The organism is Halobacillus trueperi, from assembly GCF_003386945.1.
Lineage (GTDB): Bacteria > Bacillota > Bacilli > Bacillales > Halobacillaceae > Halobacillus > Halobacillus aidingensis.
Window position 1 is genome coordinate 286,497 of record NZ_QUAE01000003.1, and the last position, 57,671, is coordinate 344,167.

General features: G+C 44.1%; 52 protein-coding genes and 1 riboswitch (2 of these 53 cut by a window edge). Of the genes, 6 read left to right on the forward strand and 46 right to left on the reverse strand.

The window, feature by feature from the left end; genetic code table 11:
* The 10 genes from DYE48_RS06235 to DYE48_RS06280 form a co-directional block, all read right to left on the reverse strand.
* Positions 1 to 727, reverse strand: the 5' portion of a protein-coding gene (locus DYE48_RS06235; RefSeq protein WP_115822877.1) for a M20 family metallopeptidase. Its footprint begins 491 nt before the window's first position; the window shows 727 of its 1,218 coding nt (coding positions 1–727); its start codon is at positions 725 to 727; its stop codon lies off the left edge, out of view.
* Between the two features lie 3 nt (positions 728 to 730).
* A complete protein-coding gene (gene panF / locus DYE48_RS06240; protein WP_115822878.1) occupies positions 731 to 2,203 on the reverse strand; it encodes a sodium/pantothenate symporter in 1,473 nt (490 codons plus the stop codon).
* Positions 2,200 to 2,487 carry a YhdT family protein gene (locus DYE48_RS06245; protein WP_244199380.1) on the reverse strand — a complete coding sequence of 96 codons (288 nt, stop codon included), beginning with the start codon at positions 2,485 to 2,487 and terminating at the stop codon, positions 2,200 to 2,202. The genes panF and DYE48_RS06245 overlap by 4 nt, the downstream gene beginning before the upstream one ends.
* Positions 2,488 to 2,572: 85 nt before the next feature.
* Positions 2,573 to 4,009 (reverse strand): aldehyde dehydrogenase family protein, encoded by a 1,437-nt coding sequence (locus DYE48_RS06250; protein ID WP_115822947.1) that lies wholly within the window; start codon positions 4,007 to 4,009, stop codon positions 2,573 to 2,575.
* 19 nt (positions 4,010 to 4,028) lie between these two features.
* Entirely contained in the window at positions 4,029 to 4,784 is a 756-nt protein-coding gene (locus DYE48_RS06255; protein ID WP_115822880.1) for an SDR family NAD(P)-dependent oxidoreductase, read from the reverse strand.
* Between the two features lie 11 nt (positions 4,785 to 4,795).
* Positions 4,796 to 5,863: a tartrate dehydrogenase gene (locus tag DYE48_RS06260; RefSeq protein WP_115822881.1), complete on the reverse strand. Its 1,068-nt coding sequence runs from the start codon at positions 5,861 to 5,863 to the stop codon at positions 4,796 to 4,798.
* 19 nt (positions 5,864 to 5,882) lie between these two features.
* Positions 5,883 to 7,148 carry a TRAP transporter large permease gene (locus DYE48_RS06265; RefSeq protein ID WP_115822882.1) on the reverse strand — a complete coding sequence of 422 codons (1,266 nt, stop codon included), beginning with the start codon at positions 7,146 to 7,148 and terminating at the stop codon, positions 5,883 to 5,885.
* The gene (locus tag DYE48_RS06270) at positions 7,129 to 7,683 is read right to left on the reverse strand and encodes a TRAP transporter small permease (RefSeq protein WP_425269291.1); all 555 of its coding nucleotides are present in this window, start codon (positions 7,681 to 7,683) and stop codon (positions 7,129 to 7,131) included. The genes DYE48_RS06265 and DYE48_RS06270 overlap by 20 nt, the downstream gene beginning before the upstream one ends.
* A complete protein-coding gene (locus DYE48_RS06275) occupies positions 7,683 to 8,681 on the reverse strand; it encodes a TRAP transporter substrate-binding protein (protein ID WP_115822883.1) in 999 nt (332 codons plus the stop codon). The genes DYE48_RS06270 and DYE48_RS06275 overlap by 1 nt, the downstream gene beginning before the upstream one ends.
* A 13-nt stretch (positions 8,682 to 8,694) precedes the next feature.
* Positions 8,695 to 10,062, reverse strand: coding sequence for an FAD-binding oxidoreductase (locus DYE48_RS06280; protein ID WP_115822884.1), 1,368 nt, complete (start codon positions 10,060 to 10,062; stop codon positions 8,695 to 8,697).
* Between the two features lie 186 nt (positions 10,063 to 10,248).
* Between DYE48_RS06280 and DYE48_RS06285 the strand changes: the two genes are divergently transcribed.
* On the forward strand, positions 10,249 to 10,956 hold the full coding sequence (locus tag DYE48_RS06285; RefSeq protein WP_115822885.1) for a FadR/GntR family transcriptional regulator: 708 nt from the start codon (positions 10,249 to 10,251) through the stop codon (positions 10,954 to 10,956).
* A gap of 122 nt (positions 10,957 to 11,078) precedes the next feature.
* Here the strand turns inward: DYE48_RS06285 and DYE48_RS06290 are convergent, their stop codons facing one another.
* The 10 genes from DYE48_RS06290 to DYE48_RS06335 form a co-directional block, all read right to left on the reverse strand.
* Positions 11,079 to 12,005, reverse strand: a complete 927-nt coding sequence (locus DYE48_RS06290; protein ID WP_115822949.1) for an aldo/keto reductase — start codon at positions 12,003 to 12,005, stop codon at positions 11,079 to 11,081.
* 94 nt (positions 12,006 to 12,099) lie between these two features.
* Positions 12,100 to 13,212, reverse strand: a complete 1,113-nt coding sequence (locus tag DYE48_RS06295) for a M20 peptidase aminoacylase family protein (protein ID WP_115822886.1) — start codon at positions 13,210 to 13,212, stop codon at positions 12,100 to 12,102.
* A gap of 367 nt (positions 13,213 to 13,579) precedes the next feature.
* The gene (locus tag DYE48_RS06300) at positions 13,580 to 14,533 is read right to left on the reverse strand and encodes a glycoside hydrolase family protein (RefSeq protein WP_115822887.1); all 954 of its coding nucleotides are present in this window, start codon (positions 14,531 to 14,533) and stop codon (positions 13,580 to 13,582) included.
* Between the two features lie 83 nt (positions 14,534 to 14,616).
* Entirely contained in the window at positions 14,617 to 16,494 is a 1,878-nt protein-coding gene (locus DYE48_RS06305; RefSeq protein ID WP_115822888.1) for a beta-N-acetylhexosaminidase, read from the reverse strand.
* Positions 16,491 to 17,492: a Gfo/Idh/MocA family protein gene (locus DYE48_RS06310; protein ID WP_115822889.1), complete on the reverse strand. Its 1,002-nt coding sequence runs from the start codon at positions 17,490 to 17,492 to the stop codon at positions 16,491 to 16,493. The genes DYE48_RS06305 and DYE48_RS06310 overlap by 4 nt, the downstream gene beginning before the upstream one ends.
* Positions 17,489 to 18,271, reverse strand: coding sequence for a sugar phosphate isomerase/epimerase family protein (locus DYE48_RS06315; protein WP_167449452.1), 783 nt, complete (start codon positions 18,269 to 18,271; stop codon positions 17,489 to 17,491). The genes DYE48_RS06310 and DYE48_RS06315 overlap by 4 nt, the downstream gene beginning before the upstream one ends.
* 26 nt (positions 18,272 to 18,297) lie before the next feature.
* Positions 18,298 to 19,212, reverse strand: a complete 915-nt coding sequence (locus DYE48_RS06320; RefSeq protein ID WP_115822891.1) for a helix-turn-helix domain-containing protein — start codon at positions 19,210 to 19,212, stop codon at positions 18,298 to 18,300.
* 37 nt (positions 19,213 to 19,249) lie between these two features.
* Complete coding sequence (locus DYE48_RS06325; RefSeq protein ID WP_115822892.1) at positions 19,250 to 20,077, reverse strand: carbohydrate ABC transporter permease; 828 nt, start codon at positions 20,075 to 20,077, stop codon at positions 19,250 to 19,252.
* 20 nt (positions 20,078 to 20,097) lie between these two features.
* Positions 20,098 to 21,111 carry a carbohydrate ABC transporter permease gene (locus DYE48_RS06330; RefSeq protein ID WP_208639635.1) on the reverse strand — a complete coding sequence of 338 codons (1,014 nt, stop codon included), beginning with the start codon at positions 21,109 to 21,111 and terminating at the stop codon, positions 20,098 to 20,100.
* Between the two features lie 21 nt (positions 21,112 to 21,132).
* Entirely contained in the window at positions 21,133 to 22,467 is a 1,335-nt protein-coding gene (locus DYE48_RS06335; protein ID WP_115822893.1) for an ABC transporter substrate-binding protein, read from the reverse strand.
* A gap of 145 nt (positions 22,468 to 22,612) precedes the next feature.
* Between DYE48_RS06335 and DYE48_RS06340 the strand changes: the two genes are divergently transcribed.
* The gene (locus DYE48_RS06340) at positions 22,613 to 24,442 is read left to right on the forward strand and encodes a cache domain-containing sensor histidine kinase (protein WP_115822894.1); all 1,830 of its coding nucleotides are present in this window, start codon (positions 22,613 to 22,615) and stop codon (positions 24,440 to 24,442) included.
* Positions 24,443 to 24,444: 2 nt separating this feature from the next.
* Positions 24,445 to 25,500 carry a response regulator transcription factor gene (locus DYE48_RS06345; protein ID WP_167449453.1) on the forward strand — a complete coding sequence of 352 codons (1,056 nt, stop codon included), beginning with the start codon at positions 24,445 to 24,447 and terminating at the stop codon, positions 25,498 to 25,500.
* A gap of 175 nt (positions 25,501 to 25,675) precedes the next feature.
* On the opposite strand, the gene DYE48_RS06350 is transcribed toward DYE48_RS06345, so the two are convergent.
* The 6 genes from DYE48_RS06350 to DYE48_RS06370 form a co-directional block, all read right to left on the reverse strand.
* A complete protein-coding gene (locus DYE48_RS06350; protein WP_115822896.1) occupies positions 25,676 to 27,739 on the reverse strand; it encodes an alginate lyase family protein in 2,064 nt (687 codons plus the stop codon).
* Positions 27,739 to 28,800 (reverse strand): dihydrodipicolinate synthase family protein, encoded by a 1,062-nt coding sequence (locus DYE48_RS06355; RefSeq protein ID WP_115822897.1) that lies wholly within the window; start codon positions 28,798 to 28,800, stop codon positions 27,739 to 27,741. The genes DYE48_RS06350 and DYE48_RS06355 overlap by 1 nt, the downstream gene beginning before the upstream one ends.
* On the reverse strand, positions 28,800 to 29,816 hold the full coding sequence (locus tag DYE48_RS06360; RefSeq protein WP_115822898.1) for an NAD-dependent epimerase/dehydratase family protein: 1,017 nt from the start codon (positions 29,814 to 29,816) through the stop codon (positions 28,800 to 28,802). Before DYE48_RS06360 ends, DYE48_RS06355 begins: the two co-directional genes overlap by 1 nt.
* 302 nt (positions 29,817 to 30,118) lie before the next feature.
* A complete protein-coding gene (locus tag DYE48_RS21115) occupies positions 30,119 to 30,283 on the reverse strand; it encodes a hypothetical protein (RefSeq protein ID WP_167449454.1) in 165 nt (54 codons plus the stop codon).
* Positions 30,284 to 30,463: 180 nt separating this feature from the next.
* A complete protein-coding gene (locus DYE48_RS06365; protein ID WP_244199382.1) occupies positions 30,464 to 31,072 on the reverse strand; it encodes a hypothetical protein in 609 nt (202 codons plus the stop codon).
* 300 nt (positions 31,073 to 31,372) lie between these two features.
* A complete protein-coding gene (locus DYE48_RS06370) occupies positions 31,373 to 32,425 on the reverse strand; it encodes a lactonase family protein (protein ID WP_115822899.1) in 1,053 nt (350 codons plus the stop codon).
* A gap of 222 nt (positions 32,426 to 32,647) precedes the next feature.
* On the opposite strand from DYE48_RS06370, the gene DYE48_RS06375 reads away from it, so the two are divergent.
* Positions 32,648 to 33,025 (forward strand): PilZ domain-containing protein, encoded by a 378-nt coding sequence (locus DYE48_RS06375; protein WP_167449455.1) that lies wholly within the window; start codon positions 32,648 to 32,650, stop codon positions 33,023 to 33,025.
* Between the two features lie 215 nt (positions 33,026 to 33,240).
* Here the strand turns inward: DYE48_RS06375 and glpK are convergent, their stop codons facing one another.
* Both glpK and DYE48_RS06385 read right to left on the reverse strand, forming a co-directional pair.
* The gene (gene glpK / locus DYE48_RS06380) at positions 33,241 to 34,734 is read right to left on the reverse strand and encodes a glycerol kinase GlpK (RefSeq protein ID WP_115822901.1); all 1,494 of its coding nucleotides are present in this window, start codon (positions 34,732 to 34,734) and stop codon (positions 33,241 to 33,243) included.
* A gap of 22 nt (positions 34,735 to 34,756) precedes the next feature.
* The gene (locus DYE48_RS06385) at positions 34,757 to 35,587 is read right to left on the reverse strand and encodes an MIP/aquaporin family protein (protein WP_115822902.1); all 831 of its coding nucleotides are present in this window, start codon (positions 35,585 to 35,587) and stop codon (positions 34,757 to 34,759) included.
* 423 nt (positions 35,588 to 36,010) lie between these two features.
* Positions 36,011 to 36,114, forward strand: a riboswitch (purine riboswitch).
* A 154-nt stretch (positions 36,115 to 36,268) separates the two neighbouring features.
* Here DYE48_RS06385 and DYE48_RS06390 point away from each other — a divergent pair.
* Complete coding sequence (locus tag DYE48_RS06390) at positions 36,269 to 37,144, forward strand: 5'-methylthioadenosine/S-adenosylhomocysteine nucleosidase (RefSeq protein ID WP_115822952.1); 876 nt, start codon at positions 36,269 to 36,271, stop codon at positions 37,142 to 37,144.
* Between the two features lie 93 nt (positions 37,145 to 37,237).
* Here the strand turns inward: DYE48_RS06390 and DYE48_RS06395 are convergent, their stop codons facing one another.
* The 8 genes from DYE48_RS06395 to DYE48_RS06430 form a co-directional block, all read right to left on the reverse strand.
* Entirely contained in the window at positions 37,238 to 38,287 is a 1,050-nt protein-coding gene (locus tag DYE48_RS06395; RefSeq protein ID WP_115822903.1) for a Gfo/Idh/MocA family protein, read from the reverse strand.
* Between the two features lie 6 nt (positions 38,288 to 38,293).
* A complete protein-coding gene (locus DYE48_RS06400) occupies positions 38,294 to 39,373 on the reverse strand; it encodes a Gfo/Idh/MocA family protein (RefSeq protein ID WP_115822904.1) in 1,080 nt (359 codons plus the stop codon).
* A gap of 179 nt (positions 39,374 to 39,552) precedes the next feature.
* The gene (locus DYE48_RS06405; protein ID WP_244199383.1) at positions 39,553 to 40,107 is read right to left on the reverse strand and encodes a carbohydrate ABC transporter permease; all 555 of its coding nucleotides are present in this window, start codon (positions 40,105 to 40,107) and stop codon (positions 39,553 to 39,555) included.
* On the reverse strand, positions 40,104 to 41,051 hold the full coding sequence (locus tag DYE48_RS06410) for a carbohydrate ABC transporter permease (RefSeq protein ID WP_115822905.1): 948 nt from the start codon (positions 41,049 to 41,051) through the stop codon (positions 40,104 to 40,106). Before DYE48_RS06410 ends, DYE48_RS06405 begins: the two co-directional genes overlap by 4 nt.
* Positions 41,052 to 41,096: 45 nt before the next feature.
* Entirely contained in the window at positions 41,097 to 42,365 is a 1,269-nt protein-coding gene (locus tag DYE48_RS06415) for an ABC transporter substrate-binding protein (protein ID WP_115822906.1), read from the reverse strand.
* 25 nt (positions 42,366 to 42,390) lie between these two features.
* Positions 42,391 to 43,155 carry a sugar phosphate isomerase/epimerase family protein gene (locus tag DYE48_RS06420; protein ID WP_115822907.1) on the reverse strand — a complete coding sequence of 255 codons (765 nt, stop codon included), beginning with the start codon at positions 43,153 to 43,155 and terminating at the stop codon, positions 42,391 to 42,393.
* 57 nt (positions 43,156 to 43,212) lie between these two features.
* Positions 43,213 to 44,232, reverse strand: a complete 1,020-nt coding sequence (locus tag DYE48_RS06425) for a LacI family DNA-binding transcriptional regulator (RefSeq protein ID WP_115822908.1) — start codon at positions 44,230 to 44,232, stop codon at positions 43,213 to 43,215.
* 247 nt (positions 44,233 to 44,479) lie between these two features.
* Complete coding sequence (locus DYE48_RS06430; protein ID WP_115822909.1) at positions 44,480 to 44,773, reverse strand: YrhK family protein; 294 nt, start codon at positions 44,771 to 44,773, stop codon at positions 44,480 to 44,482.
* A gap of 248 nt (positions 44,774 to 45,021) precedes the next feature.
* Here DYE48_RS06430 and DYE48_RS06435 point away from each other — a divergent pair, with 248 nt between their 5' ends.
* The gene (locus DYE48_RS06435) at positions 45,022 to 46,437 is read left to right on the forward strand and encodes an alanine/glycine:cation symporter family protein (protein ID WP_115822910.1); all 1,416 of its coding nucleotides are present in this window, start codon (positions 45,022 to 45,024) and stop codon (positions 46,435 to 46,437) included.
* Positions 46,438 to 46,506: 69 nt separating this feature from the next.
* Here DYE48_RS06435 and DYE48_RS06440 read toward each other — a convergent pair whose 3' ends face one another.
* The 10 genes from DYE48_RS06440 to DYE48_RS06485 form a co-directional block, all read right to left on the reverse strand.
* Entirely contained in the window at positions 46,507 to 46,959 is a 453-nt protein-coding gene (locus DYE48_RS06440) for a serine integrase family protein (RefSeq protein WP_115822911.1), read from the reverse strand.
* 190 nt (positions 46,960 to 47,149) lie between these two features.
* On the reverse strand, positions 47,150 to 47,755 hold the full coding sequence (locus DYE48_RS06445; RefSeq protein WP_115822912.1) for a pyroglutamyl-peptidase I: 606 nt from the start codon (positions 47,753 to 47,755) through the stop codon (positions 47,150 to 47,152).
* A complete protein-coding gene (locus DYE48_RS06450) occupies positions 47,727 to 50,702 on the reverse strand; it encodes a M14 family metallopeptidase (protein ID WP_115822913.1) in 2,976 nt (991 codons plus the stop codon). The genes DYE48_RS06445 and DYE48_RS06450 overlap by 29 nt, the downstream gene beginning before the upstream one ends.
* A 9-nt stretch (positions 50,703 to 50,711) precedes the next feature.
* A complete protein-coding gene (locus DYE48_RS06455; RefSeq protein WP_089651150.1) occupies positions 50,712 to 51,614 on the reverse strand; it encodes an ABC transporter permease in 903 nt (300 codons plus the stop codon).
* Positions 51,614 to 52,546 carry a nickel ABC transporter permease gene (gene nikB / locus DYE48_RS06460; RefSeq protein WP_115822914.1) on the reverse strand — a complete coding sequence of 311 codons (933 nt, stop codon included), beginning with the start codon at positions 52,544 to 52,546 and terminating at the stop codon, positions 51,614 to 51,616. The genes DYE48_RS06455 and nikB overlap by 1 nt, the downstream gene beginning before the upstream one ends.
* 68 nt (positions 52,547 to 52,614) lie before the next feature.
* A complete protein-coding gene (locus tag DYE48_RS06465) occupies positions 52,615 to 54,177 on the reverse strand; it encodes an ABC transporter substrate-binding protein (protein ID WP_115822915.1) in 1,563 nt (520 codons plus the stop codon).
* 3 nt (positions 54,178 to 54,180) lie between these two features.
* Positions 54,181 to 54,999, reverse strand: a complete 819-nt coding sequence (locus DYE48_RS06470) for an IclR family transcriptional regulator (protein WP_167449456.1) — start codon at positions 54,997 to 54,999, stop codon at positions 54,181 to 54,183.
* A 1-nt stretch (position 55,000) separates the two neighbouring features.
* Complete coding sequence (locus DYE48_RS06475) at positions 55,001 to 56,026, reverse strand: ABC transporter ATP-binding protein (protein ID WP_115822917.1); 1,026 nt, start codon at positions 56,024 to 56,026, stop codon at positions 55,001 to 55,003.
* The gene (locus DYE48_RS06480) at positions 55,980 to 56,996 is read right to left on the reverse strand and encodes an ABC transporter ATP-binding protein (RefSeq protein WP_115822918.1); all 1,017 of its coding nucleotides are present in this window, start codon (positions 56,994 to 56,996) and stop codon (positions 55,980 to 55,982) included. Before DYE48_RS06480 ends, DYE48_RS06475 begins: the two co-directional genes overlap by 47 nt.
* Positions 56,997 to 57,300: 304 nt before the next feature.
* Positions 57,301 to 57,671: the end of a YfcC family protein gene (locus DYE48_RS06485; protein ID WP_115822919.1), read on the reverse strand. 1,048 nt of this gene lie beyond the right edge of the window; the window shows 371 of its 1,419 coding nt (coding positions 1,049–1,419); its start codon lies beyond the right edge, outside the window; the stop codon is at positions 57,301 to 57,303.

Below are 57,671 nucleotides of genomic sequence, written 5' to 3' on the forward strand. Positions count from 1 at the left end.
GGTGCTTACCAAGCCGCTCCTGCTCCCGTTTTTCCAGTTTCTCTAATTCAACGATGATCTTCGCCATCCGCCAGTTCGGGTTGATGCCACTCCAAGAGATCGCTCCGTGAGCCATTTTTCCATAAGCATTCAAAACCACTCTCATAGCTCCGCGCTGGGCGATGCACACTTGGTTTTCCTCAGGTTCGCATATAATAGCTCCATCTACAGCATCCGCCCAGCCTTGCTTGATAAAGTGTTTAATCCCGATCATCATTCCCTCTTCATCACAGGGAATACATAATAGGATTTTCCCGGACCAACCCTCTTGATCTTCTAAAAGAGATTGGACAGCGGTAATCATACAGGAGAGGTTCCCTTTCGTATCATTTGTTCCTCTCCCATACATCCGGTCACCGACAATCTCTGCGCCAAAAGGATCGTATGTCCATGATCCATGATCTCCTTCCGTCACGACATCCGTATGTCCTTCAAACAAAAGCGTTGGTCCTGGCTTCCCGGAGTCGATCACACCGATGACATTCGGGCGTCCTGGCTCCACTTCCTCGACATGAACTTCGATGCCAAGCTTTTTCAGGTATTCGGCAACATAAAGAGCCGCTTTTTCCTCATTACCACCCTCCACTCCAGGCCTGTACACACTCGGGATACGAACAAGCTCTTGAGTCAAAGAAATAACCCGCTTCCGATCACGAATTCTTCTCGTTTCGATTTGTGTATGGGACATAAATTACATGCTCCTCTCTAATTGGTCATGAGAAATGGACTGATTTTGAATGAGCGATTTGGTCAATAAACTAATGGTAACAAAGGCGATAAAGGAAAGGAGAATCGGGACGACGACGTTATGCATACCGAATAAGCTCGGGAAAAATTGATCAACGATAATGTACGATACGATACCGACGACCATCGACGCAAGAGCCCCGTATTTGTTTCCACCATCCCAATAAAGACCAAGAACCACCGGCCAAATAAAGGTCGCTTCAAGTCCCCCGAAGGCAAATAGATTCAGCCAAATGAGTAAATCCGGCGGGCTTAAGGCCATTAGAAAAACTAAAATCCCAAGGATGGCTGTAACACCGAAACTCATCCGCTTCACTCGCGTATGTGAAGCATCCGGCTTAATGTAATTTAAATACACATCTTTCACAACCGCAGAGCTGACAAGGAGCAGCAAGGAATCTACTGTGGACATGATGGCTGCCATCGGAGCAGCTAAAACAATACCAGCAAGCCATGGCGGCAGCACTTCTTGGGCAATCAAAGGCATCACTTTGTCTCCTACTTCAATACCAGGAAGAATCGGACGTGCGAATACACCGATTAAGTGCATGTTCAACATGATGAAACCTACGACAATCGTCCCGATAATGAGCGCACGGTGCATAGAACGAGAGTTTTTATAAGCCATAGCACGAACGGTAACTTGTGGCAAACCGACGACAGCGACACCAACGAGAATCCAGAAGGAGGAAACATAAGTCGGGCTTAACCCACCATCGGCACCGTACGGAGTGACGAGGTTCGGGTTCTCTGCCGTAAGGTCTGCCATGATGTTGTCGATTCCGCCTCCTGCCATGATGGTCGCAACCAGCAAGATAAGCGTACCACCGAACATGACGACACCCTGGAGCGTATCGGTAAGAGCGACCGCTTTGAAGCCACCGATGATGACATAGACGAGAACCGAGACCGCGAAGATGAACAAAGCCGTCGTATAATTCAATCCAGTCAAAGATTCAATCAGACGCGCTCCCCCAACCCACTGGGCGGCCATTGCAGAAAAAAGGAAGACAATGATACTAAAAGCAGCTGTCAATACGACCCATTTACTTTGATAGCGGCCTTTTAAATAGTCGATGAGCGTGACCGCCTTATATCGACGTGCCATGATGGCGAACTTTTTACCGAGAATCATCAGTACAAAGTAACCGGTAGCTACCTGGGACATGGAAAGGAGCACCCAGCCGAAGCCTTGAGTATAGGCTACACCCGGACCGCCGATAAAACTGCTCGCACTTCCATATGTAGCGATCATTGTCATAGCGAGGATAAATCCGCCGAGTTGCCTGCCCCCGAGAAAGTACTCCTGAAGGAAAGAATCTCCCGTTGCACTCTTAAGAGAACGACTCGACCAAAAGCCAATGGCAAAAATCAAAACAAGAAAGACAGCGAGTGAAATGACGACTGGTGTGTTCATGTTCGTTCACCTTCCTCTTCATCGAAAGGAACTTCCACAAACCAGACCTTTACAACAAAAATGACAAGTAAAGCCATGATGATGAATCCTAACACACAACTGTAAAAGAACCAGGAAGGTAACCCGAAGACGTATGAATAGTCTTCAGGTGTTCGATCTCCGAGACCGTAAGCGAAAGCAAACCACCAGATGAAGTTGAAGACCGCAAGAGCAACTCCAATCAGGGCTTCCCTGTTGGCAATTCTGAACCGGACATCCTGTTTTTTCTTCCTTTCTTTTTCCAAGACCCCATCTCCTTTTTTTATAGAGTTGAAAACTTCCAAGATAAAAGTTTTCATTGATTCATAGGGTGATCAAAGAAAATTACGATTACATCTTGACCGCGACATTTTTCAAAATCGTATAGTTTTTCAGCGCTTCAAGCCCCTTCTCTCTGCCAAAGCCACTTTTTTTGTATCCACCAAAAGGCATCTGGATGCCACCGCCAGCACCATAGTTATTGATGAATACCTGTCCGGCTCTTATTTTCCTGGCTAAACGGTGCGCTCGTCCGATGTTTTCGGTCCACACACCTGTCACCAATCCATAAGGGGTATCATTGGCAAGTTGTATGGCTTCTTGTTCTTCTTTAAAAGTGAACACGCTGAGCACCGGTCCGAAAATTTCTTCCTGCGCCACTTCACTGTGGGGATCAAGTCCATCAATAATTGTCGGAGCAAGAAAATAACCATTTCTACATCCATCAACATGGACACGCTCGCCCCCTGTTAAGAATGATGCGTTTTCCTTCTTCGCAATGTCCAAAAACATCTCAATCCGCTCGTATTGCTTCTGTGACAATACCGGCCCCAGGTCTGGATCGTCCAAACCTCTCCCAAGGCTTAATCTCTCCATTTGTTTCTGGATACGTTGCAGGAATTCTTCCTTTACCCCTTCTTCAATGAGAAGCCGCGAACCCGCCGAACAGGTCTGACCGGCATTCTGGACAATCGATTTGACGACCCACTTCGCAGATTCGTCCAACTTGGCATCAGCAAAAACAATATTCGGGGATTTGCCGCCAAGTTCCAACGTGACGGGGACGATATTCTTTGAACCTGCCTCCATGACGGTTCTCCCCGTCTGGACAGAGCCGGTAAAGGTGATATGGTTGACCTCGGGATGATGAATCAACGCATCCCCAGCTTCTTTTCCATAGCCCGTAACGACATTGAACACCCCTTTAGGTAAAGAGGTTTCATCAAAAAGTTCTGCGAGTTTAAGGGCTGTAAGAGGCGTATCCTCCGCCGGCTTAACGACAACGGTGTTCCCTGTGGCAATGGCAGCGGCCGTACTTCGTGAAGTAATCTGGATCGGATAGTTCCACGGGATGATATGGGCCGTCACTCCGACCGGCTCCCTTACCGTGTAATCCAATACATCCGCTTGGACAGGAATGGTTTCACCAAAAATTTTGTCTGCCATGCCTGCGTAATATTCAAAATAACGGGCGGCCGCTTCTACATCCCCTCGAGCTTGAGAAATCGGCTTTCCTGTATCCTTCGTTTCCAGTTGAGCGAACTCTTCAGCCGCTGCTCTGATTCTCCCTGCCATGTCAAAAAGAATTCTTCCGCGCTCTTCAGCGGCAAAATCCTGCCATTCGTCAGATTCAAAGGTTTTCCGTGCGGTCAGCACAGCTCGATCAACATCCTCCTTGCCAGCTCTTGGTACTTCTGCAATGACTTCTTGTGTCGCTGGATCATTCGTGGCTACCGTTCTTTTATCCTCACTCTCTACCCATTCACCACCAACATACATGTGCTTCATACCTTCACCCTCCCTCTTTTTAAAGGCCTCTTCCTCCGTCAACGTTCAAGACACTTCCTGTCACCATCCGTGCACCGTCAGAGCTTAAGTACATCGCGGCTTCTGCGATATCTTCAGGTGTCACCAACTCACCTAAAGGTACGCTTTTCTTAAAGGTATCTTCTTTCACCTGATCGACGTCTCCACCTTCTGGACTGAACTTCCCTAGCATACTTGTATCTGATGGACCCGGATTGATGGCATTCACACGGATTTTGTATTCGGCCAGTTCAATGGCGAGCGCTTTTGTAAAAGCTAACGCGCCTCCCTTTGATGTGACATAAGCATTCAAACCCGGCCGAGGACGCTCAGCAGCAATGGAAGCGACATTGGTGATCACACCAGCACGCTGCTCTTTCATTCCTTTTACCACTTCTTTGTTTATAAGGAATAAAGAAGTCGTATTCACAGCCAAAAGACGGTCCCAGTCGGCGACTTCCACTTCATCAATCGGTGTCGCAGGCTGAGCGATTCCTAAAGTATTCACTAAAATGGAGATAGATTCCAGGAATTCCGTCGCTTTTCCGATGGCTTCCCTCACTTCTATTTCCTCTGTAAGGTTAGCTGAAATGACCTCAAATTGATCGCCGTATTCGTTTTTCCACTTCTTTACCTCATCGACATGCAGATCGAGAGCCGCTACTTTCGCTCCTTCTTCTAAAAACCGCTTCGTAATGACTTGCCCCATTCCACCATTGGCCCCTGTCACGACAACATTTTTATTTTGAAAATTCATCGATTCTCCTCCTACATCTGATGGTAGATTTGTTTGACGATGGCATCTCCGGTTTCAAACGTCTTCGCATTCCCTCCCATGTCAGGAGTCAAAGCTGTCCTCATTTCTATGACTTGTTCAATGGCATTCATCACAACCGATGCTAAGTCGTCCCTTCCTAAATGCTCCAACATTAAAGCCGCCGACCATATTTGCGCAATCGGATTTGCGATTTGTTTTCCAGTGATATCAGGAGCAGAACCATGGATCGGTTCAAACATGGATGGAAAATCGCCTTCTGGATTCAAGTTCGCGGACGGTGATACCCCTAATCCACCGACAAGCGCCGCTCCGAGATCTGTTAAAATATCACCGAATAAATTGGAAGCGACGATGACGTCAAAGGATTCCGGACGCTGGACTAGATGGGCAACCAAGGCGTCAATGTAGACATCTTCTACTGCTATACCTTCGTAATTCATGGCCATCTCTTTGACCGATTCATCCCACAGTCTCATCGAATGGACAATGGCATTGGACTTCGTTGCGTTTACGACCTTTTTCACATCGTTTTTCTGAGCGTAATCGAACGCATAACGCGCCAGACGCTGAACCCCTTTTTTCGTTATCACCGTATTTTGAATGGCCAGTTCATCCGAAGTTTCCTGGTACAACCGGCCACCGATGTTGGAATACTCGCCTTCCGCATTCTCTCTGAAAACATAGAAGTCTATAGGTCCATCCGCTTGAATGGGACTCTGAACTCCAGGCAATTGTTTAATCGGGCGGAGGTTCACATATTGATGAAAGTTTTTACGGATCGGCATGATCAGGTCCCAGATCGGGATGTGTTCAGGAACACGACGGTCACCAATGGCTCCAAAGAAGATGGCATCATACTCTTTTAAAGTCAACAGACCGTCTTCCGGCATCATGCGGTTATGCTTCAAATAATATTCCGAATTCCAATCAAAGGATGCGGTCTCTAACTGGAAGGACGAATCTGCTTTGGTTAAAGCGTCCAAGACTTTCATTCCTTCCTCCACGACTTCAGGACCAATGCCGTCTCCTGGCAGTACAGCTAATCGATAAGTTTTCACATAATCCCTCCTCGTCTTTTTATTGAATGAACCATAGGCTTAAGAATGGTAAAAAGGAAACAATCAGAACATCGATAATCATAATGATGATGAACGGGATAATGGCTCGAACTAACTTTTCAAATTTTGTCCCAGCAATATTCGCAGCAACAAATAAGTTGACGCCCACAGGAGGCGTAATAAAACCAATTGCTAAATTGACAATCATAATGATGCCGAAATGCGTAAGGTCAATGCCCATCGCGTTGGCAATCGGAACGAGAATCGGTGTCAGGATAATGATCGCTGCTGAAGTCTCCAAAAAGATTCCGACAAATATGAGCAAAAGATTGATGATTAAGAGAGCAATGATCCAATTATCGGTCACTCCGAGCATCGCTTCCGTCAATTGAGCGGGGATGCGTTCACGCGTTAAGTAATAGCCAAAAGCAGAAGCTCCCGCGATGATAAACATGATGACAGCTGATATGACAACAGAAGAAGAGAAAATCTCCGTCAAGTCCGGAAGTTTAATTTCCCTATAAATGAATACGCCGACAATCAACCCGTAAACGACCGCCACAACCGCAGCTTCTGTCGCTGTGAAAATCCCACCATAGATGCCACCAAGGATGATGACAGGCATCAACAGAGCTAAGATCGCATCCGCAAATGCTCTCAAAAATTCTTTGAAGGAGTGGGATTCTCCGCCTCCATATCCCTCTTTTACAGAAATGAAAAAAACAAGAACCATTAAGGAACCGACGACCAACACTCCTGGGATAATGCCAGCAAGGAACAAGTCACTGATTGAAACACCAGCGGTCACCCCGTAAAGAACGAGGGGCACACTTGGTGGAATCATAATTCCTACCGTTCCTCCAGCTGCCTGTAAGGCAGTCGAAAAGCTTTTGTCATAACCTTTTTTCACCATGGCAGGGATCAGTATGGAACCAACAGCTGCAGTGGTAGCCGCGGCTGATCCTGAAATCGCTGCGAAAAATGCACAAGCCACAATCGAAACGATGGCCAATCCACCTTTGACTCGCCCAACAATGACATTGGCAAAATGAATCAACCTTCGTGAGATGCCGCCGTTTTCCATCAGCTTTCCAGCTAGAATGAAAAAGGGAACCGCTAATAATGGAAAAGAGTCAACCGAATTGAACATACGCTGAACAATGACGATGATCGATAAGTTTCCTTCTATAAGGAAGACGATAGTCGCCGCCATCCCGAGCGTGACAGCGATTGGGACATTGATTAAAAAAAGGAGGATCAGGATACTAAAGAGCAGGATCGTCATGCGATTCGCCCTCCTTTTTCAACACATCTGCAATCGTATTGGCAAGTAAATTAATGATAAGAAAAATACCGCTGATCGGAATGACAAGATAGACAAATCCCATCGGTAAATCTAGAACAGGTGAAGTTTGGCTCGTCGATTTGTTAACAAGCTGAAATCCATAGATGACAAGAATAGAAAAGAACGAAAGACTGACGACAGATGCAATGACGGCCATAATTTTTCTCCCTAGTAATGGAAAAGAATTAACGAAAAACTCGACCCCTAGATGTGCCCGTAATGACATGGCATAAGCCGCCCCCAGGAAGGTAATCCAAATCAGGCAGTAACGGGCCAGTTCTTCGGTCCATGCGAGCGGCTGTTCAATAAGAAAACGGAAGACCACTTGCATAAACACGGACACGGTCAACACAGCAAGCAAAAGATTCAGGAAATGTTTCATCCCCAGGTTTATGTACTTTAAGAACGATTGGATGATGACTCCTCCTCTCTGGATGAAGAGGTAGGGGAAGGGATCTCTTCCCCAGTTCCCCATCACTCTTGTGCATCAAGAATCTGGTTCAATAAGTCCTGGTATTCGATTTGATCATAAACAGGCTTTACTGCATCTTGGAATGGTTGGGTATCGACTTCTTCAATAATTTGCATGCCTTCATCTTTTAATGTTTGAAGAGACTCTTTTTCCATTTCTACGATCATGTCTCGTTCCATCGCCCCGGCCTTCTGACCTTCCTCCATAACAATGTCGCGGAGGTCTTCCGGAAGTTCATCGTATGTTTGCTGACTCATCATATAAATGGCAACAGAATACACGTGGCCAGTTAATGTCATGTATTCCTGGTTGGCTTCATAAAGTTTGAACTGGTCGGCGACAATGGCCGGGTTTTCCTGGGCATCTACAACTCCTTGCTGCAAGGCCGTCAATGCCTCTGTCCAAGCCATTGGTGTTGGCTGCGCTCCTAATTCTTCAAAAGCTGCCAAGTGAATGTCGTTTTCCTGAGTACGGATTTTCAGCCCTTCAAGATCGGCAGGTTTTTCAACCGGACGCACACTGTTCGTAACATGCCTGTAGCCATTTTCACCCCAGGAAAGTCCGATGATTCCTTCCCCTTCCATTTTGGAAAAGAGCGTATCTCCCACTTCCCCTTCTAAGACGCTGACCGCCTCTTCACGATTTTTAAAGATAAAAGGAGCATCAAGAACTCCGAGTTCTGGAACAAAGTTCGTGACAGGAGCGGTTGAGGAAACCACAAGGTCTACCGTTCCCAGCGTCATCCCTTCTGTCAGTTCACGCTCTGCCCCGATTTCACTGTTCGGAAACACTTCGATTTTCACTCGTCCGTCTGTTCGTTCTTCAACGTTTTCTGCCATTTCAAGGAATCCTAAATGATAAGGGTGATCCTCTGGTAAAGAATGACCAGCCTGAAGCGTGTACGTTTCTTCGCCACCATCAGAAGAAGCATCATCACTTCCACAGGCAGCCAAAACCATCAAGAACAAAAGAGAAACCAACCAAAACGATCCTTTTTTCATTATTTTCATCCCCCTATACCCTGTCGAAAATCTTACCCGGGTTCATGATTTGATTCGGATCAAGCGCCATTTTAATTTGCTGCATCACTTCTAATGCGTCTCCATGTTCCAACTGCTGGTATTTTATTTTTCCGACTCCAACACCATGTTCTCCCGTACATGTCCCTCCTCTTTGAAGGGCATGATGGACGATCGCTTCATTGAATAGATCCGCTTTACGCTTCTCTTCCACATTGTCGGGATCAATCATGAGTAACGCATGATAATTCCCATCCCCGACATGACCAAGTAAAGCACCATCCAGTGAAAGCGCATCCATTTGTTCGCGCGCATGTTGGATACCAAGCGCTAACTGTGAGATTGGCAGACAAACATCTGTGACCATCATTTTCTTTCCCGGGTGTCCATGGACAAAAGAATAAGCGAGGTTATGACGCGCTTCCCACAGCTCATTTCTGTCTTTCACATCTTTTTCGAACTCGATATCCATTCCTTCTGCATCAGCTAATAACTCTTCAGCAAAAGAAATGTCATGCTGGACACTCGCTTCATTACCATGAAATTCGATGAATAAGGTCGGTGCTTCTTTGAAATTTTTATCATTCGACTCGTTCACTTGTTTGATCGATGCCTTGTCAACGAGCTCCACCCTTGCAAGTTCAATACCTGCAGATAACAATTGAATGACCGCTTCCACTGCTTCGTCCAGGTCTTTAAAAGATACACGGGCCGCAACGATGGTTTCAGGAATTCCGTACACCTGAAGTGTGAGTTTTGTGATGCATCCGAGAGTTCCTTCTGAACCTACAAAGAGGCTGCTCAAATGATATCCAGAAGAAGACTTCGCTGCATGTGTCCCTGTTTGAATGATCTTCCCATTCGGAAGCACCACCTCCAAGCTTCTCACCTGGTCTTTCATTACTCCATATTTCACAGCCGTCGTTCCACTTGCATTCGTAGCAGCCATTCCACCAAGGGTGGCATCCGCTCCTGGATCGACAGAAAAGAAAAGACCATAAGGCTTTAACTTCTTATTCAACTGCGAACGTGTCACACCAGGATCGACGGTAACAAGAAAATCATCCGGTCGAACTTCAATATGCTGGTTCATAGATGAAAAATCAAGACTGATTCCACCATGGTAAGGAATCACATGTCCTTCCAGGCTTGTCCCCAAACCAAATGGAACGACAGGAAACTGAAAGTCATTGGCTATTTTAATGATGGCTGAAACTTCCTCACTCGTTTCTGGAAAGACGACCACATCAGGGTTCCTCGGCTCCGAGTATGCTTCATCCTTTCCATGCTGGGCCAATATCGTCTCATTCGTAGTCACCCGGTCCTCTGCCGTGGCTTGGATCAATGCTTCTATCACTTCCATCATGCTCCTCCTTTCCAAAATTAGTGCTAAACATCAACAAGGGTCCTTTTACAATCAAAAAATAAAAGCTATTGACGTGTACATCATATGTATGATGTATTATATATAGTATATTATCTGAATATTCGAACGATGTAAATGGCTTCTATAGAAAATTCTGAAATATTAAAATACTTTTATGTGAGGATGTTTTTATTGAATCTTACATTCAACAGAATTCACCCGAATCAAACTAAGACGATGGGGATTGTTTCCTTGATCAAGGACTATTTAATTGAAGGGAAGCTGAAACCTGGAGATAAATTGCCGACCGAAATGGAACTGATTGAACAATTAGGGGTGAGCCGTACACCTGTCCGCGAAGCAATAAAAATCCTGGAGTCGATTGGAGTCATTCAAATCAAGCGAGGAGAGGGTATGTTCATTACGGATAACTCTTCTAAGCTGACCATGAATCCGCTCGTATTCAGCTTGATCATGCACAGTCACAACCTCGAACAGCTCATCGAATTTCGCCAGCATTTTGAAATGCTGTTGATGAACATGGTCATTACGAAGGAAAAGAAAGATTTGGACAAGATCGAAGCCGTATATCATTCCCAAGTGGCACGGATGACGCCTGACTTGACTCCCCAGGAGCTAGTCGATATTGATTTAGAATTCCACTATGCCATCTTAGAAGAAACAGAAAACCCGTTTACAATGGAAATTGGACGTACCATCTATGAATTGATCCGTCCGAAAATGGTGCATTTCAAGGATCCAGATGGGATCGAAAGAACCTTGGCTACCCATAAAGAACACTTGGAATTCTTGAAAGGCGAGAAACTCTTCGATCCGAAAGAAGCGGTCACTCAAATGATTAAAAATAATGAGGATATGATTAAAGATTAAAAAAGAAACAGCGCATGCTGATGCGGTTACGTCCCACAGCAAATGCCATAAAAAAACGTTCACCTCTTAGCAACCAGAGGTGAACGTTTTTCATCTTCATATCAATCTTTGAACAAAACTACTTACGAAAAAATCTCACTAATTTTTGATACTTCATGATCGGTCAATTGCACATCCAACGTCTTCAAGTTATCGACCACCTGTTCCGTACGCTTCGCTCCTGGAATGACAGCATCAATAGATGGCTGATTCAAGTACCAGGCCAAAACAATATGAGGAACCTCTACTCTTTTCTCTTCAGCTATAGGACGTAACTGATCGACTTTAGTTAAATTCTGTTTAAAGTTATCACCTTGGAAAAGAGGATTCTTCGCACGGAAATCGTCAAATGTCGTATTCTCATCATATTTTCCAGCCAGAAGGCCGGAGGCAAATGGGAAGTAAGGGACGAACGAGATTTGATTGTCAGCCGTATAAGGCAGCATTTCCTTTTCCGCTTCGCGCTTGAACAGGTTGTACTCCCCTTGAATGACATCGACATATCCATCTTTGTTCGCTTCTCTCAGTTGCTCAACCGAGAAGTTCGAAACCCCAATGGACCGTATTTTCCCTTCATCTTTCAACTCTTTCAATGCACCCACCGCTTCGTCCTTCGGTGTCTCATCGTCAGGAAAATGGATATAGAAGAGGTCGATATAATCCGTACTCAATCGCTGGAGGCTGTCTTCCACCGATTTTTTCAAGAAGGAAGGTTCATTGTTGAACACCACATCCTCTCCCTTGAATTGGTGTGCTCCCTTTGTAGCGAGAACAATTTCATCCCTTTTATACTCTTTCATGACCTCTCCGATCAGTTCTTCGGAACGTTCTGGTCCATAAATGAATGCAGTATCCAAGAAATTCATTCCGTGATTCAATGCTGCGCGCACCACGTCTTTTCCGGCTTCTTCATCTAAATTGGGATAAATGTTATGGCCTCCGACGGCGTTTGTCCCAAATCCGATCGGGTTTACATGTAAATCTGACTTTCCTAACTGTGTCTTTTTCATCGCTTTTACATCTCCCTTGGAAAAGTTCATCTTCTTACATTGTTTACCACATGCTTTTCCAAGAGAAACAAAAGAGTGCACAATGACTTCTTAGTCAGTTTCCCAAAACACCAATTACCGTCTCTACTAACACACGAGAAGCATCAGGCATAACGCTTTGATCAAATGTCATATGCGGATGATGCAGCCCTGGCTTCAAATCACAACCCACAGCAAGCATCGAAGCCTTCAACTCCGGCTTTCGAATCGTGTAAAAGTGAAAATCGTCCCCACCGGTCGTTTGAATAGCTGGTTTTAAAGCACTTTCTCCCATGACCTTAAGAATAGCCCGCTCCAAATATCCAGCTGCTTCCTCACTAATCACCGCCGCCGGAACTTGTGACTTCTCGTCTATATCAATATTCATCTCATGCAAGTTTGATAGTGCCTGACTTGCCGATTTTATTTTAACTATCAAATCATTCATGACTTCATTCGTCTGGGCCCTTACGTCAATGGAAAACGTTGCTCGACCTGGAATGATGTTCGTACTTTTTCCTCCACTGTGGAAGGATGTCAATTTTGCCGAATGCGGCACGCTTGGATCCATGTGGATATTATTGAGCAGTTGCACCATTTCCGCCCCTAACTCAATCGCATTTTTATTTAGATGTGGTCTTGCTCCATGAGCATCTTCCCCTTCCATTCGTCCTTCAAGAAACTGTACAGCCCCGTGCTGAATGGCTGGGGCAAACTCTCCTGAACGCAATTCTTGGATTGGTCTCAAATGGAGACCGAAAAAGTAATCAACATCATCCACGATTCCCTTTTCTACCATAGCAAGAGCGCCTTCAATCGTTTCCTCTGCTGGTTGAAAAATGACGCGCAACGTCCCTTTCCATTCCGCTTGTTTCTCTTCTAATGCAAAGAGAGCATGAAGTACGATCGACATGTGGGCATCATGGCCACATGAATGATTCGCTCTGAATTCTCCGTCCACTTCCTGCCAAAGAGCGTCCATATCTGCACGGAGGGCCACACATGGCTTTCCTTGACCGAGTTCTGCGACCAACCCAGGACAATCAACAAAACGTTGAAGTCTGAAGCTTGTTTTTTCTAAAAGTCTTTCTATGTAGTCGGTCGTGTTATTTTCTTGCCAGCTGATTTCTGGATGCTGATGTAAATGTTTGTAGATGCTTTTAATCGATGGGTAACCTAGGTTTTCCATACGTCCACTCCTTCTATTATGATTTCCCTTCTTTCCTTCTACCTTACAAATACGTTTTATAACATAAAAACTCCTCCCTACTATTCACTAAGTAAGGAGGAGGAGGAGGAGAAAGATGAATATGAGGTTAACTTCACGCTAAAGGAGTAGCAGTATAGAGGATATTAGGATTTCACTTTGTATCATTATTAAGCCTATAATACATTAGTGACCTGAGTATCATACATACAGAAATGTACCATCATTGAAAGTTCAATGATGGTACATTTCCCCTTTCTCACTTTAAACGAAGGAGCATATTCTGACCTTCAAAACTTCTCGGCTACTCACCACAAAGTGAATAACTAACAAGAGTGGATTCTACTGGTTACGGCTTCATCGTCTGGTAGCTTTGATATTTATGAATCGCCTGACCGGCATAGGACGGTTCATTCTCATAAAGTTTATCTAATATATGCAGCTGTTCATCCATATAAGCTTCCCCTTCTTCAAAAAAAGACACCTTTTCATAAGGCTCCAGATATTGAGTTTCTACTCCAAGAATGACTTCACTTCCAATCTGATTGGCATAATTAATTTCGTGCTCGGTGTGATACGAAATGGAATCTTTTCCTTCCGCAAAATCACGGTAAGCCATGATTGCTACACCGTCATCCACAGTATCCATAACATGATCGGAAAGCGGCTTGGTTACGCCTTTATAAGTGGTTTCATACTTATCCCCATCGAACCAGAACGGCATAGCCACCATGAACTCAAAATCACTCTTCATTCTAGGAGATTGCACGATAGAATCTATCACATGCAAACCTTTCAAATATTGGTCGATGACTTCCGTTCGTTCATCTGTATCCCACTCATCAAGCAAATATGGTTCAATATCAAACTGGATGCCGTCAAACTTCTCGTCTTCTCCGACTGTCCGGTTGTAATCTAGTACATCGAACAAACGCGATAAGGCGACATGTCTATTTTCAGCTAATGCCCATTCCGCCGCTCCATCTAACGCGTGGACTTCAATTCCGTTGGCATGGGCAAGCTGGATAAACGCTTTGTATTGTTCAGGATGCTTTTGGATATAGGGCAGATCCTCTCTTGCACCAATATTCAAGTAAATCACGTTCACACCTTTTTCTTCTGCAAAGGAAACCATCTCTTCTCTTGATTCCTCCGTGTTAATATCCTCATTCGGGAACCACGCCCACATGGCTTTGTCTTTGCCGGATGCCGTTTCTGCAGAGGTATTTCCGGGGAGAAACACGAAAACAAAAGCCATCACACATAAACCTGTCAGCCAACCTATTTTCTTAGATAATTTCATCAAACCCCTCCTGTTTTTTTGATACACCTGCGTCTTAAATCAACTTACATGCCCTTGGATATCACTCCCCTACCTATGATCTATTAAAGCGGATTTGCCGATGCGATGCTTTGGTAATCATTGCACCTGACATACCCGTTTTCTCGCGATGAAAAAGGAAGCCTTTCTTCTTCAAGTTCAGGAAGGTCTAAAATGTGACCTTCCAGATAGTCTGAGAGTCTTCGTTCAGCTGTCTTGAGTCTCGCCATTAACCCTCCATATCGAATGTCCAGAACTTCCCACCCAAATGGCTTGTTCACTTTCATCCACTGTTCGTAATGCATGTCTCTTAACCGCTCTACCTCCTGCAAAAGGTTTGGAAGGAGTTTTTCCTTCATCTGATGCAGGGTTGTAAGATCGTTTTTCTCATAAGCTGTCTTCAATTGATGATTGAATTCGCTTTTTAGACTTAAGACAGCGCAGATTTGACTGGGCACCTCCAAGATCCAACTCCAGGACCCAACGCTCTTCTTTGACTTCTCCAATTGACGATGGAGGTCTTCATAATAATCGTTCAGTGGCAATCCTTCCCCTTGTTTATCAAACAAACCGACGAACGGGTCCTGCCACAACAAATATTTGGATGGGTTATCAGGCTCTAGTTGTCCCTCCTCTGCTCCCGGAGGTTGATCCAGATCTCCGACTTTTTGAAAAGCTTCCATATCTGCTCCTGTGCAGAAGGCAAATCTTTCCCTGACCTTTTCCATATCTGGCTCTTTGGCATAGCCATGTTCAGCAATAAGCTGCAGTCCTAAAAGACTTTGAAAGGGGTTGGTTTCCGCCCCGTTATCCCCCCAAAGGGTGGAGAAGACTTCTTCGATGCCCTCTTTTTTACAAGCTCCGTAAGAAGACTCGATCACACGGAAGGTTTTTGGATAATGGATCGAAACGCCATTCCAAGTCCAGATCCCTCCAGCAAACAAAGGTTTTGTACCGAACGATTGGTGCTTTTGCAGGAACATCCGGTAAAATTCCTCATCCTCATGGTAGTAATCCCAATAGACATACTTGACATCTTTCGGCATCTCCTGGATGACGTCTTCCGGAATATGTGCATCCAAGTCATAATAATGCCCTTGATCAGAACCCATCCGGAAGTACATGTCACTCCATATCATTGGATTGAGACCTTTCTTTCGAGTAATCTGCAAGACTTCCTTCAAATGATCGTTCATGATTTCAAAACTTGGACGGTACCCATGCTTCTTCAAATATTGACCTCGGCCTAACAAATGCGCCTCATCCATACCGATATGGATTCGTTTCGTCCGGAATAGCTGCATCACGGAGGAGATCATCTGCTCAATCAGTTCGTAGGTTTCTTCTGCGCCTGCGAGCAGAATATCAGAAGTATCCTTCAAAGCCTCATTCCCATCCCACCGCAAAAAGGTCGACAAATGAGCAAGCGTCTGAATGCTTGGAATCAGTTCGATCCCAAAAACAGCTGCATAATCGTCCAATTCTTTCAATTCATCTTGACTGTAGCGGCCGCGCCTGTAGCCAAAGTAGGACTGCTCTTCGATTTCGTATGTATCTTCCATATAAAGCATCAGCATATTCAATCCCATGACGGCCATCATCCGGATCATCGTTTTGATTTGTTCCGGCTTCATGACGCCATTTCTGGAGCAGTCGAGCATGATTCCGTTCATGGTGAACTGTGGGGTTTCCTCAATGGTGAAAGTAGAGGTATGAGCTGCTTTTTCTAATAGTAACCCCAACGCCCTGAAAAGATGAATGGGCTGATTGAATAAGATAGATCCTTCTCCTTCATTCAAGATGACCTTCAGGTTCTTATGCTCCCACCGTTTCACTTGGATGCGCAAACCACCCTCTTTGTTCAGTGAGCATCCATAGATTTCTGCAAGCTCATCCAGGGCTGCTTGAAATTCTTCTATATCGCCTTCCATCCTTAAGTTCAAACGAGACCCTCCTTCCCTTGTAACGAATGAGATAATCGTAGAGTCTTCACTTCCTGATCCGATTGGTAGATGGATTCAATGACTTGAATGATGGACTTGCCGTACACCCCTGTATTTTCAATAGGAGATTTCCCCGTAATTCCATTCATCAACTCAATCAATTGATCTTGAAAAGGATGGTCCTGGTTGGAAGAATAAACTTGTTCATACCTTCCATGTTTACTGACCCACACACCTTTTCCTATCTCCACTTTCATCATCCCTTTTGTGAAAACAAATTCTGTTACATGCTTGGGTACCGGGTTATACCCCGATATCGAAATGCTGACGGGAATCCCTGATTCTGTCTCCAAGTGAAGCAATCCGGCCCCCTCAATCCCTGGTGATGAATACGATAAGTTGGACGTGACCTTCGTAAACGGCTCACCAACAACCCATTGAATTTTATCAACACAATGAGCCCCGATGTTCATGATGATGCCACCCCCGGAGCATGCCGGATTCAGAAACCATTCTGGTCGGTCATCCGTAAAGTAGTTGAGATGACGCGTTTCATTGATGAACACCAAATCGCCCAGCTCAAGCTCCTGAATCACCCGCTTCGCCATCCTGTTCTCTTGGAAATAGTGCTGAATATGTCCGACCAGCAACTGTACGTTGTGCTCCGCTGCAGCTTTTATAATTTCCTCACACTCCTCGGCGTTTAAGGCCATCGGTTTTTCAAGAAGAAGGTGACAACCTTGACGGGCAGAGAATAGTGCCGCCTCCTTATGTAAGTGATGGGGCAAAGTGATGATGACAATGTCCGGAGTGGTTTCTTGGATCATTTGCTTGTAATCGGAATACCCGTTCAGCCCGAACTCTCCAGATAAAGCATCTCTTTTAGAAGAGTCAATTTCCGCTAAGGCCACCGCATGAAGGTCGTTTAAGGATTGGATGGCTTCCAGGTGTTCTCTGGCAATCACTCCACCACCAATCACTCCTACGGTTAACATCATCTTTGCCCCCCCTTTTTTTGCAGATGTTTCTTTAAATAAGAGAAGTCTTTTACCGCATGCGCATAAATTTCTTGTGGTGTCTCGTCCGCTTCAGCTACTCCTTTTGTGAATTCCATAGAGAAGCTTCCTTGGTAATGGCGCTCTTTTAGAATTTGAAGACGTTCATGGACGAAATCCGATTCTTCTTCCAAAGCGTGAAAAGCATGGTTTTTAAAGAGACTCACATGAGCATGAACGATTTTTTCACCTAAGTGATCAAACCATCCATTCAGATTCAGCTGCTCATGGAATGGATGGATAATCGCTTTGACATCCGCCGTTCCGAGTTGTTCAATAACCTCCCGCGCCGTGTTGGGATCTTCCATGACCGTCCCAGGATGACACTCACATAACAGATCGCAATTTTCAGGAAGCTGTTCCTTCCAATCTTTAAGATTACGAATATACACATCCAACGAGGCTTCCGAATCTCCGAAGTTGAACTTCACTTGCTTCGGGTGTAACCGGCGAATCATTGCTGCCGCTTCCGCTCTTTCTTTTTCCTGATCGTCATCAAAACCGACATAAGAATTATAGATTTCAACCGGCAATGAGTGATCTTTGAGAGCTTCTACTTCTTCGTCCGAGTTTTTCAATGCATGGTTCTCCCATAATTCAATGCCATCGAAACCATCGGACTGCATCCTTCCCATCCACTCACTGACACGAAGGGATGGGTTGCGACCTGGCTCCCAGCGATTTCTTTCGAACATGACTGTATTCATTAAAAATCGACTCATCGTACACTTCCTTTCATAAAATCCATTCATCCGAGAGCAGGCAGGGATGTCATTCCTTCTTCAAACGAGGATAGGTCTACTTGATAAACATATCTCGGGCGCCCCCTTCCCACGACCTGCTCTTCCCCGATGACTTTGGCGAGACTGTGGTTTTCCAGTGTCGTAAGAATCCGGCGTGCACTTCTCAAGGTGATGGAGAACCCCTTCGCTAATTCCGCAGCCGTCATTTTGTCTCTGCCTAATGCCCGGCATAACCCAATCAAGCGATAGATGGTCGCTCCACTGATGCCAATATTCTTCATATGTTTTAGTGACTTCTGACCTTCCAGCCGGTAAGGGAACGAGGGTTCTAGAGAACTCCATTGGTCGACAAGTTTTTGTATTTCTTTCCTGATGCAGGAGTGGGTTGGAGTGATCAAATGGATTTCCTTCCTCAACGCCTTGAAAGCTTGGAAGACACGAGGATGGGTGGTGATGATGTTTGTCACGTGTTGATTCTCCAAACCACGCTTATGGTGAGCAATGATGTCATTCACATTCATCTCTTTCGTATGTTCGAAGATTTCAAGGTGATCAAGAGGAAGGTTTTCTTCCATGACCTGCATGCGGATTTCCTCTTTGCTTCTATAATCAACGCTCACCTTACCTTCTGAATTCAGACTTTGGCTGAAAAGGCACTTGGTCAAGGCTGCATTTAAAGCCATTGGAGAGCAAGTCAATTCACAAACCTTTTTTTCGGGAAACTTTCTTTTCACCTTCCCACTTTCAAACATAGGAGTAAGAACTACATCAAAAGTAGATAAAGAGAGTTGTTCCAAGCCTTGATCTATTCCCCGCTCCTCCAAAAGGGGCGTAACCGAAAGAAGAGGGAATTCTCCAGCTACTCGTTCTACTTTATTCCAAATTTCTCTTTGTCCAACAAACAACAACCTTTTTTTCATATGGAGTCACATCCTATGAACGGGAATCGCCAAGCTTTTATTTCAAACCTGATGAACTGGCTCCGCGGACGAAGAACTTTTCCGTGAAGAGGAACACGATCAAGATAGGGACTAATGTCATCAATGCCGCGGCCACCAAGTACTGCTCCTTACCGAACCAGGCGCCAGACATCGACAATACCCCGATGGGCAGTGTGAACTTCTCCTCAGAAGATAGGTAAATCACAGGGGCCATGATTTCGTTCCATTTGGTCATGAATGTAAAAATCGTCAGTGTTGCTAACTGCGGCTTACACATCGGCAGGAAGATTCTCCAATAGGTTTGAAACGGAGAACATCCATCTAATTTTGCGGCCTCCTCATAACTCTTAGGGATGGATAGGAACGCCTGCCTCATCAGGAAAACACCGAACGGTTGGGCCAGCCATTCCAAAATCCACAAGGGAACGAGCGTATCTAAAAACCCCATATTCTTAAAGATGATAAATTGCGGGATGATCATAACGACTGGTGGGATCATCAAGGTACCAAGGACCATGACGAACAAAGAATTTTTAAAAGGAAATTCTAGACGGGCAAACGCATACGCGACCATGGAGCAGGAGAAAAGTGCTCCAAGGACGGACAGAACCGTCACTACCAAACTGTTCCACCCGTATTGAGCGAAGTCCGTCATCCGCCACACTTCAATATAGTTCTCCCATTTGAAAGGATTGGGAATCCATTCAACCGGTATAGCCGTATATTGAGTGTAGGATTTTAAAGAGTTCAGGGCTGCAGCCACAAAAGGCGTCAGCATAATCAGCGCACTGAATGTAATGACTAGGTAACTGACAATCTTCCTTTTCCTATTGGGATTTTTCATAGATAACACCTCTAGATCCTCTATTTCTCATAATGCACCCACTTGTTCTGCAGTTTCACTTGGACGAGCGTAATGGCAAATAAGATCAGGAACAGCACCCAGGCGATGGCGGAGGCATAGCCCATCTTCAAAAAGGCGAACCCTTGCTGGAACAAATAAAGCATCAGCACCATACTTGCATTATTCGGACCACCTGCTGCCGTAATGTCTCCGGAATTCCCCGTCATGACATAGATTTGTTCAAACGCTTGGAATGTCGTGATGGTACTCAGGACAAGAACGAGGAACGTGGTACCAGAAATCAAGGGCACCGTTACATGCCTGAACTTCTGCAGGACTCCCGCCCCTTCGATATCCGCTGCCTCGTAAAGATCTTCCGGAACGTTTTGCAACCCGGCTAGGAAAATGATCATCATATAGCCGATTCCTTTCCAAACAGCGACTGCGACCAACACCGGAATGACCAGGGTTTCATCGTTCAACCATTGCTGCGGCTCCATCCCCAGTTTCAATAACAAGTCATTCGCTAATCCAAAACGGGGATTGAAGATGGCATCCGCCACATACAACACAACCGTCCAGGAAGAAATGACAGGAATGAAGTGAGCCATCCGGTAAAGCTTCAATCCTTTCAAACTTTGATTCAAAGCCGTTGCCAGTATCAAAGCGAGGATGGTCTGGGTAGGAACAAATAGGACTGTGAAATAAATGGTGTTCCATAAGGACTTCCAGAAAACAGGATCGTTGATCAATTTGTCGTAATTATCAAGCCCGATCCATTGGGGCGCGTTTAACATATCGTACCTGGAAAAGCTGAAGTATAACGATGCAATCAACGTGAAGGCAATAAAGACGATGAACTGAATGAGGTAGGGGGAAATCATGAAAAGTCCCCATTTCCCCTCATTCGTCAACCACTTCTTCTTCGGTGGTTTAGGTTTCTTCTGCTTGGCTAATGTCAACTTGGATTTCTTTTGCTTCTTCTCCCCTTGCTGCTCAGGGAATTCATTCTTCGGTTTTAAGTTATCGCTCATATCAGCCACACACTTTCTTCTCTATTGGTTTTCGTAAAATTCATCCAATACTTTCTGCACTTCCTTGTCTGCGTTTTCCAGCGCTTCTTCTACGTTCGTCTCATTGAGAAAAGCCCGGTTGATATTGTCACCGAATTTCTTCACCCATTCAGACCAAACCGCGTTGACATCCAACGTTCCCGCATGCTCAAAGCTGTCTAAAAACGCCTGCTTATTGGCTGGTTTATCTCCGGATCCTAAGAAGAGGTCAGAGTTGGCGACAGATTTCTTCACAGGCACCGCTTCACCCAAAGCCGCCCATTCTTTTTGGACTTCATCTTCCTGGACCCAATATTTCACCCATTCCCAGGCCGCTTTCGCTTTTTTATCAGAAGCACTGTCACTGATGACCCATGAGTTAGCGATTGTCGGTGAAAACCTCTCTCCATCCGGACCTTTCGGCAGCACCGTCACATCATAATTCACGCCTGTTTCGTTAGCGGCGAGCGTCCTTGCATAAATCCCGATCCGCATCGCTGCTGTTTCACTCGGGAACGGAGACATCGGGCTCTGGAATGCCTGAAGGTCGGAAGGGTCTGTGAAAATTCCTCTTTCCATTCCATCAACGATATAGTTGATCGCTTCTTTGTTTTCTTCAGAATCAATGACCGAGTTCCGTAAATCTTCTCCAAGAACTCCTCCACCATAAGACTTCATTACAGGCATCCAGCCTTCTGTAATATTGAAGAATGTCAGACCGTACTGTTTCACACTATCCGGTTTGAAAGAAGCGTCATCCGCTTTTTTACCATCGGTATCAATCGTCAACTTCGCACCGGCTTCTTTCAGATCTTCCCATGTCCAGCTCTCATCCGGATAATCGACACCGGCTTGATCGAACATATCTTTGTTGTAAAAAAGAGCTCCGATTTGTATTCCTTGAGGGACGCCCCAATACTTTCCATCTGAGTCTTTATTGAAATCCAAACCATAGTATTCATCTTTGTCCAAATCTTCATTGATCCACTCCGTCAAGTCCTTCGCCGCTCCACGTTCCGCATATTTCTGGACGAACACCCCGTCAGACAACCAGACATCAGGGGCGGTTCCTCCTGCTATTTGAGTGTCCAACTTTTGGAAGAACTGTTGATACGGAGCATTTTGTGTGTTGACCTTGATGTCCGGATGTTCCTCTTCGAACTTCTTGATCAGTTCATTCATTTTCTCATCGGCACTTCCTGAGGAATAAAACCCTAACGTAATTTCTGTTTGATCAGAATTCGCACCTGCCTCACCACCGGATTCATCCGAGCATCCTGTTAAAATGAACACAAAAGCCATAATAAGTACGGAAATCTTCAACCACTTGCCTGCCATCTTTTTTCCCCCTCAATATTTGTTATCGCTTACAACCCTTATTCTAAAGCTGTTGGTGAAAATAAAAAATGTCATTCCATTTGAAAGTTTGTGTTTTTTTCAATAAAATTATAAATATTCAAAATATTATTAGAGGAGGGGAATCATGAAATTTTCTCTGTTGAAAAAGAACTCGATTCACACGAAGCTTTTTATGATCATTCTTGTTTTTGTATGTATTCCCCTGCTTATCCTCGGGTTCTTCTGGTATGGAAAATCAACGAAGACGATTGAAAATAACGCTGTTCAAAACAGCCAGCATCTCCTGGCTCAAACGAACGAATATTTGGACTTTTACTTGAATGACTTAGAACAATCCACCGCCCCGATCGTTTCGATGTCACCGATTCAAAGATATTTAGATTTATCCCCGGGTTCCACCAGCCGTTATGAACGGTTTACATTGGATAAGGACATCAAAGAAGAGGCCTTCTCCAGTATTTTAGAAGGAAGGTCTGATATTTTCGGCATTTCCCTCATCAACCACTTTGGAATGCAAGTCAACAATTACAGCCAAGTCAATCACTTTCTAAATATGGATCAAATCCGAAATAGAAACCAGGAGCTTCTCGAACAAACCGAACAATTGGACGCTTATCAGATCATGAATATCGACTTCATTCATGACACACCTGTATTAACTGTGGTCCGCAAAGTCTACGATGTCCAAACCTTCGAGACTTCCGGTTTACTCATCATCAATCTGCGCCTCAATCAAATCGAAAACATTATCAATGAAGTAACCGAAAGCCACTTCAACCGCGTCTGGATCGTCAACGAAAATCATAGAATCATTTTCCACCCTGATCAGACAGAGCTTGGCCAAACCTTTGATTACGAAGAGAATCAGACGGAAAGCCAGAACTTCCTGATCAACCAAATCGAAGATAAACGGACCCTCATGGTCATGGACCGATCCGATCAGTCCAACTGGACGATGATTGCCAATGTCCCGATGCAGGCCGTCATGACCAATTTGATGAGTTTCAGGAACCTTACCATATGGATCGGTCTTGCGCTCATCGGTGTAGCTTTACTGTTTGTTGGAGGATTCTCCTTCTCTTTGACCTATTCATTGATCAACCTGCAGAAGCTTATGAAAAAAGCACAATCCGGGCGATTGAAATTCAACAAAATCAAACCCCTCCGCTTCTATCGGAATGATGAGGTCAGTGACCTTTATGACAGCTTTTACAACATGACAGACGAACTTAATCGACTGATTGAAGAGGTCCACCATTCTAAGCTCAAGGAGAAAGAACTGGAAATCAAAAACAGGGAGTCGGAATTGAGAGCGATGCAATCACAGATCAATCCTCATTTTCTTTACAACACACTCGAACTCATCAACTCCCATGCCATTATAGAAAACCAGCTGATGATCAGCCGGATGACGACCTCTTTAGCAGACATGTTCAGATATAATGTCAGCAATTCCAAGAAAGTCGTCACGTTGAAGGAGGAAATACAGCAGATCCGGTCGTATTTGGATATTCAACAAGAACGCTTTGAAGACTTGAACGTCGTCTACGATGTCAAGGAGGAAGACATCAAGGAGGTATTGGCCACACGCATCACATTACAGCCGATTCTGGAGAATGCCTTCATCCATGGGTATGAGGAACACGGATTAGCTCCCTCTTTCATCGGCATTTACGGAAAAAGAAATGAATTCGGTTACTCTTTGTACATCGTGGATCATGGGAGCGGAATGGCTCAGGCAACGAAAGATACCTACAATCAGGCTTTCCGAACCAATGAACCCTCGGATGAGAAGAAGACGACAAAGAGGATCGGGATGAACAATGTCCACAGACGTCTACATGCGACCTTTGGACAGCCATATGGTTTAACAATCGAACGATCCAATGAAAAAGGTACCGTCATTCTCATCACACTGCCATATCTGACTCATGAAACGAAGAAGGAGGCATGACTATGTATCGAGCGATTACTGTAGATGATGAAAAGTTGATAAAAAAGAGTATTGCTGCGTTGGTCCGTGCGAATGACACTGGATTTGAAATAGCAGGGGAAGCGAAAGATGGTCGGGAAGCGCTGCAATTGCAAGAACAAACCGCTCCAGACCTGATTATTACTGATATTCGTATGCCGAAAATGAATGGGTTAAGTTTCATCAAAGAGGTGAAGGAGAGAAACCCACATACCAAATTCATCATCATTTCCGGTTATGACGAATTCGAATATGCGCAAACAGCGATTCGCTATGGGGTGGTAGATTTCTTGCTCAAACCCATCAAGCCGGATCAATTTTTATCATCATTAAGGAAGGTTTACAGGCAGCTTGAAAATGATCACACTTCTTCCAAGCAGCGAAGCGAATGCCTGCTCATGATTAAATCGTATGCAGAGACCCTCGGCGAACATCTTTGGTTACTCGAGGAGGATCAGGTCTTCCGGACCACGGAGGAATTATCGAAGAAGTTGAATCATTTGCAGGTGGATCCGGAGGTGATGCGAGGCATGTACTCAGATTTAACAGTGTATTTACAGGGAGAGTTGGAAGCTCATCATTCAACCTTCCATACTCATTCGTTGTTCACTCACATCGATTTTTCACGGGAGCGGATGGAGATGACTGCCGACTTGAATCGTTTGTGCAAAGCCATCCTGGAAGAAATCAAATCTTTCCGGAACATCGGCCATCGAAACAGCATACGGACGGCTGTCCGTTATATTGAAGCAAACTTTACTGAGGAGAACCTCACATTAAGTGAAGTGGCCGATACGATCAATATGTCCCCCTCGTATTTCAGTATGGAATTCAAATCAGAAGTCGGAATCAGCTTCAAGCAGTACCTGACGAGATTAAAAATAGAGAAAGCGAAAGAGCTGCTCAACAACCCTTTATATAAAACCTATGAAATTGCAGAGAATCTGGGGTATAACGATTACCCTCACTTCACTAAGACTTTCAAAAAACATATCGGTCTGACACCGACACAATATAGAAAAAGAAAAGGAATCAGTTGAAAATCACATACGTTTTCAGACCTTATCCCATATCAAAGCAGGAGGTCCGAAGCGCCTCCTGTGGGGAATATGCAGACAACCCGGAACATCCGGAAAGTTTATGCAGAAGCCCACAGTAGGCGAAAGCATTCGGGACCTCCCTTTCACCTGAAAAAATGTAACAGGAAGAAGTGTTCTAGACTTTAATGATAAACCGTTCCTCTTCATCACAGCTGCGTTTGATCAAGAGAACATCTCCCGTCATTTGTGTATCCGCAAATTGAAAGCTTTTCGGACCATCATGGGAGAATAACACGACCTCGCTTTCCTCTCCCCTTTTCACTTCAAAAGCTGTGACATCATCCTTCGACATCTTCTCTGAGCGAGTATTATGAACTTCTACTTCATATATTTCCATGTCCGGGTGTTCATCATCGCGATAAGGATTCAGTATGGTGACGAACGTCGTCTGTCCGCTCCCTTTTTGTCGAGCTACCATTTTCGTAGACTTCGTCTTTTGGTTGTAATCTCTTGATATCCAGCAGTCTTCCTGAGTCAATGAAACATCCTGAAAATAGGTCATGTCCAAATGCCCCCCTTCTCCTCCCTTGACTTGAATTTTGCGTTTGGAAGAGTCATTGTGAAGGGCCGCATGTTCAGCGAAGTGGAAATGCTGGGCGAAATCATGGACATGCTTGGACTTGAACGTATCGACCAGCACCCAATAATGAGGCTTGACGAACAATATTTGCCGCATGACCTGAACAGGGTCTTCGAGCCTCAAATATCCATTGTGACCGCCCTGGACATAATCATAGTCCTTATTCCCTTTCCAATATCTGTTCACTGGCTGGGCGGAATCTTCCCAATGCCACGAATCGAGATACGTGGAAATAGAACAGCCATCCACATTGCAGGTGTTATGCTGGAAAGATTCTTTGAAATATTGACGGTGATCGTTCTCTTTGTACGTGTAACGCCCTGGATCAATAATCATATCCGATCCATGTGCAACTAAATCGAAATGAAGAAAATCATCGTGGCCGTGGGCTCTGATAATATCCATATGTCCGCCATCAAAAAGAAGATAGTGGTCGTCAGGAGACCATCCATTCCGCATGATGGTATATCCACTTTGCTCTAGATGAGTCGAATAAAAGGCAGGTTCAGCCGTTTCCAGCTCCTCATAAACATCAAAGCCATCTTTCCCGTAATACCAAATGCCTTCAAAATCCAGGACATCATAACCTTGATGTTTCAAATCACTTCTTTCATACAGCAAGGCACCGCGGCTCAACACATCTCTGATGTCCGTATGATCACTGTCGCTCGTCATCGGCTGGTAACCACTCGGCTTGACGAAAGAAAGCGAAGCCGTGAACATTCGGTTCAGCGTATTTTCCATGATTTCCGGAATGGACCATTGATTTTTTCTCGCAAGCAGGACCGTTTCAAATAAACAGTGCAGGACTTCATGGTGATACATAGGACTTTGTTCATTGTGCATCCCATCTTCAAAGACTTGAAGCTGACACATATTGGCCATCCTCTCCAAAGCCAGCTGCATCCATTGGTCTGAACTTTCAACCTGTGGAAATAACAAGGCGATTTGGAACAAGCCATTCGTCTCTAAAAATCCCCAGTTGCTTTGCTGATCATGAGGGGTATAGGCGATACTCAGATAGTGTCCATGAAGAGCAAGCGCCTCCTTGAACAACTCTTCTTCCGCTTCTCCCCACTCCTCGGATTCCCTGACACAGAAATACCCTTTGATCCAGTTGCAGATCCGAATGCCGCTGTCGAGCTTCCTCCAGGTATCCTTCACATTATAATAACGGGACTGGCTTTCGAGTATTTCTTCCTCTGACAATGGGTTCTGACGGATCCAGTCTTTCATCAGCCGGATATAATGGCTTGCAAAGCTCTTTTCACCGGTTAACCAGTAGGCTTGCCCGAGTTCTGCCATGAAGCGCGCGCGGTTCAAGTTCACCGTCCATTCAAAATCGTCCTGAAACTGGAACGTCCAATCAATTTCATTCGAAAAAGTGACCGGTGTTTCACAGCGTTCCATGTCCCACCTGTGAGTAAATACAAACGTGTTTTCACTGGCAAGGCGAGCCCGTTCCATCACTTCATCCGTTTCCCCTTTCCAGTATTGGAGAGTCAGATTCTTTATTTCATTTCGGTCTTCACGCGAATAAAAAAATCGTCGTACGTCTGTGGATTCATTGGTTCTTTTCTCTTCTGAAAATGTCGACATTATAAAACCCCTGATTGAATGTGATTTTTTACAAATGCATCATCATTTAAATGTGGGTAGTCTTCGTGAATGCGGTCAATTTCTTTTTCCTGCCCTGGACTGAGCCGCTCGTGTTCCATCAGACATAGGCGTTCCCGCAATAAGCCTTGTCGCCTCAATATCTCATTGATGCCGGCAATACTTCCTTTAAAACCATTCGCCGCATCAAAAATAGCCGCATTCGCATCCGTAAGTTCCGCACCTGCCGTTAACAACTCAGCAGGAATGAGCCTGCTTTGTTTCGCTTCTTTCACTTGATCAAGCAGCGTGACCGCTTTAGACGTCCAGACTGCCCACTGCCCAAGCAACCCGCCGACAATCGATTTCGATAAAACTTTTCCATCGATCCGAAATCGAAAAGTCGTCAAAAGATCATCCACAATATGGTCATCATTCCCGGTGTACAAAGCAATATCATCCCTTCTTTTCGAATGGCACACGGCCCTCACTACATCAATGGTTTGATATCGGTCAAAGGGGGCCAGTTTGATGGCACACACCCCTTGAATATCGGCAAACGCACGCCAGAATTCATAAGAGAAGACACGTCCGCCTACGGCCGGCTGCAGATAAAAACCGAAGACCGGCATGATTTCTGCCATGGCCTTGACTCTTTCTAAATGCTCTTCTTCGTTTAAATGGGAAAGACCTCCCATGCTTACAAGCGCAAGGTCATACCCCAAACCTTTGGCTATTTCCGCTTCTTCCCGTGCTTGATCCAGCTCTCCTACGACGCCGGCCACTTTAATGAATGGGCGAGACAAATTTGCTTGATCAATTTCTTCAACGGCCATCCTCAGCACCGTTTCGTACAAATCAATGCCTTCGTCCCTGATTTCAAATTGAGTCGTATGGACACCGACCGCAACTCCACCGGCCCCGCTTGAGATGTAGTAATTCGTCAAAGCCCGTTGTCTTTCTTCATCCAACGTACGATCTTTGTGCAAAGCAAGCGGGTGGGCAGGGATGACCGTCCCTTCATGCAACAACGTACGAATCGGGGATTGTAAGGTTTGCGCCATTAATATTGCCCCTTTCGTTCTTGAAAATGGGTCGGTTTATCCAGCACTTGCCCTTGTCCTTTCACCCAATCTGCCGTCCAATCCAACATTTGGCGGATACCAATATTCGGGTACCCGAATATCTCATGAGCTCGAGAAGCATTGCTCAACAATGCTGTCCCCTGCTCTTCTCCAGCAAAAACAGGCTGCTTGTGGAGCTTTTCACCAAGTCTCTGCGCGATCCATCTGACAGACAATGTCTCAGGACCCGTGATATTCAAGGTGACGGGAGGGGAGTCACAATGTAAAAGGGACCGAATGGCCACCTCGTTCGCATCTCCCTGCCAGATTACATTCACATGACCCATATTCAGATCAATCGGTGTGCCTTCGTTCACTGATTTGGCGACTTCCAGTAAAACTCCGTACCGGAGATCAATCGCATAATTCAAACGGAGGTGTAACAAGGGTGTTCCATATTTATGAGAAAAATGCGTGAAGACACGCTCCCGTCCTAGAGCGGATTGGCCATATTCCCCCACCGGCCCTGTGGCATGCTCCTCCGACGCTCCGCCATGACCGACCCGAGTCTGGGGATACACATTTCCTGTAGAAAAGGATACGATCCTGGAGTTTTTGAACTTCTCAGCCACTCTCCCTGGTAAATAAGCGTTCATTGCCCAAGTGAAATGTTCATTTCCGGTCGTCCCGAATTTGTTTCCTGCCATATAAATGACATTTTCCATTTCAGGTAGTGCTTGGAGTTCTTCCTCATTCAATAAATCCGCAGCAATCGTCTCAATCCCATGTTCGTTGAGTTCCTCCTGAAGGGTTTCATTAGAGAACCTTGAAACGCCTACCACTTTTTTCTGGACTCGCGCTTGGTCAATCGCATTTTTAGCAAGTTTCGCTAACGTAGGTCCCATCTTTCCTCCTACACCAAGAATTAAAAGATCCCCATCGATCTTCTTTATATCTGCAACTAATGCCTCTGTTGGTCTACACATGACAGATTCGAGTTCTTCTATCGTTTCCACATTGAAGCCTCCTCATAAAATTTACTCATCTTATAAGAAAGTTTAGATAACCTCATAAGTTTAAACAACGACTTAAATATGTCCTTTTTTAAACAATAAAAAAAGAGCCGTCTTGCTGGCTCTTTCTACTCAAGGCGATATACGGTTAAGAGGTGTTTATCTGACTCCTTGCCTACCGTAGTGTGGGTTGATAGTTTTTCCCCTCTTTTTCACATTCATATATACCTACAGTTACAGGCATAAAAAAACTCAAACCAGAAGACTGATGCTTCATCCGTTTGAGTCCCATCCGAATTATTCTTTTATGCTCCCATTGATGAAAGAGCTTGCTCTTTCTGTTGCGCCTCTTGTTCTTGTTTCATCTGGAGAACCTTCATACGCTCTTGCTCCAACTCTTCTTGAAGACGTTGATTCTCTTTTACTAGGTAATCTCTTTGATCGAGGACTCTCAGCATATCTTCTCTCATTGTTTTCCCTACTTTCTATAAATAATTTACACTCAAAAAAACTATCTCTCAAAGTCTCTTTTGTCAATTATTGACCTTTTTTCTCTTTTTATGACGTTAAATGAATAATACCCACTAGAGGGATAACCTAAACAAGGTAACATAATTCATTCGTTAATTACCTCATAGCTGCATTCGCAGCTATCTCCTTTTCTTTATCAAGTATAGGATAGCCCCCACTATCGGCATGAACCCAAGCCAATGATGCTGGTTAACCTGACCATTCTTTCGTTCCCTCCAGTAAATAACGAAGGGCGACATGATCGTTAATATAAAGAAGTCTATCGTCATTACATGTACAAATTGAGAAATCTGAAAAGCTTCGAGATAAAGATGAAAGTTACCTTGGATTACTCCATATAGGAATAAAGCAACAGTTCCAATAATTAAAAAGATGTAGAATAAGACTGATTGTATTCCTTTCAATAACCACTTTGGGGTTCTTCGTTTTTTTGCAGTTTTTCCTTTTGATAGAAAGAAATATGGCATTAACGCGAAGGCTCCAAACATGAACATCCCTGCAACAAAAGGCCATAGCGGCAAGCGGCTGTCATCCTCTCCAAGCAGCAAGGCAGAGAAAACGAGAGGATAGATTCCAAGAAAGCTAAACACCATTAATAAAAAAGGATCCGGGTCATCCATCGTCATCAATTGATGGAGGTATCCTTGATTACCATTCGGAGCGATAAAAAACGCATACAGAATAAAAGCAATCCAGCTGATGAAAAATATGCTCTGCCGTATCGTCACTTGACCACTCTCCTTTTAAAGGGATCATTACTTTAACTTTATACTTTCTTCTCCTTGAAAGCATGACAAACACCTTGAGACCTTCAGCGCGAATAAATGTAATGCTTTCTGATAGGATATGATTCAAATGACTTCCTTCTCTTAAGATTAATGCTTATGGATATAAAATACAAAAATAGCGTAGCATCAACAATAAAGCGTTGATGCTACGCTATTCTTTAAGGTGACTGAATCAAAGAAGCTGTCATCGAAAAGACCCTACAGCACTTATGTTGTCAGCCTCTCTTATCTAATCAAGACTTACTTATTTTCGCCGATAAACTTCACACAAACCGGTTCCGGAACATGAACATCCGATTGAACGAGCGATAGTTTCCCTGTCTCTTTATCCCTTTCAAACAATGTCATCGTATTTGATTTCTGGTTTGTAGCAATCAGGAATTCTTCAGTAGGATCCAGCACAAAGTCTCGCGGCCAGTTTCCTTCTGTAGAAGTCCATTCTATAAACGTTAACTGACCAGAATCTTGATCTACTTTATATACAGCGATAGAATTATGTCCGCGATTTCCAGCGTAAACAAATTGTCCATCTGAAGAAATATGGATCGCACTTCCGTCATTGGTTTCGTTAAAGTCTTCCGGAATCGTTTTAATCGCTTGTTGTTCTGTGAAGCTACCGTTTTTCTCATCATAGTGAAGCACAAGAACTTCTGAACTCAGCTCTGTCATCACGTACGCATACTTTTTATTCGGATGGAACGTGATGTGTCTTGGACCACTGCCAGGCGCTGTGTTGAATACTTGGACCTGAGTTAGATCCCCTTGATCAGCAGCGTAAGTAATGACCCGGTCACTTCCAAGATCGATCGCGATCACGTATTTTTCATCTGGTGTGAATCCTGCATAGTGCATATGAGGTTTTTCCTGTCGCTCATGAGGACCTGTGCCTTCGTGTTCGATCACAGAAGTTGCCGGATTCAAAGATCCATCTTCATTGGTTTGATAAGCCACAATGTTCGTTGTATGATAATTCGCCGTTACGACCGTACCCTTACCTCGATCGACACTTACATGACATGGCGGTGATCCAGCAGCGGTTTGGATATTTAATTTTGTTAATTCACCCGTTTCACCTTGAATGGAAAAAGCCGTAACGCCACCGTTTTCTCCTTCTTTTGTGACTGCATATAGATTTTTCTGATCGTCACTCACGGTTACATACGTCGGGTTTCCCAGCTCAGCAGCTAATTTCACATCTTTCAATGCTTTGGTGTCTGTATTCAGCGTGAATTGATATACACCTTTACTATCCTGTTTCGTATATGTTCCAACATATCCAACAAACTTTGCCATTACGAAAACTCCTTTATATCGGTTGTATTAAAATATCCTATCAGATCGACGGTTCTCTTTCATTATCTCATAAACGGTTTCACTTCTAAATCACTTCTATTTCCCCTTATCTATACCCGGGTTTTCATTACCTTAACGGTACATCCATATCTTGTCATCCAAATCGCAGGAACGTATGATGAACATACAAAGATGAAAACGAACAGACTGGGAGGTAGGAGCATGAGATATAAAAGGAAAGATTACTTCCGCTATGAGTTCAAAGAACCGCTCAACGCTTTGTTCCGTATTCATAGAGTTGGCAGGAAAGAGGTAAACACTTCAAAAGGTGAGGCACGGATCATAAATATCAGCCCAAACGGGATGAAGTTGAATACAAACTTGGATCTCCCTCATAGTGATGGACATGAGGTCAAATTGTCTATCAGCTTTCACCTGAATAAACGATCTTTCCACCTACCCGGGACTGTCGTTTGGAAGAAAAAAATCGCTGGGTACAATTATGGCATCTTTATGGACTTGGATGAAACGGAAAGGAAAGGGTTGGTCGAAGCGCTCAAGGTTTACGCCAGCCACCATGATAATAGGAATGAAATATAAGTGACGCCTGCTTGGCAGAGCAAAGGCTTCATTTCCTATTGTCTTCCCCGCCTTCTCATTTTATAAAAACAATACCCCTGCAAATTTTTCAACAACTAGAACGCCCTATATTTTCCTCCACTCACCGGGGAAAATATAGGGCGTGTGGAGAGCTATATATAGGAAACAAAAAAGCGCAGGGGAACGAAAGCCCGTCTCCCTGCGCTTTAATACAATCATTTAAACTGTCTTGTCGCTTCAACAGCTTTCTGCCAACCTTTATAAAGGCTTTGCTGTTCTTCTTCACTCATCTCTACCGTAAACGTACGCTCATTTTCTGACTGCTGCTTAATTTCCTCTTTATCTTTCCAATACCCGACCGCAAGACCTGCCAAAAAGGCTGCACCGAGCGCGGTGGTTTCCTGGACGACCGGACGCTCGACCGGTACGCCGAGGATGTCACTTTGGAACTGCATCAGGAAATTGTTTTTAACAGCGCCACCGTCGACACGTAGGGCTTTCAAATCTATTTCTGAATCGGCAATCATCGCATCCAGTACGTCTTTCGTTTGATAAGCGAGGGATTCCAATGTCGCGCGGACGAAGTGCTCCTTGGTCGTTCCACGGGTCAGACCGAACATGGCACCTCTGGCATCGCTGTCCCAGTACGGTGTTCCGAGCCCTACAAAAGCAGGTACCATATATACACCGTCTGAGGACTCTACGGATGTAGCTAAAGCTTCTGTTTCTGGAGCGCTTTCAATCATATTCAAGCCGTCGCGCAGCCATTGTATCGCAGATCCTGCTACAAAGATGCTGCCTTCAAGCGCATATTCCACTTTTCCATCAAGTCCCCATGCGAGCGTTGTCAAAAGACCGTGTTCGGAAGCTACACCTTCTTCTCCTGTGTTCATTAACATGAAGCAGCCTGTTCCATACGTATTTTTCGCCATTCCTTTTTCAAAACAAGCTTGTCCAAACAGAGCTGCCTGTTGGTCACCGGCAATCCCTGCAATCGGAATTTCCTGGCCGAAGAAATGATAATCAACGGTATGAGCATAAATTTCCGATGATGGTTTCACTTCTGGAAGCATGGACGCTGGAACACCTAGGATGTCCAGAAGTTCTTCATCCCACTTCAAGTCATAAATGTTGTACATCAACGTACGGGAGGCGTTGGAGTAGTCCGTGATATGAGCTTTACCTCCAGAAAGCTTGTACACAAGCCATGTATCAATCGTTCCGAATAAAAGATCTCCATTCTCTGCCTTCTCTCTTGCTCCTTCAACATTGTCTAACATCCATTTTACTTTTGTTCCAGAGAAGTATGGATCTAACAGCAAACCGGTTTTCTCACGGAAAAGGTCATTGTGACCAGCTGCTCGCAGCTCTTTACAAATGCCTTCCGTCTGACGGGATTGCCAGACAACAGCTTTGTGAATCGGCTTCCCTGTGTTTTTATCCCATACTACGGCTGTTTCGCGTTGGTTGGTAATGCCGATCCCTGCAATTTGGTTGGCATTCACATCTGATTTTCTTAACACATCAGCGATACAAGCTAACACGGATGTCCATATTTCATTCGCATCGTGTTCGACCCAGCCCGGCTTCGGGAAAAATTGTTCAAATTCTTTTTGTGCGGTTTCGACGATTTTTCCAGCTTTATCGAAAAGAATCGCCCGTGAACTCGTTGTCCCCTGATCAATGGAAAGAATGTACTGCTTTTGCATATCTATCATCTCCTTATAAGAATTAGCTGATTTTTTCTTCTAACTTCTCACTATAGGTTTGTTCTTTTTTCAATTCTGAAGCTGCTGCTCCTATGATAACGATTCCAATAACAACCGATAAAATCCAAAAGGGAACGGAAAATTCCTGCATGAATATCGCCTGATAAAAGAGAGCTCCATAGATTCCTCCCACGACTGGACCAACGACAGGAATCCAGGCATAACCCCAGTCTGAACCGCCTTTTCCGGGAATCGGAAGTAAAGCGTGGGCAATCCTAGGCCCTAAATCACGTGCCGGGTTAATCGCATAACCGGTCGTTCCACCAATGGACATCCCGATGGCTACAATGAGAGCCCCGACGATGAGTGGATTCAGTCCTTCCGTAAATTCATTCGCACCAATAAATAACAATCCCATCACCAGGACGAATGTTCCGATCATCTCTGTGACTAAGTTGGAAAAAGGACTGCGAATCGCCGGGTCTGTAGAAAATACGGCGAGTTTAGCCCCTTTGTCTTCTGTCGCTCTCCAGTGTGGCAGGTAGTTAAGAAAAACAATACCTGCACCGATGAACGCTCCGATCATCTGGGCCGTGATATAAACTGGGACCTTCGCCCACGGAAAATCACCAATCGACGCAAAGCCTAAAGTGACTGCAGGATTGAGGTGAGCTCCGGAGAATCCACCAACTGCATAAACACCCATCGTAACGGCAAGCCCCCAGGCAATCGTAATGACTATCCAGCCGGATCCTTCGGCTTTTGAATTCTTCAATACCACACCACCGACAACGCCGCCACCAAAGATGATCAAAATCATCGTGCCAATCAGCTCTGCAACAAATGCTGACATATAGAAAACTCCTTTATTATTTTCTAGAAAGATTTGAACGAAAAAAAAGAGACCCACACTGAATAGCCGAACGATAAACGTCCGGTTTCCGTGTGAGTCTCCATATCTCCGTCACATCTTTAACTTGTATCTCTGATTGTACACACCCATGTAAGCGGTGTCAATGAATATTATTAAATCGCTTCCATATTGGAGTACTGCAGCTCTCATAAGTGCCACCTTAAAGAAGGTGATTTTCCGGCAGAGGATACGAGTTTCTCCCCCAAACTCCACATCCTTCCATCCGTGTATAACATAGATATCATTCCAAAAACACTTAAAATTCTCCTTAACAACCAATAAACACGAACATTATTAACTTAAATTAATATAATGTTCATTTTATTCTTGTTCATTTCACTTGTATTTGTTATAGTAGCAACATAGCCAATTACATATCGTACTCGTATATTCTCAGTAATAAGGTCTGAGCGTCTCTACCTGGTTCCCATTGAAAGAACCAGACTACGAGTTAAAGCAATAAAGCTGCGGGACAGAAGCAGCTATTTTTAGCGATGCCGCTAACTCATGCTTTGACTTTTTGTAGTCTGAAAGGTAGAACACCTCCTTTTCAGGCTTTTTTATTTGGGAGAAATGATGTACACCGATGTGATTGAGTACTACATCAAGGGAGAGCTACTCATGAAAAACATTCGTACCATCGCATTCTTACTATTTATCACTCTATTCTTTTCTTTCCTGACAGGGTGCCAGAATTCTACTGAGAGTGAAGCATCTGCTGAAGAAAACGAACAGGAGCAGCAACCGATCCTTATCCAGGGCCCGATGCCTATTGAAGCAGAAAATTTCGCAGCAAAGCTTGAGGATGTAGAAGAAGAAACATCCGGAAACTTTGTTTTTTATAAAGGGAAAGTCGATGATTATCCTGTGATTGTCATGAAAACAGGTAAAGGCATGGAAAATACAGCCGCCGCTACAGCGATCGCTATAGAAAAATTCGACCCGGCGGCCATCATCAACCAAGGAACATCAGGGGGTCACGATCCTGAGTTGCATGTGTTTGATATCGTCTTAGGAGAAAGAACCGTCAACATTGGATCACTAAAAACAGGACATAGAGAAGATGGAGAAGGCATCGCGCCTAGAGAGTGGATTCCAATGGACCTCATGGCATCAGAAGGAAGTGCCGGCGAAGATCCTGATGCTGAAAACATCCGTTATTTTGAAGGAGACAAGGAATTGCTCAAAGCAGCCAAAGCGGTCAAGAATACTCACGAAGAAGGAAAAGTCGTAGAGGGTACGATTGGTTCTGCAGACGTCTGGAACAATGAAGTCGACCGCATCCAGTGGTTCCATGAAAACTTCGGCACTTCTGTTGAAGAGATGGAAGGAGCCGCTGGCGCACAGATTGCCAAAGCTTATGATGTACCTTACCTAGGCGTTCGCATTTTATCCAATAATAAAACGAATGATGGAGAATATAATCCAGACACGGCGGAAGCGAACCAGGACTATGTCTATGAAGTTGTGAAAAAGTATATTTCTAAGAAAAACTAAATAAACAAGTAAAGCGCAACCAATCAAGTGGGTTGCGCTTTGTTCATATTAAACCAGTAAACCCAACTCTCTCCATTCCATTTAGAGGGTGGTTCAGGTACTGAATGAAACATTCTCACTGGACACTTTTATCATCTTCTTCGTTTCATTCGCCTCCAAAGCGGACAAAATCACCTGCAATGACTTCATCCCTTCCTCCCCAGTAATCAATGGAGAGCGTTCAGTTAGTACCGATTCAACAAAATGATCAATCACGTGGGTAGTCGTTTGGCCACCCGCTTCATTCGTTTGGATCTTATCCAAGCCATAATGGACACTTTCTCCATTTTTATAGGTGACTTTCAGCGAGTAATCTGGATCGTTTTCCAGCTCCATCATACCCTTTTCTCCATAGATTACGGTAGAGTTATCGTTGCCTGAGACGTAAGACCAACTCGCTGTTAAAGTACCAATTAAACCTGAATCCATTTTCAAAATGCAGACAGCATTGTCGTCAACGTCTGTGTTTTCTTTGGCAGAGGTTTGGACGAACGCCCCAACTTCAGATACATCTCCTAACAAATAACGAATGAGATCCGCTTTATGTACGCCGAGGTCACCCATAGCTCCGACGAATGCTTTCTCTTTATCAAAAAACCAGCTGGACGCGCCGTCAATGCTCCAATTTTCAGGTCCACCGTGTCCAAAAGTCGTTCGGAAGCTGTAAATGTTGCCTAGGTCGCCGTTTTCAATGATATTTTTCGCCTTTTGGTGGGAAGAAACGAAACGTTGATTGTGGGCGATCATCAAGGTTTTCTGATTCCATTTGGCCGCTTGGTTCATAGCCTGAGCTTCTTCTAAAGATACCGCCATTGGTTTTTCGCAAAGCACGTGTTTCCCTTCGTTCAAAGCATCAATGGTAACTGGAGCGTGTAAATAGTTCGGCAGACAGACGCTAATCGCATCGACTTCTTCCAGTTTTAACACTTTTTTATAGTCCGTGTATGCTTTGGCTCCATATTTTTGCGCCATTTCTTCTGCTCTACTTTCAACCACATCACAAACCGCCACAATTTCCACATTCTCGTTTGCCAGATATTCAGGTAAATGGCGTTTCTGAGCAATACTTCCACAACCAATGACACCTACTTTAAAATTTCCCATCGATTATCATCCTTTCGTTTCGAGTAAAGTTGATAGCATTCCAGAGCTTTGTAATTGAATTTGTTTCCCCGATTCTGAGGATGCGTGGAAGGCGTGCATCGCTTCCAACACATGCAGGCCCTGTCTTCCATTCACTTTAAATGACGTTTGCTGCTGAATCGCGTCCACCATTTCAGCAATGCCCAACCCTCTACTGTTCTCGGAAAACGGATGGGTTAATTCGACCTCTATCCATTGCTCGTCATTCTTCTTTTTCATAAATACAGGACCACCAAAGGTATTAGGATCCGGCACTTTCAACGTCCCTGTCTCTCCATAAATCTCAATCAGAGGAGTATCTGTTGCTGGGACATCAAAACTCATCGTCATCGTAACAACAGGGCCTTCTTCAAATTGTAAGATTCCAGAGTAATGCGTCGGGGTCTCCACATTCAGCTTGGTTCCCTTTTTGGGACCTGTAAGTATTCTTCTGTCTGCTGGGTTCGTTTTAGCGACCGCCATGACGGATTGGATCGGCCCCAGCAATTGAACAAGGGTTGTTAAATAATAAGGGCCCATGTCGAAGAGAGGACCTCCGCCTCTTTGATAAAAGAACTCCGGGTTTTCGTGCCAGCTTTCAGGGCCTAGTTTAAGCAAAAATGCAGACCCTGCTGTTGGTGTTCCAATTGCGCCTTTTGTAATCAAGTCCTGGCATGTTTGGATGCCTGCACCAAGGAAAGTATCCGGCGCTACACCCACTTGTAAGTTTTTCTCTTCTGCCAACTCTATGATTTTGCGACCGTCTTCTAAATCGACAGCCAAAGGTTTCTCACTGTACACATGTTTGTTATGGTTTAAAGCATTTAATGTGACTTCCGCATGAGCCGCTGGTGGAGTTAAGTTGACGATCAGGTCGATATCCGGCCGGCTCATCATTTCTTCAACGGAAACGTTTGAAATGTGATAGAGATCTGCTTTCTTTTCAGCTAGTTTATCGTTAAGGTCGGCACATGCGACAATATTGAAATTTGAATGGGCCGCGCTATTTTGAAAATAGATATCGCTGATGTGACCGCACCCGACGACACCAATGTTCAGGGGTTTCATTAAAGACACCTCTCTTTTCTATTCTTTTACTGCTCCTCCCGCCAGTCCTTTGACCACTTTTTCCTGTGAGAAAAGATAAATCATAAGGATTGGCAGGCTGGCAAGTGTTAATGCTGCCATGAGACCTGGGATGTTGACGGAGAATTCGCCTCTGAAGTCCTGAAGCCCAAGGGGAAGAGTCATACTTTCAGGACTGGAGATGAGCACCAATGCAAAAATGAATTCATTCCATAAGTGGATGAAGTTTTCGGAATCTCCTGCATGAACTGTGTCAAAATAAAGATGGAGATCGGTAAACTAAAGGCAATGTATGGACCAAGCAGAGCCCACAGTGTATCGTAGAGACCAATGTTTTCCGTCAGTTTAAAAATGGGGATGAGGGTCGCATGGATGGGGAGCATCATCCCAGAAATGAAAATCAGAAATAACACACGATTGAATTTGAATTTCATACGGCTTAGTGGATAACTAGCCAGGGACGCTATAAACATGACAATGATGACTGCAAGGAAGCTGATTAAGATACTGTTGAAAAAGTAGCGCGTTAATCCCATTTCAAAAACCGAGGCGAAATTCTCCAGATTAAATGACGTAAAGAAGGAGAAGGGGGCCTCAAAAAAGCTTGACTGATCTTTCAAAGCTGTCGACAACATATAAAGAAAAGGGAAACCTGTGAAAACGAGCAGCAGCAGTGCAATTACGTACAGGGGGATTTTCTTAAACGTAGCTGTCATGAATACGCTCCTCTCTTTTTACGATAAAAGTCCAGCATTTGAATAATGATTGTCACCACAAGAGCGATAAAGAACATCAGGAAAGCAATGGCGCTTGCATAGCCCATATTGAAATTGATAAAGGCTTGTTTGAACATATACGTGCCCATCAACTCCGTACCATGGTTCGGGCCACCGCCCGTCATAATATAAAAGATGTCAAAAGCTTTTAATGATCCGACAATCGCTAGAATCGATGAGCTTACAATTGTAGGCATGAGCATAGGTAAAGTAATATGAATGAATTTCGTCAACGCATTCGCTCCATCCATTTTCGCCGCTTCATACAATTCTTCCGGAATACCGACAATCGCAGCTTTAAATAGAATCATATAAAAAGGAGCGAACTGCCAAACGACGACAAGCAGGACGGCAAACATAGCGGTATCCGCCTGACTTAACCAGGAGACACTATCAAATCCTAAGAGTGTCACTAGTTGATTGATGATTCCGTTGATCGGGTCATACATGAGCACCCATAACAGTCCGATTGCAACCGTTGACATGAGAAAAGGGAAAAAGTAAACACTGCTCATAAAACGAATGCCTTTGATCGGGGCAAATAACATTAGCGCCATTAAGAGCCCTAAGGGAATTTGTACAAAAACCGATACGATTACGACCCAGGCATTATTGGTTAATGAAGTCCAAAAGACTGCATCCTGAAACAGTTGAATGTAATTGGCAAAGCCCACAAACGTCATCTCACTCATTCCATCCCATGCATGAAGACTATACCGGAACGTGGAGAATATCGGATAGAGAACGTAAACCGCATAAACGATGAAAGCAGGAGCAATGAAAAGCAGGATGGTGAGCGCATCTCTGAACTTGACGTTCGTACTTTTGGTCTTTGACTTCGACATCGTTCGTGATCGCGCCATTTTATTCACAAGTGTTTGCACATGATCTCTCCTTCCATTGATAGGAGGAGGGGAAAGCCCCCTCCTTTATTCCAGTTCTTCCTGAGCTTTTTCCTCCATCTGTTTCGCCGCTTCTTCTGGTGTCATATCCAAACCAAAGATCGCCTGTGTCGTATCTTTGTGAAGCTCAGCAAGTTCCGGTGGAAGTGTCTGGTCATAAGGCATTTGCAAGTGTGTTGCCTGTTCGACAACATCATAGAACTGGCTTGTGAATTCATCGGTTGGAACGACTCCGCTAACGGCTGTCAGTGATCCGGTGCGATCCGTATAATTACGGGCGGTTTCTTCACTTGTCAATTCTTTCATTAGTTCTTTTGCAAGTTCAGGGTGTTCTGTGTTTTTCGCTGCTGACCAGACCGGGCCTGTCGCTGCACCTACGTGTGTTTGATCTCCTTGGCCGCCATCAACTTTCGGGAAGACGAAGAAATCTAATTTTTCTTCAAAATCAGGAGCTTCACTTCGAACGTTGTTCAAAAAGGAGATGGTCATGTCCATCATGGCTGCCTGTCCAGAGTACAAGAGCTGTCTGCCTGTCCCTTCATCGTAAGGAACACCGTTAAATCCTTCATTAAAGGCATCTTTTTTAACCATTTCCTGTATGTACTCTCCTGCTTGTACATACGCTTCATCATCGAATCCTTTCCCTTCACGATTGAAAGCGCTGTCAAAAAGTTCTGGACCAGCAATACGACTTGCAAAGTTCATCAGGTAATACGCACCCGGCCATTTGGTCTTGTTGGCTAAAGCAATTGGAATAATTTCATTTTCATTCAATGTATCAATGATGGTCAGCCATTCTTCGTACGTTTCCGGCTCTTCCAGACCGTACTTTTCAAAGATTTCTTTATTATAAAAAACGACATCAATAGAGAGTCCTAATGGAAGCCCGTAAACCTTTTCATCAAATGTCCCATTCGCAAGGGCCAGTTCATTGAATTTAGATGGTTCGATATCTTCCGTAACGTCCATCACTTTGTCCTGATCGACAAACTGCTTCAACCATCCGCCACCCCAGCTATGGAAAACATCAGGAGGATTTCCACCAGACATCGCAACAGAAAGCTTCTGCTTATAAGCATCATTCGGAATTCTTAACACTTTTACATCGACATCCGGATTTTTCTCTTCAAACCTCTCTACCGCTTCTTCATAGATTTTTTCTTTTTCACCTGGGTCGATATGCCAGAATTCAAGAACCTTCTTCTCACTTCCACCTGCAGTGCTTGAGGAATCTCCCCCGCACGCTGCTAATACGAGTAACAAGCCAAGCATCATCAAACTACATATTCTTTTCAAAGTAACCGCTCCTTTTTACTTGAAATTAAATAGATGTAACGTTTTGACTCTGTAACCAGCGAAAGCTTTCCTGAATGCTCTTTAAGGCAGAACCTCTAGACTGATCCTGTTCCACAATCCACCATTCCACTTCATTAGCTGATCCTTTCTGTAACACACCTTCAACATCTACCCCGCCTGTGCCTAATTCTGCGAAGAACTGTTCACCATCTGTCGTCATGTCTTTCAAATGGACGAGTGGTGTACGGCCCTTATACTGATTCAACCACTCTTGAGGAGACTCACCCGCTTTAGTTAACCAGTAAATATCAAACTCCGCTTTCACCCATTCAGGATTTGTTTCCAACAGGAGAAATTCCAGCGGTGCCCGGCCATCTTTCATCGGGTGTAATTCAAAATCATGGTTGTGATAGGACAGGCTGATACCTTCTTCTGAAGAACGGCGTCCTGCTTCATTTAAAATGGATACGAGACGACGGTAATCTCCATCTGTCCTTCTTTCCGGAGGCAGGTGAGGGCACACGATATGTTTACTCCCCAAGACTTTTTGTGTTTCGATTACTTTTTCCAAATCACTTTCTAATGTAGGAAGAGGGATATGACTGGAAGCAGCTTTGAGGCCTAAATCATCGATCAGTCTCTTGAGTTCGGTTGGTTGGAACCCTCCATAGCCGGCAAATTCCACCCCATCAAATCCAATGTCCGCGACTTTTTCCAATACACCCTTGAAGTCCTTCTCACTCTCTTTTCGTAATGTAAACATTTGAAGCGCAACAGGTATGTTCGTCATCAGCAACCACTCCTTTTATTATGAATGTAATCGATTACATTTTAACTTAAAATTTTTTCACATAGGCAACAGTTTTTCTTTGTGCTTAGCCCCACAAGAATTACGAATGATTAGTTTATCTGGGAGAACATGTTCCGTCTGAGATATCGCTTCCCCATTCAGCTTTTTCAAGAGAAGCTCCATCGACCGCTGTCCCATTCCATGTAATGGCTGAGCAATCGTCGTCAACGATGGGTTGAACATCGAAGCAAACTTGATATTGTCAAATCCAACAACCGCAAGATCTTCAGGAACCTTCACCCCAAGCTCATTAGCAGCATTGATCGCACCAATCGCCATATCATCACTCGCCGCATACACTGCGGTAGGTACTTCCTTTTGAGAAAGCAAGTCCAACATGTGTTCATAGCCAGACTCGTAAGTGAATTCTCCTTCTCGTACAAACTTATCTTCCGGGTTAAGCCCATGTTTTTTCATGGCATTTTGATAGCCTTCATAACGATTTCTAGAAATTAGTGAATACATAGGTCCAGAAATATGAGCTACCCATCGGTGCCCGAGACGTATTAAATGCTCCGTTGCTTTTTCACTGCTTCCTACGTTGTCGATGGATACAAAAGGAATCGTAGGGGTTTCCAAATGCGCTGTTGCGAGTACAATCGGGTATTGATGGCTGATTTCAATCAAGGTTTCCTCATCTAATTTTGGGGAAAGCATAATCATGCCATCGACTTGTCTTTGCTTTAAGTGTTCAATCGACGCGTATTCATTTTCCAATTGATTATTGGTATTACGAAGCAATACACGGTAGCCATTTTGTGCTGCTTCCTCTTCAATCCCCCCGACAATTTCAGAGAAAACGGTGTTACTAATGTTTGGAACAAGAACCAAAATCGTGTTCGTTTCTGTTCTTCGAAAATGCCTGGCCAGCATATTCGGTTGATAGTTTAATTGATTAATAGCTTCCAACACTTTCTCCTTCGTACTTGGAGTTACCGTATCCGGATTTCGCAGAACCCTCGATACCGTTGCGGTTGAAACACCAGCTAATTTTGCTACATCACTCATCTTCGGCATATCTAATTCTCCTGTTCTTACCACCAATGTAATCGATTACATTCAGTGTATAGTATAGAATTCTGAATTGCAAGACTATTTTGTGGTTTTTTTGAATCCACATGAAATGGCTCCAAGAAATAAGTGATTCTATCCATGATTACATATTTAACTTAATGATAAATTCCTAAAAACCAGCGCAACATCCACGCTCAAGCGGGGATGTTGCGTTTTTCTATCGTGATAAGGTGTCAGACACTATGGATAATTATGAATGGTGTGTTTTGTCATATTGGTCACCGTAAACCTTCTTCATATGAAAGTAATGAACAAGCCGGATCGTCGGGCGAATGAGCATTTGAATACTTGCGAGCACAAAGAGAGTGACACCAACGTTTTTCAAATGTTCGAAGTAAAAGAAGAGACTACCGATCAGAAACCAGAATCCGATCAGGACATCATTAATGGTATAAAGCATGTCGTACGTTTTTTTGAAAAAGATGTCGTGCTTCCCTATATGGAGTTCTACGTATTTTTCCTTGTCTGACTTTTGGTTCGACATCCTCTCACCTCCTCTAAACCCATTCCCTCACCCAGCTCGTCTTATAACGTATTGATTTTGTATGAATGGGATATGGATAGATATCGTTTAGCATCTTCTCTTCCGTTTTGTGCAACCCACACAAATGTAAGCGCTTATATTTTGGTGTTTCAACGAATGTTTATGGTTGAAAACATGATAGGGTAGTACATGGACATTATCAAAGACCGCCCTACATAGACGGTTGCAACAGGATTAGGAGGGTAATGATGTTAGATGTATTGAACCAAATCAATGATGTTCTATGGGGGACGCCCAGTTTGGTCCTGCTATTCGGGACAGGGCTGTTCTTGACCATTATGCTGAAAGGGCTGCAGTTCAGTAAGCTGTTCTATGCCTTCAAACTTGCCTTTACAAAAGAGGATAAAACAGAAACATCCCAGGATTCCCAAGGGGATATCAGTAATTTTAAAACTTTAATGACAGCGCTATCAGCAACAATCGGAAACGGAAATATTGCCGGTGTCGCTACCGCTTTGACGCTCGGAGGTCCTGGAGCAATTTTCTGGATGTGGATCGTCGGCTTGTTAGGGATGGCGACCAAATATTCTGAAGCTCTCCTTGCGATGAAGTATCGAGTGAAAAATGAGAACGGAGAGTATTCTGGTGGACCGATGTATTATGTAGAACGAGGCATCGGGAAGAAGTGGAAATGGCTCGCCGTCGCTTTTGCGTTGTTCGGTGCATTTGCCGCTTTAGGAATCGGAAACAGTGTTCAGTCCAATACCATTTCTGATGTTATGACGGAAAGCTTCCACATTAATGGCTGGTTCACTGGAGCTGTGCTTGCGATTTTGACAGGGCTAATCATTTTCGGAGGCATCCAGCGAATCAGTACAGTAGCAGGATTTTTCGTTCCAATCATGGCTTTTCTGTATATTGGCGGGGCTTTATTTATCATCATCGCTAACTACGAAGCGATCGTCCCTGCTTTTGAAATGATCTTCCAATACGCCTTCAGCCCGGTTTCCGCCGCTGGTGGATTCGCAGGTGTTGTCGTCATGGAAGCGGTCAGAAGTGGTGTTTCACGCGGCATTTTCTCAAACGAAGCTGGTTTAGGTACGGCTGCATTGATTGCTGGGAATGCCAAAACCGACCATCCAGTGAAACAAGCACTCGTTGCCATGACAGGTACGTTCATCGTGACGATCGTCGTTTGTACCATGACAGGGCTCGTCCTGATCATGACCGGTTTTTGGGATCCATCAGGTGGAGCGATCTCAGGTGTTCAACACGCGACTGGTCTTGATGGTGGCGCGCTTACGAGTGCGGCATTCGGGTATGCATTAGGAACCGTAGGTGAATACATCGTGGCTTTTTCCGTCATCTTCTTCGGGTTTTCAACCATCGTTGGGTGGTACATGTACGGAGAAAAGTGTTTCGAATATCTATTAGGTTTGCGCTACATCGTTCCATACCGTTTCATTTATATCACAGCAACCTTTATGGGTGCCGTCATGCAGCTCGACCTCGTATGGGCGTTTGCGAATATGGCTAATGCCTTGATGATGATTCCCAACTTAATCGCTTTATTGCTTCTTTATAAAGTGATCGTGAAAGAGACGAACCATTACTTCAATAATTATATTCATCAGCATCACTACACACGCTCAAAAGCAAGCTAATATTGAACGGAAACAACCTGTCTCCAAGCAGGTTGTTTTTTTATTCACTTAGGAAAAATCCTCTTGCTATTACGCTTCTTCTTTCTTATCTGTCAGAAGAGTCAAAGCTTCTCCATGAATAAATATACCACTGCTTCCAGCACCCTTCATGTAGAGTTCGAACCTCTTGGAGTCCAGGGTCAACTCTTCTCGATAAAAATGTACCTTCCCTAAGATGTCCACCACTTCTAAAAGCAACCCAGCGTTTGCTTTCATTTCTGTTCTCAAACCGGCAATACTATAAAATAAGAGTAAATCGGCTTTATTCTTCGGTTTTTCTATTATTTTTCTTATTTGCAGCAATTCCGGACGTTGAAATGGGGAACCTAAATACCCTAAATCACTGAACCTTTTAGTAACTTTCAAATTATTAGCTGAACAGTAATCAAACAACACTTTATCCTGATGGATAATGCGTTCGACCGCAGTCCATGAGTTTCCAAAATTAATAGACTTCCTGTAATAGCAGAAAACATTTTCCATCCCTTGCCCACATCCCGTTCAGTATAGTAATGAAAGACGCACAAAAAAGCATATGCATCCAACAATCTGGATTCATATGCTAGTATGGCCTCATTAACCTCTCACGTATTCACTACAAACTAGATTCACGGGGATCTCTAATCATAATCAAAAAAAAGAGTCTGGCCTTCAACCAGACTCTTCCCTACACTTATGGCATCAATTGAATGATATGTTTGACGGCATCCGTCAAATCTTTCTGTGACCAGCTCGGCAGTTTCCCGTGCTGAACAGCCAGCTCATGAGAAGCCGGAATATGAACAAAACCAGAAGGAACCTGTTGATGGTTCACATGAAAATGATAAAGCGCTTGATACATCACATGGTTACATAGGTAAGTCCCAGCGGTATTTGAAACCTCCGCTGGATACCCTTTTGATTGCAAGTTTTCAACAAAGCTCTTAATTGGCAGAGTAGAAAACAATCCATCCGGTCCCTCTTCTTGGATCGGATCCCCTTCCGGCATGTTCCCTTCGTTATCTTTTTCGTTGCTCTCGTTACAGTTGATGGCAATACGCTCAGGTGTCATTTTGTAACGACCGGCAGCAAGTCCGAGTGAGATGACTGCATCCGGTTCGACGTCGTTGATATGTTCTAAAATCTCCCGGCCTGACTTGTTATAATCGACGGAAAGAATCCGACCTTCGATACGATATCCATTCAACCCTTTCCCTTTCAGTTCCTCTACGATTTGATGCGTCGGGTTAATTGGGAAGTCGAGAAATGGTTCAAACCCTGTGAGTAAGAGTGTTTTCATTTGCTGTTTCTCCTTTCATGGTTAGAGGTCTTTTTCTTTCAATGATGTGATATCCACCTTCTTGATATTTAGATAACGATTGTTTTTCAGAGATTACTTCTAAGATCGATTGATTAAATACTTTTTGTGCTTCTATACATAACTTTAAGTCGTCCCCATACACCGTTTCGTCTGCGGCCTCAGACGTGAGATCTGCACTAACCCAGTCTGGAAATCTCGAAATCGCTACATGAGATTCATAGTCTGGATGAGTCTCCCATGTGAAAAACAATAAAGATCCCGTTTGTTCTACAGGGAAGATATCAGGGAGCCATTGGTGGCCGTACTTTTTATACCGATCCATCCATTCCTGGTTTTTCTCTTCAAGTATGGTTCCTTGGACCTTTTCCATCATATGATTTTGAATTCGTTCTAATAAATCCCTCTGTTTTTCATATGTTGCTCCTTGCAATTTTCGTCCAATACCATAAATCAAAGCATTGGGAAGCCAATAAGATTTCGGAAAACGTGGAGGGCTGTTATATCCAGCAAAAGGCTGAATCCATTCATGAGCCGGAATCCCATGATTATCAATCACAACATCAGGAGCCCAGCGATGCATAAGATCAGGCACAACTCGGGCTTCACCGAATGGAGTAGATTGATAACGATGTTCCGCATACTCCAGCCCGACAGCATTATACCTTGCCGCATGATGCTTCCATTCTGGGTTTTCCCTTGTCATATCCTTGTGAATACAATCCCCATCTGGGTTGGCATTGGGTATCGCAACAATGTTCAAATGATCGATACTCCTACTCCTTGATAGTTCATCCATAAGTTCAATGACGGCCGGGCGACTGGATACCTCATTCGCATGATGTCCGGTTTCTATGAGAATGATAGGCTTATAAGCAGAAAGTTTCTTCCGAGATAGATAGGTTTCATCGGTTTCCGTGTACCATTCATAAACGGGGATCCATTTCCCCTTGTAAGATTGCTCAGGTATCCATGTAAAAGAGGCACTCTTGCTTTTTAATACATGTTTACCTACGTTTATAGAACTTGGAGGAACGGACACCTTCTCCGTTCTGATCACACCATTCATGTCCTTAGCGAGTTCCGTTGGATAGGGGTGACTGGCCTGAAAGGTGAGACCGATGACAGCACCCTGTTTAAGTCCAACGTTTTCCGTTTGATAAATTTTAATCTGAGCTTTTGGTCTCGACCCTTTCCTGACATGCATGAAAGGGTAAACCCCGCCTGGGAAATGCTGATCTTTGCCATGGATATCAAAGAAGTGGAGCGTATTAAAATACAGATCTTCATGTAGTGCTTCCAATGAAGAAATACGCTCATGCTCAACAGAAAGCTTCTCCTCTGGCTCACTCATTTCAACATCGATTTCAATTCTGTCGAATAATGGCTGACCTTCATTCAGTTTTAATTCATCCAAAAAGGAGTCTAAAACGTGTGTTTGATAAAAGTGATAAAAGTTTTGACGGTCGGTGGCAAAAGCTTTCTGTTTACATATTTCGCCTCCTACCATCCAGCGAATCTCGTTTGAAACAGGATACACACGCTTCTTACCATCAACATAATTCATAGAATGGATAGGGACGAGAATCGACTTCTCAAAAATCACTCCTCCGCTTTCATCATAGACTTCCATGATGACCTGAGGATCCTGTAGTTCATTCAGTTCAAAGGTAACGGCATCTTTATGTAAAGAAAGTTCCTCTCCAAGCCATTCATCCAAAGGATAAAGTTCCTGGATCCAGCGAATAGGTAACTCGCATCCATCTTCATTCATTTCTTCTTTACAGACAAATTTGATGTGATCAATTTCTGAAGCTACATTCCTCAAACTTTCCATCCAATCTTCCATCACTATACTGACAATCGGCTTAAAGGAAGAGTATACTTTCACCTTTTCTACACCGGTCATTTTTTGAACTTTATTCCTGATTTTCTTTCTCTCAGATAATGGTTCGGATAAGAAAATGGTCATTTCATCAGCTTCACTTGAATGATGTTTTCGTACAAGATCTAAACAAACATCCGTTTCGCGTTCACCTTCCCATTTCAAATCTGAAACGACATACTCTTCTGGAGGTGATTGCAAATCCGGTCGTTCCCAAAAAGAAACCGTGCCCCCTTCCCGCCAGTGCTTGTCGTGCAGTAAATACCGGACAGCATGACGCAAGGAGCGTCCTTTCCCTTGGACCTTTATTTTATTACCGTCTAAAGTGATTTCAGACTGCTCTTTGTTCTGATTCTCGATTTGAAGGAAAACATCGGCCTCTTCCACATTTGTGATTGGCAATTTTAAAGCTGTTGAGGACATCCCTATTCTGGCTGCCCCGTAACAAATATCGAGGAAAATTTCCTGGGAAATACTTTTATCAACATCAATAGACATGGATTGTTTCTGAGTAGGATGGGGTGTCGAATCACTAATAAAGGCATCATATTCCCAAAGATCTGTGAGACTTTGAATGGCATTTTTATGATTCAGGTGGTTTTCAACAGCTTTCGGAAAAGCAACAGGAGTTCTCTTTCCTTGTTCCACCCACCATTCTTCCTCGCTGAAGTAAATAGCTTCCATTGGTTTTTTCTCAATACCTGCTACCGGCCACTCGCAAGCAAGAAATTGAAGGAAGCGACTTAATTCCTGCTCAGACCTATAGTGGAAAGAAAATTGCTTCGTTCTTGGGTGAAGTTTCAGTGCTGTTATCTGCTCATCGTTAACAAAGTCCATCTGATATCCTGCTTTCTCTTTTCCATTTAGAAAGTTAAAAGTCAAAGCAGTGGTTTCAAAACCAAGACGGGCGCAAAAATCAATAAGACCTGAAGGAGTGAATCCTTCAGGCAATTGAAGATTGACGTTGATGTGATCTGGAACCCCGTCATGATTTTGGTCAGTAATGAGATAACCTGGTTCCCAAAGATTTCTTAAATCATTCATTTTTATCACCTACACATCAAGGTTTGGATCAAACTTATCTCTAAGCCAATCGCCGAATAAATTGAATCCTAGTACAGTAATCATAATCGCAATACCCGGGAATGTAGCTGTCCACCAAGCTGAACTGATATAGTTACGACTATCGGATAACATGCCTCCCCAGGAAGGAATCGTTGGGTCAACACCTAATCCTAAGAAGGTTAATGAAGCTTCAAGTAAGATAAACTCAGCAATGAAAAGCGTACCTAATACTAGAATAGAAGACACAACATTAGGGAAGATGTGTTTTCCGATAATTCGTAGATGAGAGCCACCGACTGCTTTTGCAGCCTGGATATATTCCAGTTCTTTCAACGACATGACCTGTCCCCGGATCAGACGGGCAAATCCGACCCAATACGTTAACCCTAAAATGATGACAATCTTCCAAATTCCAGTACCCAGCACACTCATAATGATGATGGCAAACAAAATAAATGGGAAGGCAAGCTGAATATCAGCCAGACGCATAATCAGATCATCCATCCATTTACCAACATATCCTGAAATCAATCCTAGAATTGTTCCTACAACCATCGCTAAAAGAACACCAAAGAATCCAACCATCAAGGAGATCCTTGCCCCATAAATGATTCGGCTGAATAAATCACGTCCGATTTGATCAGCACCTAATAGATGTTCTGTATCAGCCCCTGATATCGAGGGTGGAGCGAGCCTTGAAGTCAATTGTGCTTCCGTCGGATCCATGGGAGCTATCCAAGGAGCGAATAAAGCACAGGAAACACTGACGATAACGAGAAGGAGTCCGAACATTCCGGACGCATTCTTCAGCAGGAATAGACCTGGCCGAAACTTTTTCTTCGGTTTCGTTTGCTGCACTTGTTCTTCTTGTTCATAGACTGCAGGTTCCATCAGCTACTGCCACCTCCTGCTTTAATTCTCGGATCGATCAGGCTATAGCTGATATCAACGAGTAAGTTAACTAAGACCATGATCATCGCAAGCATGATGACGCCACCCTGAATGACGGGATAGTCCCGTTGGTTAATCGCATCAATGATCATACGGCCGACGCCTGGCCATGAAAAGACTTGTTCAATAATCACAGTCCCACCTAACAGGGAACCGAACTGAATACCAAGGAATGTAATGGTTGGGATCAGAGCGTTTCGGAAGGTGTGGCGCATGATGACGACCCACTCTTTCAATCCTTTGGAACGGGCGGTGGAAACATATTGTTGTGATAGATTTTCAAGCATGGAAGACCTGACCAGGCGTGCAAGAATACCGGATAGGATCATCCCAAGGGCGATGGAAGGCAGAATCAAATATTCAATCCCATCATAACCAGAAGCCGGCAGCCACTGAAGGTTCACAGAAAAAATCAAAATCAGCATGATCCCAAGCCAAAAGTTTGGAAAAGATATGCCGATGAGTGAAAAGATACGACCAAAGAAGTCTACAGCAGTTCCTCTTTTCACTGCTGACAAAATGCCTACCGGAAAGGCAATCAGCATAGCGACAAAAACCCCACCAAATGCGAGAAGCAATGTCGCTCCCATTTTGTCTATGACCATTTCTGTCACCGGTAAGCCTGTTCTGAATGATTCTCCAAGATCAAATGTTGCTAGATTTTTCAAAAAAACCAAATACTGTACGGGTAATGGTTCGTCCAGACCAAGATTTTCTCTTACGCTTTCAATGGCTTCCGGAGAAGGTTCACCAGCAGCAAACATGACGGTAACCGGATCACCCGTCAGTCGAATACTAAAGAAGATGATCACGGAGATGGCTAAGAGAACTAATATACTATGTAATAGACGCCGAATAATGAACTGTAACACAATGTTCCCTCCTATCAATCAATGATATAGAAGAAGACAGGGATGCTTCCTGCCTTCTTCCATTCCAACTATTCGACGGTTATTTCTTCTAAACGCATACGATCTTCGTGAGGTGGTTGGAAGTTTTTCACACGATCATGGACAGCGTAAAGAGCAACTTCAGAGTAAAGGTTCGCTTCAGGAGCCAGTTCATGCAGACGCTCTGTCAGTTTCATGAAGATCTCTTCCCGTTTTTCCTGATCCACCGTTGTACGTTCTGCTTCTAACAGTTTCTCTACTTCTTCATCATAGAAAGAAGGGTTCCAGTGCTCTCCTTCGTGGTACATGAGATACGCTGTATTATCAAAGTCGAGCGTCCACCCGCCCCAGCCTTGACGGTACATATGACCAGCTTCACCACTTGGAATAAGGTCAGAAATCAAGGTGTTGCTATCGACACTTTCGATATTCGCTTTCAAGCCGACTTCTTCAAGGTAATAGGATACGACTTGAGTAATTTCTTTGAAGTTTCCATCGTTACCAGGAATATAAATGTCTACTTCCGTTCCTTCAGCGACACCAGCTTCTTCAAGAAGCTCTTTCGCTTTTTCAGGATCATAAGGATATGGCTCCAGATCAGGGTTATTACCGAAAGAAAGCTCACTTTGGAACGTGCTGATTTTATCTCCGTACCCCCCCAGGATTTCCTCAATGATGGCATCTTTGTCAATCGCATAGTTCACCGCTTGTCTTACACGCTTATCGTCAAAAGGCTCTTTCTCCGTATTGAAACGCAAAGAATAAACCGTTGGTGTTCCCACTTCTTGAATAGAAAGAGATGAATGGTCCTTCAAAGATTCAACCTGACTAATCTCCACACGCTTCATGACATCAATTTCGCCTGTTTGCAATTCGGCAAGACGCGTGGACGCTTCTGGAATGAAACGGAAAGTTACTTTATCAAGTTTCGGAACCCCGTCTTTCCAGTAATCCTCATTCTTTTCAAGCACGGCGTTACTATCCTGTTCATAAGAAGTCATCTTAAATGGTCCTGTACCTACAGGGTTTGTATTGAAATGTTCATCCCCATTTTCTTCGATATACTTCGGAGGGACAATCACGGCACCATAACCCGCAAGTTTCGTCAAAAGAACAGGATCCTTTTCATTCAAGTTGAAATTAACGGTGTACTCATCCACAACTTCTACATTATCAATGGATGTATAGTTCGCTTGCTGTGGCCCCTGTGCACCTTCTTCACCAAGCAAACGATCGAATGTAAACTTAACCGCATCCGCATTGAAAGGTTCTCCGTTATGGAAAGTTACCCCTTCACGAAGTTTAAACTGTAGGGTTTGATCATCTACATACTCCCAGCTTTCAGCGAGGCCTGGTTGCAGCTCAAGATCTAAGTTACGATCAACAAGCCCTTCGAATACGGATGTCGCAACCGTACTCCAATCTAGCAAGAACGTATCGATCGGATCCCAGTTCTGTGGATCACCAGGAACTCCAACCACTAACTCATTTTCTCTGCCTTCCACTTCAATCTCGCTATCATTTTCGGCACTCGTTTCTTCTGAATCCGAACTGCAGGCAGCCATCAATAGAACTACAAATAATAACATGAAACTCCAGCGTGCTTTCTTCATTTACTACTCCCCCATTTTTGTGATTTTTGATCCATATGGATAAGGTTCTGAAAAACCTAACTGCTTTGAAAGTGTCTCGCAAATTTCCCACATCGGTGTTGCATATCTTTCCGCCTGTTCTGGTGTAACAGTCGAAGCAAATCCCGCCACACTGATTCCTGCTGCAATTTCTCCGAACCGGTCAAAAATCGGCGTCCCTACAGATGCCGTTCCTTCTTCAAGTTCAGATTGACTGTAGCTATACCCCCGATCACGGGTTTCTTTTACCTTTTCCATAATTACCTCGTCATCGATCATCGTTTGAGAGGCATACTTCTTTTTCTCCTTCTCCTGCTGCAGAATTCGTTGAATTTCATGGTCAGGTAAAAAAGATAACAATGTACGTGGACAGGCCCCTGCGTATAGAGGAGCTCTTCTTCCGATTTTCGTATATAAGCGGACAGGTTTATCACTTTCAACTTTTTCGATATAAATGGCTTCATCCTGATCCATGATAATGAGCTGGACGGACTCTCCGAACTCCTGCTGCAGCTTCCTCATATGCGGAAGTGCAAGCCCGCGGATTTCGAGCTGACTTGAAACCATATGTCCAAGCTCAATCAGTCGTGTGCCTAACTGATACATTTCTCCATCGATGAATACACCATTCTGATAAAAACTTACTTTTTGAATAAAACCTTCTTCCTCAAGCGTCTTCATCAACCGGTAGACGGTTGCTTTCGGAAGATCGGATGCCTCAGATATTTTATCGAGCCTCCAATAAGGCGTTTCTTCTGTGAAAAACCTTAGAAGTTGAAGTGCTTTTGATAATGTTTTACTCATCCTATCCAGTCCGTTCTGGTTCTGTAGGCTGATCATATAAATGACAGGCTACAAACCGTCCATTTTGGTTTTCCAGCTGAGGCCGGACTTCAGAACAGATATCCATTTTCATTGGACAGCGAGGATGAAAGGCACACCCTTTCGGTGGATCGGAAGGACTCGGTACATCCCCTTCTAAGATGATGTCTTTCTTCTTACGCTTCGGATCCATTACGGGTACAGCAGATAACAACGCTTCTGCATAGGGATGAAGCGGGCGGTCATAGAGTTCGTGTTTCCCAGCCATTTCCACCATACGCCCAAGGTACATGACTCCGATACGGTCACAAAAATGTTTAACCACACTCAAGTCGTGAGAAATAAATATGTACGTCAGACCCAATTCCTTTTGTAAATCACGCAGCAGATTCAATACTTGAGACTGTATGGAAACATCCAATGCCGAAACGGGTTCATCCGCAATAATGATACTTGGTTCACAGGCTAAAGCTCTTGCTATCCCAATTCTTTGTCGCTGCCCTCCACTAAATTCGTGAGGGTGACGGTCGATTTGTTCAGGTCTTAATCCTACCTGATCCATTAGTTCAAGCACACGTTCCCTTCTCGCTTTTTTTCCTTCACACAATCCAAAGTTAATCAGAGGCTCTTCAATGATTTCTCCAACTTTCATTCTTGGATTAAGAGAAGCGAAAGGATCCTGAAAAATGATTTGGATTTCTCTCCGTAGATTTTTCATCTCTTGTTTAGAGGCCTTCGTGATATCTTTGCCTTTAAACAAGACTTCACCATCTGTCGCTTCGATCAATTGCAGAATGGTCTTGCCTGTTGTGCTTTTTCCACAGCCTGACTCGCCGACAATTCCAAGGGTCTCCCCTTTCGTCACATGAAAGGAGACATCATCTACGGCTTTGACTTGATTCAACGTCTTTTTACCGAAGATTCCTCCCTTGATCGGAAAGTACTTTTTAAGATTTTTCACTTCAAGAATGGTTTCCTGCGCCAACTTCCTTCCTCCCTTCTTGAACATTTGAAGCTTCCTCATGATAGAGCCAGCAACGGCTTTTCGATTTTTCATTGACATCGAACAATGGAGGTGTCTGATGACAAGCTTCAAATGCATGCTTACAACGTGGAGCAAATCGGCATCCTGTAGGCATTTGCTCAGGTGTCGGCACGGTTCCACTAATGGAAGACAAGTACTCTTCATCCTTGTCCATATTTGGAACAGATGCGACCAATCCCTTGGTATAAGGGTGTTTAGGTGAGTCGAATAGCTCTTCTACAGTCGCTTCTTCAACAACTTCCCCTGCATACATCACGATGACGCGATCACAAGTTTCCGCGACTACACCTAAATCATGAGTAATCATCACAATCGACATATTCATCTCATCTTGCAGGGACTGCATGAGCCGTAAGATTTGCGCCTGAATGGTAACGTCCAAAGCCGTTGTGGGCTCATCGGCAATCAATAGCCCAGGATTACAAGACAAAGCCATCGCAATCATGACTCTTTGTCTCATTCCACCAGATAACTGGTGTGGATATTCATACAGCACCTGCTCGGCACGAGGAATTCCAACCAACTTCAACATATGTAATGCACGGTCATACGCTTCCTTCTTAGATTTTTTCGTATGATTACGTACAAGCTCAACGATTTGGAAGCCAATGGTATAAACCGGATTAAGAGAAGTCATCGGTTCCTGGAAAATCATCGCCATTTCTTTTCCACGCTTTTTTCTGTACGCATTCTTGGATAACTTGGTCAACTCTTCTCCATTAAGCGTTAAGGAACCGCCTGTCACCGATAATGCTTGCGGTAAAAGATCCATAATGGACAGAGACGTCATACTCTTTCCACAACCTGATTCTCCAACAATCCCCAGGGTCTCCCCTTCGTTGACAGAGAAGGAGACCTTATTAACTATGTTTCTTCTTTCGTTATCTATTTTCACCGATACTTCTAAGTCTTTGACATCAAGGACTTTTGACACGATCACCCCTCCATTTCACTATTTGAAACGCTATTTCATTTCCTGGATTAACCATATAATACATAATGGTCAGAAAATTATCAACCTTTAAAAAAGTATAAAAACTAATTCACTTGGGTTAAAACTCCTGATTTGCCTATAGTCATAGGGGGATGGGATATAAAAATTTAATAGAATGAAAAACTTATTTGTAAATTTGTTGAAATAGGAGGGAGAATCTAAGTCATTAAAAAAAAGCGTAGGGTCCTATTTCCCTACGCTTGAATCATTCACCAATATTATGAGTCTAATAGATCAGCTTCTCTTACACTGGCCCCCAACTAATCAAGACGCCAACCGTGAGCATAATGACAGCAATAACCACCCAAATCAATAACAACGGCAGCATCCATTTCGCCCATTTAATCCAAGGCACTCCAGCTACAGCAAGACTCGCCATAAGCGGCCCTGATGTTGGAAAAATGCTGTTCGTAAAGCCATCACCAAACTGATAAGCCTGCACGGCCACCTGACGAGTAACCCCGATCATGTCAGCCAGCGGGGAAAGAATTGGCATAGCGATCATCGCCTGCCCGCTTCCTGATGGAATGAGAAAGTTCATGACACCATTGGCGACAAACATTCCAAGGGCTGCCATCACAGGAGAAAGTCCTTCCAAAGGAACGGATAAAGCAT

Coding starts and splice junctions, on each gene's coding strand:
- DYE48_RS06395 (WP_115822903.1), bottom strand. CDS start 38,287: ATGGGAAATTTTAAAGTAGGTGTCATTGGTTGTGGAAGTATTGCTCAG.
- DYE48_RS06425 (WP_115822908.1), bottom strand. CDS start 44,232: ATGCCGAAGATGAGTGATGTAGCAAAATTAGCTGGTGTTTCAACCGCA.
- DYE48_RS06320 (WP_115822891.1), bottom strand. CDS start 19,212: ATGAAAAAAAGGTTGTTGTTTGTTGGACAAAGAGAAATTTGGAATAAA.
- DYE48_RS06310 (WP_115822889.1), bottom strand. CDS start 17,492: ATGATGTTAACCGTAGGAGTGATTGGTGGTGGAGTGATTGCCAGAGAA.
- DYE48_RS06475 (WP_115822917.1), bottom strand. CDS start 56,026: ATGTTCAAGAAGGGAGGAAGGAAGTTGGCGCAGGAAACCATTCTTGAA.
- DYE48_RS06290 (WP_115822949.1), bottom strand. CDS start 12,005: ATGAAAAAGACACAGTTAGGAAAGTCAGATTTACATGTAAACCCGATC.
- DYE48_RS06315 (WP_167449452.1), bottom strand. CDS start 18,271: ATGAGTCGATTTTTAATGAATACAGTCATGTTCGAAAGAAATCGCTGG.
- DYE48_RS06435 (WP_115822910.1), top strand. CDS start 45,022: ATGTTAGATGTATTGAACCAAATCAATGATGTTCTATGGGGGACGCCC.
- DYE48_RS06405 (WP_244199383.1), bottom strand. CDS start 40,107: ATGACAGCTACGTTTAAGAAAATCCCCCTGTACGTAATTGCACTGCTG.
- DYE48_RS21115 (WP_167449454.1), bottom strand. CDS start 30,283: ATGAGAGAAGATATGCTGAGAGTCCTCGATCAAAGAGATTACCTAGTA.
- DYE48_RS06370 (WP_115822899.1), bottom strand. CDS start 32,425: ATGGCAAAGTTTGTTGGATATGTTGGAACATATACGAAACAGGATAGT.
- DYE48_RS06325 (WP_115822892.1), bottom strand. CDS start 20,077: ATGAAAAATCCCAATAGGAAAAGGAAGATTGTCAGTTACCTAGTCATT.
- DYE48_RS06375 (WP_167449455.1), top strand. CDS start 32,648: ATGAGATATAAAAGGAAAGATTACTTCCGCTATGAGTTCAAAGAACCG.
- DYE48_RS06430 (WP_115822909.1), bottom strand. CDS start 44,773: ATGTCGAACCAAAAGTCAGACAAGGAAAAATACGTAGAACTCCATATA.
- DYE48_RS06285 (WP_115822885.1), top strand. CDS start 10,249: ATGTTTTTATTGAATCTTACATTCAACAGAATTCACCCGAATCAAACT.
- DYE48_RS06390 (WP_115822952.1), top strand. CDS start 36,269: ATGAAAAACATTCGTACCATCGCATTCTTACTATTTATCACTCTATTC.
- DYE48_RS06250 (WP_115822947.1), bottom strand. CDS start 4,009: ATGAAGCACATGTATGTTGGTGGTGAATGGGTAGAGAGTGAGGATAAA.
- DYE48_RS06275 (WP_115822883.1), bottom strand. CDS start 8,681: ATGAAAAAAGGATCGTTTTGGTTGGTTTCTCTTTTGTTCTTGATGGTT.
- DYE48_RS06455 (WP_089651150.1), bottom strand. CDS start 51,614: ATGGAACCTGCAGTCTATGAACAAGAAGAACAAGTGCAGCAAACGAAA.
- DYE48_RS06335 (WP_115822893.1), bottom strand. CDS start 22,467: ATGGCAGGCAAGTGGTTGAAGATTTCCGTACTTATTATGGCTTTTGTG.
- DYE48_RS06445 (WP_115822912.1), bottom strand. CDS start 47,755: ATGAAAACACTCTTACTCACAGGGTTTGAACCATTTCTCGACTTCCCA.
- DYE48_RS06345 (WP_167449453.1), top strand. CDS start 24,445: ATGTATCGAGCGATTACTGTAGATGATGAAAAGTTGATAAAAAAGAGT.
- DYE48_RS06265 (WP_115822882.1), bottom strand. CDS start 7,148: ATGACGATCCTGCTCTTTAGTATCCTGATCCTCCTTTTTTTAATCAAT.
- DYE48_RS06400 (WP_115822904.1), bottom strand. CDS start 39,373: ATGAAACCCCTGAACATTGGTGTCGTCGGGTGCGGTCACATCAGCGAT.
- DYE48_RS06450 (WP_115822913.1), bottom strand. CDS start 50,702: ATGAATGATTTAAGAAATCTTTGGGAACCAGGTTATCTCATTACTGAC.
- DYE48_RS06385 (WP_115822902.1), bottom strand. CDS start 35,587: ATGTCAGCATTTGTTGCAGAGCTGATTGGCACGATGATTTTGATCATC.
- DYE48_RS06440 (WP_115822911.1), bottom strand. CDS start 46,959: ATGGAAAATGTTTTCTGCTATTACAGGAAGTCTATTAATTTTGGAAAC.
- DYE48_RS06465 (WP_115822915.1), bottom strand. CDS start 54,177: ATGAAGAAAGCACGCTGGAGTTTCATGTTATTATTTGTAGTTCTATTG.
- DYE48_RS06355 (WP_115822897.1), bottom strand. CDS start 28,800: ATGGCGCAAACCTTACAATCCCCGATTCGTACGTTGTTGCATGAAGGG.
- DYE48_RS06270 (WP_425269291.1), bottom strand. CDS start 7,683: ATGGGGAACTGGGGAAGAGATCCCTTCCCCTACCTCTTCATCCAGAGA.
- DYE48_RS06280 (WP_115822884.1), bottom strand. CDS start 10,062: ATGGAAGTGATAGAAGCATTGATCCAAGCCACGGCAGAGGACCGGGTG.
- DYE48_RS06350 (WP_115822896.1), bottom strand. CDS start 27,739: ATGTCGACATTTTCAGAAGAGAAAAGAACCAATGAATCCACAGACGTA.
- DYE48_RS06340 (WP_115822894.1), top strand. CDS start 22,613: ATGAAATTTTCTCTGTTGAAAAAGAACTCGATTCACACGAAGCTTTTT.
- DYE48_RS06420 (WP_115822907.1), bottom strand. CDS start 43,155: ATGACGAACATACCTGTTGCGCTTCAAATGTTTACATTACGAAAAGAG.
- panF (WP_115822878.1), bottom strand. CDS start 2,203: ATGAACACACCAGTCGTCATTTCACTCGCTGTCTTTCTTGTTTTGATT.
- DYE48_RS06300 (WP_115822887.1), bottom strand. CDS start 14,533: ATGAAATTATCTAAGAAAATAGGTTGGCTGACAGGTTTATGTGTGATG.
- glpK (WP_115822901.1), bottom strand. CDS start 34,734: ATGCAAAAGCAGTACATTCTTTCCATTGATCAGGGGACAACGAGTTCA.
- DYE48_RS06470 (WP_167449456.1), bottom strand. CDS start 54,999: ATGAGTAAAACATTATCAAAAGCACTTCAACTTCTAAGGTTTTTCACA.
- DYE48_RS06255 (WP_115822880.1), bottom strand. CDS start 4,784: ATGAATTTTCAAAATAAAAATGTTGTCGTGACAGGGGCCAATGGTGGA.
- DYE48_RS06295 (WP_115822886.1), bottom strand. CDS start 13,212: ATGGAAAACCTAGGTTACCCATCGATTAAAAGCATCTACAAACATTTA.
- DYE48_RS06330 (WP_208639635.1), bottom strand. CDS start 21,111: ATGAGCGATAACTTAAAACCGAAGAATGAATTCCCTGAGCAGCAAGGG.